Source organism: Kitasatospora arboriphila (assembly GCF_039528095.1).
Lineage (GTDB): Bacteria > Actinomycetota > Actinomycetes > Streptomycetales > Streptomycetaceae > Kitasatospora > Kitasatospora arboriphila.
On sequence record NZ_BAAALD010000001.1, the window covers coordinates 1 to 54,995 of the forward strand.

The window sequence follows — 54,995 nt, forward strand, 5'->3', positions numbered from 1 at the left end:
GCACCCCGCCGCGGCGCCGCAGCGACGAGGTCACCGGCACGGTCGCCGAGCGGGCCGCCGCCGCCTCCCGCACCGCCAAGGGCGCCGCCTCGCGGACGGCCAAGGGCGCCGCGACCCGCACCGCCCGCTCCGCGAAGTCCGTGCAGACCGCCACCGCGGCCCGCACCGCCGCCGTCGCCAAGGTCGCCCGCGCGGTGAAGGAGGCCCGCCGCAAGGAGCCGCAGCGGGCGCCCCTGCTGCGCACCACCGACCGCCTGGTGCTGCCCCCGCACCCCGCCGTGCACGTCCCGGACACCAAGGTCGCGCTGTCCACCGCCTCGGTGTACCCGTCGACCACCGAGACCGCCTTCGAGCTGGCCGCCCGGCTCGGCTACGACGGCGTCGAGGTCATGGTCTGGAACGACCCGGTCAGCCAGGACGTCGAGGCGCTGCGCCGGCTCTCCGACGCCCACGCCATGCCGATCCTCGCGGTGCACGCCCCCTGCCTGCTGATCACCCAGCGGGTGTGGACCACCGACCCGTGGACCAAGCTGGTCCGCGCCCGCGCCGCCGCCGAGCGGCTCGGCGCGGACACCGTCGTCGTCCACCCGCCGTTCCGCTGGCAGCGGCAGTACGCCCGGGAGTTCGTCGCCGGGATCGGCCGGATGGCCGGCGAGACGGACGTCCGCTTCGCGGTGGAGAACATGTACCCGTGGCGGTACAAGGACCGCGAGATGCTGGCCTACGCGCCGGGCTGGGACGTCACCGACGAGGAGTACCGGCACTTCACCATCGACCTCTCGCACGCGGCGACCTCCCGGATCGACGCCCTGGAGATGGCCGACCGGATGGGGGACCGCCTCGCCCACATCCACCTCGCCGACGGCTCCGGCTCCGGCAAGGACGAGCACCTGATCCCGGGCCGCGGCAAGCAGCCCTGCGCCGTGCTGCTGGAGCGCCTCGCCCGCAACGGCTTCGACGGGCACGTGGTGCTGGAGGTCAACACCCGCCGCTCCGCCTCGGCCGCCGAGCGGGAGGCCGACCTCGCTGAGGCCCTCGCCTTCACCCGGCTGCACCTCGCCACCCCCGCCCGGACGCACCGGGGTTAGCCTGTCCCGGTACCGAGGGAGGCAGGACATGACAGACCTTCAGCAGCAGGCCCACGCACTCTCGTTCGGACCGGTCGCGGAGCAGTACGCCGCGGCGCGGCCCACCTACCCGGCCGAGCTCTTCGACGAGCTGGAGCGCCTCGCCGGCCGCCCGCTCGCCGGGGCCGACGTGGTCGACGTCGGCGCCGGGACGGGCATCGCCACCCGGCTGCTCGCCGCCCGCGGCGCCCGGGTGCTCGCCGTCGAGCCTAGCGGCGGCATGGCGGCCCGGCTGCGGGCCGTCTCGCCGGAGATCCCGGTGGTGAAGGGCGTCGGCGACGACCTGCCCTGCCACGACGGCTCCGCCGACCTGGTCACCTACGCCCAGGCCTTCCACTGGACGGACCCGGAGCGCTCGGTGCCCGAGGCGCTGCGGGTGCTGCGTCCCGGCGGCGCGCTCGCGCTCTGGTGGAACGTCAAGGACGACGCCGAGGACTGGATCGCCGACCAGCAGCAGCGGCTCGGCCGGGCGCTGCCCTCGTACCACGCCTACCGCTCCACGCCGCAGGACCTCGCCGGCCCGCTGGGCGCCCACGGGCTGCGGGTGGAGACCGCCCGGCTGCACTGGGCCCGGCGGGTGACCGTGGAGAGCCACCTGGCCGACCTGGAGTCGCGCTCCTACGTCGCGGTGCTGCCGCCCGAGCAGCGGGCGCCGGTGCTGGCCGCCGAGCGGGACGCCCTGCTGGCCGCCCACCCCGACGGCGTGCTGAACGAGCCGTACGTGCTCGACCTCTTCGTGGCCCGGACGGCGGCCTGACCCGTGGACGCGCTGACCGCATCGCGGACAGCGCGTCCACCGCCCGGACCGGGGGGCGTAACCTCGGTAGGACAGCGGTCCTGCACCCTCTTCCACCAGCGCAGCGGCCGCCCGCAGGCCCCGAAGGAGTGGAGCGCATGCCCGAGCTGAGGTCCCGTACCGTCACCCACGGCCGCAACATGGCGGGCGCCCGCGCCCTTCTCCGGGCCGCCGGCGTAGCCCGGGAGGACTTCGGCAAGCCGATCATCGCGGTGGCCAACTCCTTCACCGAGTTCGTGCCGGGCCACACCCACCTGCAGCCGGTGGGCCGGATCGTCTCCGAGGCGATCAAGGAGGCCGGCGGCATCCCGCGCGAGTTCAACACCATCGCCGTCGACGACGGCATCGCGATGGGCCACGGCGGCATGCTCTACTCGCTGCCCTCGCGCGACCTGATCGCCGACTCGGTCGAGTACATGGTCAACGCGCACTGCGCGGACGCCCTGATCTGCATCTCCAACTGCGACAAGATCACCCCCGGCATGCTGATGGCCGCGCTGCGCCTCAACATCCCGACGGTCTTCGTCTCCGGCGGCCCGATGGAGGCCGGTAAGGCCACCCTGGTCGACGGCACCGTCCGCAAGCTCGACCTGGTCGACGCGATCTCCCAGGCGGTCAACGAGAACGTCTCCGACGAGGACATCGCCATCATCGAGGAGAACGCCTGTCCGACCTGCGGGTCGTGCTCGGGCATGTTCACCGCCAACTCGATGAACTGCCTCACCGAGGCGATCGGCCTCTCGCTGCCCGGCAACGGCTCCGTGCTGGCCACCCACACCGCCCGCCGCGCCCTCTACGAGCGGGCCGGGCAGACGGTCGTCGAGATCACCAAGCGGCACTACCACCAGGACGACGAGTCCGTGCTGCCGCGCAACATCGCCACCCGGGCCGCGTTCGAGAACGCCATGGCCCTGGACATCGCGATGGGCGGCTCCACCAACACGATCCTGCACCTGCTCGCCGCCGCCCAGGAGGCCGAGCTCGACTTCGACATGCGGGCCATCGACGCGATCTCCCGCAAGGTCCCCTGCCTCTCCAAGGTCGCGCCGAACGGCTCGTACTACATGGAGGACGTGCACCGGGCCGGCGGCATCCCCGCCATCCTCGGCGAGCTGTACCGCGGCGGCCTGCTCAACGAGGACGTGCACACCGTGCACTCCGACTCGCTCGCCGAGTGGCTGAAGACCTGGGACGTCCGCGGCGGCTCGCCCTCCGCCGAGGCCGTCGAACTGTGGCACGCCGCCCCCGGCTGCAAGCGCACCTCCGAGGCCTTCGCCCAGTCCGAGCGCTGGGAGTCCCTGGACACCGACGCCGCCAAGGGCTGCATCCGCAGCGTCGAGCACGCCTACTCCGTCGAGGGCGGCCTGGCCGTGCTGTACGGCAACCTCGCCGAGGACGGCTGCATCGTGAAGACCGCCGGCGTCGACGAGTCGATCTGGACCTTCAGCGGCCCGGCCGTCGTCGTCGAGTCGCAGGAGGACGCCGTCGAGGCGATCCTCGCCAAGCGGGTCAAGGAGGGCGACGTCGTCGTCATCCGCTACGAGGGCCCCAAGGGCGGCCCCGGCATGCAGGAGATGCTCTACCCGACCTCCTTCCTCAAGGGCCGCGGCCTCGGCAAGGCCTGCGCGCTGATCACCGACGGCCGCTTCTCCGGCGGCACCTCCGGCCTGTCGATCGGCCACGCCTCCCCGGAGGCTGCCTCCGGCGGCACCATCGCCCTGGTCGAGGACGGCGACATCATCGCCATCGACATCCCCGGCCGGAAGATCAACCTGGAGGTCTCCTTCGAGGAGCTCCACGAGCGCCGGCTCAAGCTGGAGGCCGAGGGCGGCTACCGGCCGAAGAACCGTCAGCGCCAGGTCAGCCAGGCCCTGAAGGCGTACGCGGCGATGGCCACCTCCGCCGACAAGGGCGCCGTCCGCGACATCAGCAAGCTGGGCTGAGGCCGCACCGACGGACCGGAAGGGCGTCGTACCCCGCGGCCCTGTTGCCGTCGGGTCTGCGGCGCCCTTCCGCCGTCCGGCCTCCCGGCCGGGCGACAATGGGTGCCGTGAACCAGCGCACCCCGGGCAGGAAGCCCGCCCCAGGCCCCGAGCCCGAGCCGATCCGGTTCTTCGGCACCACCTGGGTCGACCACGGCGGCGGCTACTGGCTGCGCCGGGTGCTCGTCTCGCTCGGCGCCCTGGTCTGCACGGCCGCCGCCGCCCTGGTGCTGCGGTTCGCCGTCGCCGGGGTGACGCTCTCCGACGCCGGCCGCCTCGTCGACGTGCTGCTGATCGGGGCGGTCGCGATCTGCTCCTGCCTCGCGGCGATCCGCACCTGGAAGTCCCTCACCGAGGGCCGCCACACCCTCGACGGCTGGATGGCCGAGGACCGCTCACTGGGCGCGGTCTGGCTGATCGGCGGGGTCGGCGCCCTCGCCGCGTACTTCTTCCGCAGCCTGGTCGAGGCCCCGGGGGAGGCGGTGCACCGCGCCGCCTACGAGAAGGCCCGCCGCGGGCGTCGCTGAAGCGGCATCGGTAGGGGCGCGTGGGGGCACCTCCCAGCCTTCGGCCGGGAGGTGCCCCCACGCGCCCCCTGGGCCTCTACTCGGAGAAGGCCTGGGCGAGGTCGTCGAAGAGGTCCTCGGGCTCTTCCAGGCCGACCGAGAGGCGGAGCAGGGAGGGGTGCGGGCGGGCCTCGGGGGCGACCGGGCGGTGGGTGAGCGAGGCGGGGTGCTGGATCAGGGTGTCCACGCCGCCGAGCGACACCGCGTGGGTGATCAGGTCGCAGCCGGCCGCGGTGCGGGCCGCCGCCTCGTAGCCGCCGCGCAGCGAGAAGGCGAGCACCGAGCCGGCGCCGGTCATCTGCCGCCCGACCAGGCCCTGCGGGTCGCACTCGGGCAGGCCCGGGTAGTAGACCTGCTCGACCTCGGGGCGGGCGGCCAGCCAGGCCGCCACCTTGGCGGCGTTCGCGGCCTGGTGCCGCACCCGCAGCGGGAGCGTCTGCAGGCCGCGGTGGAGCAGGTAGGCGGCGAGCGGGTGCAGGATGCCGCCGGTGACGGCGCGGACGCGGCGCAGTCGGGCCGCCCACTCGGCGTCGGTGGCGACGGCGCCGGCCAGGACGTCGCCGTGGCCGCCGAGGTACTTGGTGGCGCTGTGCAGGACGAGGGTGGCGCCGTGGTGCACCGGCTGCTGCAGCACGGGCGTGGCGAAGGTGTTGTCGACCAGCAGCGGCACGTCCCCGCACTGGGCGGCGACGGCGGACAGGTCGACCAGGTCCAGGGTGGGGTTGGCCGGGGTCTCGACGATCACCAGGCCGGTGTCCGGGCGGATCGCCGCGGCGACCTCGCCGGCGGTCGCCCAGGTCACCTCGGTGCCGAGCAGGCCGGTGGCCAGTACGTGGTCGGTGCCGCCGTACAGCGGGCGGACCGCGACGACGTGTCCCTTGCCCTCGGCGCGGGCGGCCAGCAGGCAGGCGGCGAGTGCGGCCATGCCGGAGGCGAAGGCCACCGCCTGCTCGCAGTCCTCGAGTTCGGCGAGGGCCTGCTCGAAGCGGGCGGTGGTGGGGTTCCACAGCCGCTGGTAGACGGCGCTGCCGCCGTCCGGGACGAGTCCGCCGGTGGCCAGTGCCTCGTAGCTGTCGCCGCCGGTCTCCACGCCGGGCAGGGGGTTGGTGGTGGAGAGGTCGATCGGCGGGACGTGGGTCCCGAGGCCGCGCAGGTCGGTTCTGCCGGCGTGGACGGCCCGGGTGTCGGCGTGGGGCATGGGTGGCCTCCTCGGCGGGGTGGGGGGTGGCCCCATGGTGAAGAGTCCGCGGAGTGGCGGCCACAGTTCGGCAGAAGATTCGAATACCGGCCGGTAGGTCTTGCGGATGTTCGGACTGCCGGACGATCGTGGGCCCCGTGCCGAAGAATCCGCAGCGCGAACTCGCTCCCGTCGACCGGGCCATCCTGCGGCTGCTGGTCGCCGACGCCAGGATGCCCAACAACGCGATCGCGGAGGCGGTGGGCATCGCCCCGTCCACCTGTCTGGGCCGGATCCGAGCCCTGCGGGAGCGCGGGGTGATCCGCGGTTTCCACGCCGAGGTGGAGCCGGCCGCGGTCGGTCTCGGCATCCAGGCGATGATCGCGGTGCGGCTGCACGCGCACACCAAGGAGCAGATCGGCAGCTTCGCGGGCGGCATCCCCCGGCTGCCGGGGGTGGTGGCCGCGTACCACCTGTCCGGGGCGGACGACTACCTGCTGCACGTCGCGGTCGCGGACACCGACGCGCTGCGCGACTTCGTGCTGGACCACCTCACCGCGCACCCCGCGGTGCAGCACACCGAGACCAGCCTGATCTTCGGCCACGTCCGGGGCGCCGCCCCCACGGAGGGCGACGACTGACCCCGGACGGTGCGTCAGCTCCGCGTCAGCGTGCCGCAGCCCTCGTGGTCGTCCAGCTTGCGGTTCGGGTCGTACGGGTCGACGGTCGGCCCGGTGTGCGGCTCCTCGGTGCCGGGGCCGAAGTCGACGGTGAAGTCCGTCTCCAGGTAGCCGCTGCCCATCCCGCACACGTTGTTGCCGAAGTCGGCCGTCCACTTGTCCAGCAGCAGCCTGCCGCGCTGCACCTTGTACCGGGCGGGGTTGTAGAAGCGGAAGTCCTGCTGACGCCGGACGATCTCCCGCTCCACCCGCGGGGCGACGTCGGCCTTCAGGGCCACCGGCTTGGCCGTGCCGCCGCTGCCGGTGCTCTGCCCGGGCCGCGGCACGCCGGCGTCCGGGCCGGGCCGCAGGGCGTACACGAATATGTAGTCGGTGTGCACCAGCAGGCCGCGGTCGCCGTCGCCCTCGAAGGTCATGGTGCCCCGGGCCTTCACCACGTCGGTGACGGGCACGGCCCGGCGCGGGTCGAAGCGGCTCAGCCAGTTGGCGGCGTCCGAGTCGACGGTGGGGTGGGCGAGCGCCTTCTCCAGGTCCTCGCGCGACGAGCGGTCCAGCAGGGCGAGGGCGGCGGCCGGGGTCTCGCCGTGGACGGTCTTCGGGTCGAGGTTGGTGAGGACGAGGTACTGCCGGACCTTCTCCAGCAGGCCGGCCACCTCCTCCTTGCCGAAGACGCCTTCGGCCTTCGCCTGCGGCAGGACCAGGGCGTCCGCCCCGGCCTTCCATGCGTCGGCGGGCGAGCCGGCCCAGGGACGCTCGACGGTCGGGGTCTGCGGATCGGTGGTCGGCGGTGCGGCCGCCGGGGCGGTGGGGTCGGCCGCGGCCGCCGAGGAGTCCTCGCCCCGGTGGTACCAGCCGTTCAGGCGGTCCACGTTGAGCGCGGCCAGGGTGACGGCGGCGGCGAGCACCACGAACACCGGGGTCTGCCAGTTGCGCCTGCGGCGCCGGCCCCACGGGTCGACCGGCTTCGGCCGCCGCCCGAAGCGCCGGCGGGCGGGTGCCGGAGCCGGGTCGGCGGAGGCCCGCCACGGCTCGGGCTGCGGCGGCTGCTGCTGCCACTTCGCGGCGAGCATCCGGGCCCGCCCGGACTGCTCCTTCACCGTGGCGGCGCGTACGAAGTCCTCGTCGAGGACGACGTCCTCGAACGGGTCGTCGGGACGCGGGGCGGGGTCGTCGACTGTCGGCACGCCGGACAGTATGCAGACGGCGGCCGACACGCCCGACAGCGGGGGGCGTCCCGGCCGTGCACGGCTCCGCCGCCGAACTCGACGCGGGTGCCTGCGCCGAGGCGCTCCGTCAGTTCGGCCGGGGCGGAGCCGCCACGTGCCGGCCCACGGCCCGTCAGCCGCGTCGGCGGGCCTGCTTGACCGAGCCGACCACGCCCGCGACCGCCAGCAGCAGCCCGGCGGGCAGCAGCGAGGTGAACAGCGCGGCGAACAGCCCCGAGCTGCCGAGCAGGGTCATCGCCAGGGTGTTCAGCACCCACAGCGCGCCGGCCGCGGGCAGCGCCGACTGCCAGGGGTGTTCCTCGGCCCAGCGCTGGAGCCGCCGGTCGCCGGTGTCCCGGCGGAGCCGTCCGCCGACCGTGCCGACGAGGAAGAAGAAGAACAGGCCGAGGCCGACCGGCCCGGCGAGGATGTCCATGGACCAGTTGCCGGTGACGATGTCCACCCCGAGGGCGGCACCGCCGACCACCGTCCCGACGGCCGCAGCCGTCCGCCACGGGCCGAGGGTCGCCGCGGCGACGGCGACCTGACGGCTCTCACTTCGCGACAAATCTCCGTTTCCCATACCTCAACCGTGCTCCCGGTGGTCCCTGGAAATCCATAGGGGTGATCCCCGAGTTTCCCCCGAGGGCGGGCCGTCCGGTCCGCGCCGGACGTGCGGGAGGGGCGCCGTCCGTGAGCGGGCGCTGACGCACCGTCGGCGGGCCACGGACTTCATATGAACATCATTTGAATCCGGCCTCCCGGAGGCGTCCGGCTCCCTATGCTGCGGCCGTCCCGTCCGTCCACCGAGAGACCCCAGATGCTGATCATCGCCGTCCTGCTCCTCCTCGTCGGCACCGTCCTGCTCGTCCTGAGGTGGCGCGGGGTCACCGACTCCGGGGCGGCCACGGCGTCCGGCCTGGTGTCCGTCGGCCTCGGCCTGCTCGCGGGCCTCGCCACCGTCGTCCACGTGGTCGCGCCCTACGAGGTGGGCGTGCCCACCACCCTGGGCAAGGTCGGCGGCACCTGGCAGCCGGGACTGCACCTGAAGTCGCCGCTGACCGACGTCTCCACCTTCTCGACCCGGCCGGTCGACCTCGACCTCACCGGCAAGGACACCGTCGAGGTCCGCTCCTCCGAGGGCGGCGTGCTCTACGCGGACATCACCGTGAAGTGGTCGGTCGACCCCAAGCACACCCAGAGCCTGTTCAAGCTGGCCGGCGACACCGATGCCGTCCAGAAGCGCCTGGTCTACCCCGACAGCCGGGAGATCGTCCGCAACGTCTTCGCCAAGCACACCGGCGTCGAGGGCTACAGCTCCGAGCGCGAGGCGATCAGCACCGAGATCGAACGGCTGATCACCGCCCGGCTCGCGCCGCGCGGCATCCTGGTCAACGGCGTCAACCTGCGCAACGTGAAGCCCAGCGACAGCCTGCAGCACGCGATCGACCAGAAGATCCAGCAGGACCAGGCCACCGCCCAGGCCGAGGCCGCCGTCCGCACCGCCAAGGCCGAGGCCGAGAAGCGGAAGATCGAGTCCGAGAGCACCGCCGCGGCCAACACCGCCATCGCCAACTCGCTCACCGACAAGATCCTGATGAGCCAGTGCATCGAGGCCTTCAAGGCCGCCGCCGAGAAGAACCCGGTCTACGCCAGCCCCTGCGGCACCGGCGGCTCGCCGGTCATCGTCGACGGCACCAAGCGCTGACGCCCGGGTGCCCGGGGGCCACCGCCCCCGGGCACCCGGAAGAGCGGGTCCGGCTCAGCGCGTCCAGTCGACGGTCAGCACCGCTCCCGCACCGCGCTGCACGAAGACGTACGCGGTGGAGGCGAGCGCCTGGTCGAACTGCAGCCGCAGCTGCACCGTCGACCCGGGCCGGATCGCGGCCAGCCCGGCCGCGGAGAACGCGCCCGAGGTCCCGCTGCCCGAGGTGAACCGGGCCACCGTCGCCGCCGCACCCGTACTCGCCGGGGCCGCCCAGTCGTCCGTGCCGGTGGTGCAGGCCGCGCCGAAGCAGCCGTCCCGCACGTCGACGGTCAGCTGCGCCGCGGCCCACGGGTCCCCGCTGCCGCTGCCGTACCCCAGGGTGAGCCGGGCGCCGGTGACCGTGGCGCCGGCCGGGAGGGCCGAGGTGTCGAAGGAGAGCAGCGCCCGGTTCTGCTTGCCGTCGGTGCCGCGGCCCACCGCCAGGCCCAGGCTGCCGGCGAGGGTGCCCACCGCGGGCGAACCGCCGTCCGCCGCGGCCTTCACGTAGCCGTCCAGGGCGGTGTCGTCGCTCAGCTGCGTGCTGCCCGAACCGCCCGAGGGCGACGGGGACGGCGACGGCGAGGACGAGGGGCTGGGGGAGGGCGACGGCGCCGAGCCGTCCAGGCCCCAGAACCGGCCGATCCGGTAGGAGGCGCAGAGGTTCACGTCCAGCACGTACGCCCCGGCGGTGCCGCACTGCTCGGCGCCGCTGCCCGGGTCGACCGGCTGGCCGTGGTCCATGCCGGTGATCGAGTACACCTCGACCCGGTCGGCGCCGGAGGCGTCCCGGTACACCTGGTGCGGGTGGCCCGCGACGGTGTCGCTCACCGCGGGCGTCTGGCCGGTGCCGGCCACGTCCGTCCACTGCTTCATCAGCTCGGTGAGGTTCACCGGCTTCACCACCGAGTCCGAGGACCCCTGCCAGAGCGAGACCTTCGGCCGTGCCCCGGTCCACGACGGGTACGCCTGCCGGACGAGGTCGCCCCACTGCTGCGGGGTCTTCGAGGTGCCCATGGTCATGCAGTTCACCGAGGCCTCCACGGCCGTGGTGGCGCAGTGGTACGGGAGCCCGGCGACCACGCCGCCGCCCGCGAACACGTCCGGGTAGTCCGCCAGCAGGGCAGCCGTCATCGCGCCGCCCGCCGACAGGCCCGTCACGTACACCCGGGCCGGGTCGCTGCCCAGGTCGGCGACGGTCTTCGCGACCATCTGACGGATCGACAGCGCCTCGCCCGCGTCCCGCCCGAAGTCGCCCGGCTGGAACCAGTTGAAGCACTGCGAGGAGTTGTTGGCGGACTGCTGCTGGGGCATCACCACGGCGAAGCCCCAGGCGTCCGCCCAGTGCGTCCAGCCGGCCGCCTCGCCGTACGACGCCGTCTGGGTGCAGCCGTGCAGCGCCACCACCACCGGCCGCCCGGCGGCCAGCCCGGTGGGCGCGTAGCGGTACATCAGCAGATTGCCCGGGTTCGAACCGAACCCGGTGACCTGGACGGTGCCGGCGGCCCGGGCCTCGCCGTGGCCGAGCCCGAGCACCCCCGCCGCGGCCACGGCGAGCAGCGCGAGCGCCGCCCACCACCGTCTCAGGGGCGTGTCGTACGTCATGGGGGAGCTCCTCTGGGGTGGGGGAGAGCCGACCGTACGGGCGGGGCCGTGCCGCCCGGCACGGTGCGGACGGACACCCCCGGCGCCGCCGGATGGCGGCGCACCCCATTGCCTGGCCCCGTCCGTGCGCGAGCGCACTGCCCACGGTTCGGACATCCCGGCCCGCGGCACCACACCGGTGCGAGGATGGCCGCAGCACCGTACGAAGGAGCGGCCCCATGCCCAGCAGCGCATCCGGACAGAAGATCGCCTTCCTCGGCACCGGCAAGATCGGCGAGGCCCTGCTCTCCGGCCTGCTGCGGGCGGGCACGGACCCGGCCGACGTCCTGGTCACCGCCCGCCGCCCGGAGCGCGCCGCCGAACTCGCCGAGCGCCACGGCGTCACCGCCGTCACCAACGCCGAGGCGGCGAAGCTCGCCGACACCCTGATCCTCGCGGTGAAGCCGCAGGACATGGGCACCCTGCTGGAGGAGCTGGCACCGCACGTCGCCCCCGACCGGCTGGTCGTCTCGGCCGCCGCCGGCATCCCGACCGCCTGGTTCGAGGAGCGGCTCGCCGCCGGCACCCCGGTCGTCCGCGTCATGCCCAACACCCCCGTCCTGGTGGACGAGGGCATGAGCGTCATCTCCGGCGGCTCGCACGCCTCCGAGGCCCACCTGGAGCGCACCGAGGCGATCTTCCGCTCGGTCGGCAAGGCGATCCGCCTGCCCGAGGCCCAGCAGGACGCGGCCACCGCCCTCTCCGGCTCCGGCCCCGCCTACTTCTACTTCCTGGTCGAGGCGATGACCGACGCCGGCATCCTGCTCGGCCTGCCCCGGCAGGTCGCCCACGACCTCATCGTGCAGTCCGCGATCGGCGCCTCGATCATGCTGCGCGACTCCGGCGAACACCCCGTCAAGCTCCGCGAGGCGGTCACCTCCCCGGCCGGCACCACCATCGCGGCCATCCGCGAACTGGAGAACCACGGCGTCCGCGCCGCGCTGCTCGGCGCCCTGGAGGCCGCCCGCGACCGCTCCCGCGAGCTGGCCGGCGGCGGCAAGTAGCCCGCAGCGGCCCGGCACCGGAGCCGCGGTGCCGGGCCGGTAGGCTCGACCGGGTGAGCTACGACCTGGTGATCTTCGACAACGACGGGGTGCTCGTCGACAGCGAGCCCATCTCCAACCGGGTGCTGGCCGAGTACCTCACCGAACTCGGCTACCCGACCACCGTCGAGGACTCCTACCGGGACTACATGGGCACCGCCGCGCACCGGGTCCACGACGTGATCCTGGAACGGCACGGCGACCGGCTGCCCGAGGGCTTCGACGACCTGTTCCACGGCCGGGTGTTCGCCGCCTTCGAGGCCGAACTCGGCCCGGTCGCCGGGGCGGAGACCCTGCTCAAGACCCTGCAGCAGTCCGGCGTCCGGTACTGCCTGGCCTCCTCCGCACACCACTCCTGGATCCGCACCGCGCTCGACCTCACCGGCCTGCGCGGGCACCTCGCCGAGGAGCTCATCTTCAGCGCCCAGGACGTCGGCGTTGGCAAGCCCGCCCCCGACCTCTTCCTGCACGCCGCCCGCACCATGGGTGTGCCGCCCGAGCGCTGCCTCGTCCTGGAGGACAGCCCCAACGGCGTGCTCGCCGCCCGCGCCGCCGGCATGGACGTGTACGGCTACGCCGCGCTCACCGACCCGGCCAAGCTCACCGCCGCCGGCGCCACCGGCCTCATCACCGGCCTCACCGAGGTCCCCGCCCTCCTGGGCCCGCGCGCCTGACGCAGGGGCACCCGAACAGGGCCGGCCGTCAGGTGCCCCCGCGCGCCCCTGAACAAGCCGCCCGTGCACCGTGTGACGCCGACCCCCTCCCGGAACGGCCCGCCAGGGCCTACGCTCTCGCCACCACACGTCGGTACCCACCAGTAGCGGGGGCCCCATGGCCGAGACCACCGGACGGCTGCGGCAGGCGCGCGCCGCACTGGCAGCGAGCTTCCTGCTGCAGGGCGCCACCTTCGCGCTGCTGGTCAGCTGCATCCCGGAGATCCAGCGGCGGTACGGGCTCGACGACTCCCTGCTGCCGGTCTTCCTCGCCGCGGTGCCGATCCTCGCCGGCGTGGGCTCGATCGCCTCCGAGGCCCTGGTGCGCCGCAGCAGCCCGCGCGCCGTGCTGCGGGCCGTGCAGCCCGCCGTCTGCCTGGCGCTCGCCGCCGTCGGCGTCGGCACCGCCCTGTGGCAGCTCGCCCTCGCCCTGGCCGCCTTCGGCCTGCTGGTCGGCGCGCTGGACGCGTCGATGAACATGCTCGGCGTCGGCCTCCAGCACCGGTACGGCCGCAGCATCATGCTCGGCTTCCACGCCGCGTTCAGCCTCGGCGGGATCGCCGGCGCCGCCGTCGCCGGGCTCGGCGCGCACCGCGGGACACCGCTGAGCGTGCTGTTCGCCGGCTCCGCCGCGGTGCTGATCCCGGCGGCGCTGCTGGTCGGCACCCGCTTCGCCGGCCCGGCGGAACTCGGCGACGCCGTCGAGCAGGCCGCCCGCGCGGCCGGCCGCGCCGTCCCGTGGCGGCCGCTGCTGCCGCTCTGCCTCGCCATGGCGGTCGCCTACATCGCGGACGCCTCGGTCTCCAACTACAGCGTCAAGTACCTCACCGACACCCTGCACAGCCCCGACGACCTCGCCAAGCTGTCCTACCTGGGTTACATGCTGGCGATGCTGGCCGGCCGCGCGCTCGGCGACCGCGGGGTGCAGCGCTTCGGCGCGGTCACGGTCGTCCGGGTCGGTGCGGCGACCGCCGCCCTCGGCTTCGCCGCCGCCGCGGTCGCGCCCGCGCCCTGGGCCGGGATCGCCGCCTTCACCCTGCTCGGCCTCGGCATCTGCGCGATCATCCCGCAGGTCTTCGCGGCCGGCGGCCGCCTGATGCCCGCCGACTCGGACGCCGCCGTCGCCCGGCTCAACCTCTTCAACTACGTCGGCTTCCTGGTCGGCTCCCCGCTGGTCGGGGCGATCGGCGACGCCGGCTCCTACCGGGCCGCGCTGCTCGCCCCGATGCTGCTGGTGCTGGTGATCCTGCCGCTCGCCGGCCACTTCGCCCCCGCACCGGCCCAGGAGGCCAAGGAGCCCGCCCAGGCGCACTGAGCCCCCTGCGTCCCGCCCCCGGCCACCCACTACGGTGGAGGCATGCCCGACGCCGAGCGCGACGACAACCCCTGCGGCCTGCACCTCTTCTGGGACGACGCGGTGACCGCGTACGACTTCGGCCCCGGCCATCCGATGGACCCGACCAGGCTCGCCCTCACCAAACACCTGGTCGACGCCTTCGGGCTCGACCGCGGCCGCGGCGTCACCGTCCGCTCGGCCCCGGCCGCCGGGGACTCCACCCTGCGCCTGGTGCACACCGGCGAGTACATCGCGGCCGTCCGCAAGGTCGCCGCCGACCCGGACCTCGTCGATCTGCGGCACGGCCTCGGCACCGACGACAACTGGGCCTTCCCCGGCCTGCACACCGCGTCCGCGCTGATCGCCGGGCAGTCCGTCGCCGCCGCAGAGTCGGTCTGGCGCGGCGAGGCCCGGCACGCCGTCAACTTCGCCGGCGGGCTGCACCACGCGATGCCCGACCGGGCGTCCGGCTTCTGCGTCTACAACGACCCCGCGCTCGCCGTCGCCCGGCTGCTGGAGCTCGGTGCCGAGCGGGTCGCCTACGTCGACGTCGACGTGCACCACGGGGACGGCGTCCAGCAGGCGTTCTGGAACGACCCCCGGGTGCTCACCGTCTCGCTGCACGAGCACCCCGCGACGCTCTTCCCGGAGACCGGCTGGTCCACCGAGTCCGGCGGGCCGGACGCCCCCGGCAGCGCCGCCAACCTGCCGCTGCCGGCCGGCACCGGCGACGCCGGCTGGCTGCGCGCCTTCCACGCCCTCGTCCCCGAACTGCTCGCCGCCTTCCGCCCGCAGGTGCTCGTCACCCAGCACGGCGCCGACACCCACGTCGAGGATCCGCTCGCGCACCTCGCGGTCAGCCTCGACGCCCAGCGCCTCGTCGCCGAGGCGCTGCACGGCCTGGCCCACGAGCACGCCGACGGCCGCTGGATCGCCCTCGGCGGGGGCGGCTACGCGGTGGTCGACGTGGTGCCCAGAACCTGGACCCACCTGGTCGCCACCGCGGCCGGCCGCCCGCTCGACCCGGCCGCCGAGACCCCCGAGGAGTGGCGCGCCGAGGTCTACCGACGCACCCGGCAGCAGGCACCGCTGCGGATGACCGACGGCGCCGCCCCCGACTGGCGGGACTTCCACGACGGCTACGACCCGGCCTCCCGCCTCGACCAGGCGATCCTCGCCGCCCGCCGCGCCGTCTACCCGCACCACGGCCTGCTGCCCTGACCTGCGGCCCGTCCCCGGCCGCGGCGCCCGCACCCGCGCCGCGCGCGCCGGGCCGGTGCTCCCGAGCGCCCCACCGGCGCCGACCGGCCGGTCCGCCTGCGCCATACGCCGATCGGCTACGTACTGCAATCGGGGGATGCCTCACCGTACAAGGACTGGGCATCCCCCTCTTCCCACTGGTACCACCCATAACTACTCTGGGCATACACGTGTGCCGGTGGAGTCACCGGAGGGGAAGCCGGTGCCTTGCACACGGGTAAGGGTCGGTGATGGTCATGAGTTCAGGCGAACGCCCCCTGCAGGAAGTCGTCTTCCTGACCGTGGCCGAGGTGGCCTCGGTCATGAGGGTGTCCAAGATGACGGTGTACCGCCTGGTGCACAGCGGTGAACTGCCGGCGATCCGGGTCGGGCGCTCCTTCCGCGTCCCGGAGCAGGCGGTCCACGCGTACCTGAAGGAGTCCTACGTGCGGCTCGAGAGCGCGTAGGCCTGACACGGCAGGGCACGATTACTGGTTACCCCGGGCGGACGGTAGGCTAGGCCCTCCGTCAGTCGTATGGACACCCGTCTCCCATGGACGGGGTCCGAGTGAGCGAGGGTTGTTCCGTGGGCTCTGTCATCAAGAAGCGTCGCAAGCGTATGGCCAAGAAGAAGCACCGCAAGCTTCTGAAGCGCACTCGCGTGCAGCGTCGCAACAAGAAGTAACCCGCGGCCGGACTACTTCCCGCTCACGCGGGGGGCCAGCCGCTGCACCGACGGCCGCCTCGCGCGCACCAGGTGTCCGAACTGCCCGCCCGGGCGCTGCCCGGGCGGGCAGTGGTGTCTCCGGGCCCTCGGCGGCGCCCCCGCGGCCCGCGGGTGTGGCGCCGGTACGGCCCGGAAACATCCGCACGGTACGGTGCACTCAGGGCGACACGAGGAGGCCGCAGCAGCGTGGGCAGGACCGTACTCGTCACCGGTGTGGCCCGGCACCTCGGTGCCCGGTTCGCCGCCGGGATCGCCCGTTCCCACGGGGTCGACAAGGTCGTCGGGGTCGACGTCCAGCCCCCCGCCGAGGACCTGCCGCCCGGGGTCGACTTCGCCCGGGTCGACCTGCGCCGCCCGGCCGTCGCCCGGGTGATCGCCGAGCACGGCGTCGACACCGTCGTCCACCTCAACGTCTCCGCCATGGGCCCGGGCGGCCGCTCCACGGTCAAGGAGACCAACGTCATCGGCACCATGCAGCTGCTCGGTGCCTGCCAGAAGGCCCCCGGGGTGCGCCGCCTGGTGGTGAAGTCCACCACCGGCGTGTACGGCTCCGCCCCGCGCGACCCGGCCGTCTTCCACGAGCGGATGCAGCCCAAGGAGCTGCCCGCCGGGGGCTTCGCCCGGGACGCCGCCGAGGTCGAGGGCTACGTCCGCGGCTTCGCCCGCCGCCGGCCCGACGTCGCCGTCACCGTGCTGCGGTTCGCCAACATCGTCGGCCCGGTCGGGGACACCCCGCTCTGCGCCTGGTTCACCCTGCCGGTGCTGCCCACCGTGCTCGGCCGCGACCCGCGCCTGCAGTTCGTCCACGAGGACGACGCCGTCGAGGTGCTCCGGCTCGCCGCCCTCGACCCCCGTCCGGGCACCACCAACACCGGCACCTTCAACGTGGCCGGCGACGGCGTGCTGCTGCTCTCGCAGTGCGCCCGCCGACTCGGCCGGCCCACCGTGCCGCTGCTCAGGCCCGCGCTCGGCGCGGTCGCCGGGCTCGTCCGGCAGACCCGGCTGGCCGACATCTCGCCCGAGCTGATCCAGCTGCTCACCCACGGCCGGGTCGTGGACACCACCCAGCTCCGCGAGACCTTCGGCCACACCCCCCGCTTCACCACCGCCGAGGCGTTCGCCGACTTCGTCGCCGCCCAGCGGGCCGGCCTGCTGCCCCCGGAGCGGCTCGCCGCCGTCACCGACCGGCTGGCCGCCCTGCTCGGCCAGGACGACCGCCCCACCCAGGAGCCGATGCCACGATGACCGCAGCCCGCAAGACCGAGCCGGCCGACGCCAAGGTCATCCCGATCGAGTCCGCGCCCAGCTGGCACGCCGGCAGCCCGGAGGGCGGCGGCTTCGCGGACCGGCTGGCCGAGGCCGTCGGCGGCGCGCTCGCCGGACAGCTCGGCGCCACCGCCACCAAGGTCCTCGGCAAGGGCTGGGAGGAACGCGCCGCGAGCGGCCTGGCCTTCCTGCGCCGTCGGATCACCGGCGACTACGAGGTCGACGAGTTCGGCTTCGACCGGGAGCTCACCGAGGAGGTGCTGCTCTCGCTGCTCCGCCCGGTCGCCGAGAAGTACTTCCGGGTCGAGGTCCTCGGCGTCGAGAACATCCCCGCCGAGGGCGGCGCGCTGATCGTCGCCAACCACTCCGGCACCATCCCGCTCGACGCGCTGATGACCCAGGTCGCGATCCACGACCACCACCCGCACCGGCGCCACCTGCGGATGCTCGCCGCCGACCTGGTCTTCCTGCTGCCGGTCGCCGGCGAGCTGGCCCGCAAGGCCGGCCACACCCTCGCCTGCAACGAGGACGCCCAGGCGCTGCTGGAGCGCGGCGAGGTGGTCGGGGTCTGGCCGGAGGGCTTCAAGGGGATCGGCAAGCCGTTCTCCGAGCGGTACAAGCTCCAGCGCTTCGGCCGCGGCGGCTTCGTCTCCTCCGCACTGCGCGCGGGCGTGCCGATCGTGCCCTGCTCGATCGTCGGCGCCGAGGAGACCTACCCGATGATCGGCAACTTCCGCTCGCTGGCCCGGCTGCTCGGCCTGCCGTACGTGCCGATCACGCCGACCTTCCCCTGGCTGGGGCCGCTCGGCGCGATCCCGCTGCCGACCAAGTGGACGATCCAGTTCGGCGAGCCGATCCCGACCGACGGGTACCCGCGGGAGGCCGCGGACGACCCGATGCTGGTCTTCAACCTCGCCGACCAGGTCCGCGAGACCATCCAGCACACCCTGTACAAGCTGCTGGTGCAGCGGCGATCGGTCTTCTTCTGACCGGTGCACCGACGCCGGAGCGGCCGTGGGAGCTCGGGAATCCCACGGCCGCTCGGGACGGAGCCGGCCTCAGCCCAGCGTGAGACCGGGCAGCAGACCGGGGATCAGCGGCGGGATGGTGATCCCCTGACCCTCCGACGACCCGGTGGCCGAACCGCTCGGGGCGGGGGAGGCGCCCGATCCGGTCGTGCCGCCGGTGGCCGGTGCGCCGCTCTGCCCGCCGCCCAGGCCGTTGGTGAGGCCGTCGACCAGACCGCCGACGCCCTGCGGGGCCGTGCTCGGCGCGGCACCGTTCGGGGCGGTGCCGGTGCCGTGCGCCGTCGGCGCACCCGAACCGCCCTGCGTGGCGCCCTGGACGGCGCCGCCGGACGCCTGCCCCGAGGTCTGACCGTCGCCCGCCCCCGTGCCCTGCTGGCCGCCCGGACCGGGCTTCTCCAGGTGCAGGGGTGCGACGTCCTCGCTTATGTCGTCGAACAGCTCGTCGACCTTGTCGGCCTGCGGGCCGAGCTGGCCGGGCAGCCGGTCGTGCAGGCGCGTCCAGCGGTCGTCCTGGCCCGAGGCGAAGGTGGCGAGCTGGCGCATCGGCGCCAGCGAGCCGTTGCTCCGGTACACCGAACGCAGCAGGTCGCGGCCGCGGAGGGCCTCGGCGTGCATGTCGTCCAGCGCCTGCCGGACCTGCTCGACCGTGTCGGGGCTCAGCGTGTCCGGCGAGCCCGACCGCTGGAGCAGGCTCTGCGCCTCGTCCAGCCGGGTGGTCGCCTGCTCCAGCAGCAGCGCGCCGCGCTCGGAGTCGGACCCGGCCCAGTCCAGCCGGAGGCCCTCCAGGCCGCGCTTCATGCCGTACAGGGCGTCGCCCGGCAGGGCACCGCCGCTGGCGGCCGCGGCGCCGGCGAAACCGCCGACCGCGACGCCCGCGACCAGCCCGCCGATCGCGAGCCGGCGGCCCCAGCGCCCGCGGGCCGCCCGGGCGGCCCGGTGCCCGCGCTGCCGCGGCACCGCCGGGGTGCCGCCCCCGGCGAAGGCCTGCTCGAACGCGGCCATCAGCTGGGCCCGTTGGACCGCCTTGGTCTCCGCGGAGAACTCCGGTACGGGCAGTTCCCCGAGGGTGTCCGCCACGGCCAGCAGCTCGGCCATCGCGGTCGATCCGGCGCGGTGGGCACCGCCCGGTGTGCTCCCGTCGGGTCCGTCCCCGCCGGGTGAGTTGTCCGTCCGGTGGGCCTCCAATGCCTCGGCGAAGGCCTTCGCCCGCCGGTGCTCCAGCACGTTTGCCGTCACGGGCCACACCTCCCTTCGTCGTTGTCGACACCGTGGCCTGCCGGAGGGTTGTCTCGGCGGGCCGAAACCACACCATCGGGTGATGCGGTCCGAACCTGCTTGACCGCACGCCCGTTGATGGTTTCCAGGCTGGCCAACGAGCGGTGCCGGGAGTCGGTTACGCACGACTGATCATGTGACCGCGCATTCACCCGCCCGTGTCGGAGCACGGGCCCGGGTGACGGTCCGTCGGTTGGGGGCGTCACGGCAGCAGGCTCACCGCGCGTCCGGGGGCAGCAGGCGGGCCAGCGTCCGCACCGCGCGGTACTGCAGGGTCTTGATGGCGCCCTCGTTCTTACCCATGATCCGCGCCGTCTCGGCGACCGAGAGCCCCTGCAGGAACCGGAGGTTGACGCACTCCTGCTGCTGGGGGTTGAGCCGCCGCACGGCGTCCCGCAGGGCCGCGTTGGCCAGCGACTCCAGGACGGACTCCTCCGGGCTGCGCTCGCACTCGTTGGAGTCCAGCATCTCGCCGGTGGTGACCTCCAGCCGGAACCGGCTGGACTTGAAGTGGTCGGCCACCAGGTTGCGGGCGATGGTCACCAGCCAGGCGCCGAAGTCCCGGCCCTGCCAGGTGAAGGTGCCGATCCGGCGCAGCGCCCGCAGGAAGGTCTCGCTGGTGAGGTCCTCGGCGGTGGCCCGGCTGCCGACCCGGTAGTAGATGTACCGGTAGACGGTGTCCGAGTACTGGTCGTAGAGCCGGCCGAAGGCCTCGCTCTCGCCGGCCTGGGCGCGCTCGACCAGCTCCATCACCGGGTTGTGATCGGTCTCGGTGCCGCGGTCGGTGCGCGGGCGGCTGCGGGCCGGGGCGCCGACGCCGCGGCGGGTGCCGGTCGTGGTGCCGCCCGCGGCGGTGCCGCTGGTGGCGGTGGAGCGCAGCAGGGTGCCGGTGGCGGCCGGGCGGGCGGCGGGGAGGGTGCGCGGGCCGGGCGCGACGGGGGCGCCGGCGCCGGCGAGGACGGGCTGGGGGCCGAGCACCTGGAACTCGCGGATGGCGGCCCACAGCCGGTCCAGTCGGGCGCCGGTGCGCAGGGTGGCGGTCGACGGGCTGGAGGTGGTGGGCGCGTCGTTCCGGACGGGTGGGTACACGGGACTCCCAGAGGCAGAACTGTGGACGGGTCACCTCCGCCTGCGCGGAGAGCACGCCCCCATGCCCCCGCCGGGGGACACGCAGGTGCCGTGCATCCAGGAGAGGATAACGCTTTGTGCAATGACGGCTACACCCTGTGGCGGAACTGGTCGTTTGGGATCCGGATGGCGCGTATATTCAGCCGGTACTGATCGTCGGTGGCCGGCCGGAGCGCGCTCCGGGTGATCGAATGGCAACCCGGTGTGACCGATTCGGGTGAGGGACGGGCGCTTTCCCTGCCTCGCGGCCCGGTAACCCACAACTTTCCCGAGGCGCCGAACGATCGGATCCGGTCAAGAGTGAAGCAGGCGCGAACCGCAGCCGTCCGCCCGATGTCGCCCGCACGTGTGAGGAGTTGACGGGCCGCGGGTGGACGCCCCGGCAACCGCCCCGGACCAGGGCACATGTGACGACGGGTCGGTTCCGGCCGGATGCGGCGGCGGCGCGGCGGGGCGGTGCGGCCGCGGGCTCAGGCGGTGCGGCGGCGCCGGTGGGCGGCCAGGGCCGCGGCCGTGGCACCCGCCGCGACGCCGAGCCCGGCGGCGGCCGGCAGCCCGACCCGGGCGGCCTTGCGGCCCGTCCGGAAGTCGCGGACCCGCCAGCCGTGCGTCCGCGCGTGCCGGCGCAGCGAGGCGTCCGGGTTCACCACGTAGGGGTGGCCGACCAGGCTGAGCATCGGGATGTCGTTGGCGGAGTCGCTGAACGCCGCGCAACGGGAGAGGTCCAGCTGCTCGCGGCGGGCCAGCGCCTGCACCGCGGCCGCCTTCGCCGGCCCGTGCAGCAGGCCGCCCACCAGCCGGCCGGTGTACTCGCCGTTCGAGGTCTCGGCGACGGTGGCCAGGGCGCCGGTCATGCCCAGCCGGCGGGCGATGATCCGGGCGATCTCCTGCGGGGCCGCGGTGACCAGCCAGACCCGCTGCCCGGCGTCGAGGTGCATCTGGACGAGCGCCCGGGTGCCGGGCCAGACCTTGTCCGCGATGACCTCCTCGAAGATCTCCTCGCAGATCTGCTCCAGCTCGGCCGTCCGCTTGCCGGCGACCAGGCCGAGCGCGGTGTCCTGGGCGTCCGCGATGTGCGCCGGGTCCTCCGAGCCGTGCAGCCGGAACCAGGTCTGCTGCCAGACGAAGCGGGCCACGTCGCGGCGGGTGAAGAACCGCCGCCGGTACAGTCCGACGCCGAGGTAGAACATCGCGGCGCCGCGCAGGATCGTGTTGTCGCAGTCGAAGAAGGCGGCCGCCCGGGGGTCGCCGGGCGTCGGGGTGTGGTCCTCGGCGGGGGCCTTCCTGCCGCGTCCGGCCTTCTCGGCCTTCTCTGACTTCTCGGCCTTCTCGGCCTTGTCCGTCTTCTCGGCCTTCTCCGCGCTCTTCTCCGTGCCCGCGGCCGATCCGGCCCCGTCCGTGCGCCCCGCGGTGACCGCGAGCAGGCCGGCCTCGGCCGCGTCGGCGGCGGCCTCGCCCGCCAGCGCGGTCCGCTCGTCGGGGGAACGCCTTGCGAGGTGGAGCCTTCGTAGCGCGGCCATGGACCGAGCATAGCCAGCCGGGAAGGGGTTCCCGTGACGCCCGCGTGCAGGTGCCGTTAACGGTGCGCATCGGCGCAGTGACCCGCGCCACGGGCGCACAATGGCCGGGTGAGCCTGCTGCGACGCGACAAGAACAAGAAGCCCGCCGACCGGGTGGTGACCCTGATCGGCAAGCCCGGCTGCCACCTGTGCGACGACGCCCGCACGATCCTCGTCCGGGTCACCGGCGAACTCGGCGCCGCCTTCGAGGAGAAGGACATCACCCAGGACGAGGCGCTGTACCACCAGTACGCCGAGCAGATCCCGGTGACCCTGATCGACGGCCGCCAGCACGACTTCTGGCGGGTGGACGAACGCCGTCTGCGCGCCGCCCTCGGCGCCTGATCCGGCCGGCGCCCGCGCACCGTCCGAACCTCCGTCCGCCACCACCGCCCGCCGCCGCGCCCGCCCGCACCCCCGCCGATCGGCGGGGGTGCGGAGCCGAATCGTTGCCGACCCGATAGAGATCACCCGCCTAATCGGTGAATTCGTCGGCTTACGATCGAGCCTGTTTCGTGTCCGCCGGGGGCCGCAGGCGAAGGAGAGAACGCGATGGGCGGCTATGCCGTCGTCGACGTCGAGGCCACCGGCCGCAGCCCCTGGCGGCACCGGGTCGTCGAGGTCGCCGTCGTCCTGCTGGACGACGGTCTCCGCACCGAGGAGACCTTCTCCACCCTGATCGACCCCGGCGGGCCGGTCGGGCCCACCCACGTGCACCGGATCACCCAGGACGACGTGGTCGGCGCCCCGCGCTTCCGCGAGGTCGCCCCGTACCTGCTCGACCTGCTCGCGGACCGGGTGATGGTCGGCCACCACGTCACCTGCGACCACGCCTTCCTGGAGCGCGAGTACGCCCGGATCGGGGTGCCGCTGCCGCCCGTCCCGCTGCTGTGCACCATGCGCATGGCCCGTACCCGGCTGCCCGCCGCCGTCGGCTGGGGCCTCACCGCCTGCGTCCGGGAGGCCGGCCTCGGCTGGTACCCGGCGCACACCGCGATGGGGGACGCCCGGGCCTCCGCCGACCTGCTCCGCCACTACGCCCGGGCCGGGGCGCTGCCGCCCGCCGACCGCCCGGAGCCGCCCCGGGGCACCGCGCCGGTGCCCTGGCCGCGGCTCGGCCGGGCCCGTTCGCTGGCGGGCGGCGAGCTCGTCCCGCTGCTGCGCCGGGAGACCGCGCCCGGCCCGTGGCCGCAGGGTGCGGCCGGTCACGGGGCAGGCGCTCCGGTGGCCCCCGGATCGGCGACGGCCCCGCAGGGAGGTGAGTGATGCGCATCACTGTGGAGGGACAAATCGGACACCATCTTTGTGCACACGTTCACAAACGCATAGCCTGGCTGCCTAAGCCCAGCTTCACCCTCGGGAGCACCGTGGCAATCGGCCGACCCACCCAGAGCAGTTCGCAGGCGCCCGACACCGGCGCCGCGCGCCGACCCTCGCGTGCCCGGGGCATCCCGGAGGCGACCGTCGCCCGCCTCCCCCTCTACCTGCGGGCCCTGACCGCGCTCTCCGAGCGGTCCGTCCCCACCGTCTCCTCCGAGGAGCTGGCCGCCGCCGCCGGCGTGAACTCCGCCAAGCTCCGCAAGGACTTCTCCTACCTCGGCAGCTACGGCACCCGCGGCGTCGGCTACGACGTCGAGTACCTGGTCTACCAGATCTCCCGTGAGCTGGGTCTCACCCAGGACTGGCCGGTCGTCATCGTCGGCATCGGAAACCTCGGCCACGCCCTCGCCAACTACGGCGGCTTCGCCTCCCGCGGCTTCCGGGTCGCCGCCCTGCTCGACGCCGACCCCGGCGTCGTCGGCACCACCGCCGCGGGCCTGCCCGTGCGGCACATGGACGAGCTGGAGTCCATCGTCGAGAGCCAGCAGGTCTCCATCGGCGTGATCACCACGCCGCCCGGCGCCGCCCAGCAGGTCTGTGACCGGCTCGTCGAGGCCGGCGTCACCAGCATCCTCAACTTCGCCCCCACCGTGCTGACCGTCCCGGACGGCGTGGACGTGCGCAAGGTCGACCTCTCCATAGAGCTCCAGATCCTCGCCTTCCACGAGCAGCGCAAGGCCGGCGAGGAGCCCGGCGGCGGCGACTCCGTCCTCGACCGGGCCCCCGGCCCGGTCCGCGCCGCGGCCGCCAAGCTGCGCCGCGCCGCGGGCGGCGCCACCAAGGCGGAGCCCGCCAAGGGCACCGACCGGTCCGCCCAGGGCCGGGCCGCCAAGACCGCCGCCCAGGCCGGCGGCGCCACCCCCGCCGGCGGCGAGGGCGACCTCTCGGCGGTGATGCCGGCATGAGCCTGCTCGTCGTCGGACTGAGCCACCGCACCGCCCCGGTCGGCGTGCTGGAGCGCGCCGCCCTCACCGGCGAGGTCCCCACCCGCCTGCTGCACGACGCCGCCGCCTCGGCCACCGTCGCCGAGGCCGCCCTGGTCAACACCTGCAACCGGATCGAGCTCTACGCGGACGTGGACAAGTTCCACGCCGGCGTCGCCGAGCTCTCCCTGCTGCTCGCCCACCACAGCGGCGTCGACCTGGAGGAGCTCACCGCCCACCTCTACGTCCACTACGAGGACCGCGCCGTCCACCACCTCTTCTCGGTGGCCTGCGGCCTGGACTCGATGGTCGTCGGCGAGGGCCAGATCCTCGGCCAGCTGCGCGACGCCCTGGCCCGCGCCCAGGACGAGCACACCGCCGGCCGCGGCCTCAACGAGCTCTTCCAGCAGGCCCTGCGGGTCGGCAAGCGGGCCCACAGCGAGACCGGCATCGACAAGGCCGGGCAGTCCCTGGTGACCTTCGGCCTGGAGCAGGTCGCCGCCGGCGCCGGCGCCATCGCCGGCAAGCGCGTCCTGGTCGTCGGCGCCGGCTCGATGAGCTCGCTCGCCGCCGCCACCCTGGTGCGCTCCGGCGTCACCGACCTGCTGATCGCCAACCGCACCGCCGAACGCGCCGAGCGGCTGGTCACCATCCTCGGCACCGGCCGCACCGTCGACTTCGCCAAGGTCCCCGAGGCGCTCGCCGACGTCGACCTGGTGGTCTCCTGCACCGGCGCGGCCGGCGTGGTCGTCACCGCCGAGCAGGTCGCCGCCGCGGCCGCCGCCCGCACCGGCGACGGCCCGCTCGCCTTCCTCGACCTGGCGATGCCGCGCGACGTCCACCACGACGTCCACGAGCTGCCCGGCGCCCTGCTGGTCGACATCGAGAGCCTCTCGCACGCGCACTCGGCCGACGGCCCCGGCGCCGCCGACGTCGACGCCGTCACCGGCATCGTCGCCGACGAGGTGGCCGCCTTCGGCGCCGCCCAGCGCGCCGCCCGGATCGCCCCCACCGTGGTCGCGCTCCGCTCGATGGCCTCCGACGTCGTCAGCGGCGAACTCGCCCGGCTGGAGTCCCGGCTGCCCGACCTCGACGAGCGCTCCCGCGCCGAGATCGGCCAGGCCGTCCGCCGCGTCGTCGACAAGCTGCTGCACGCCCCCACCGTGCGGGTCAAGCAGCTCGCCGCGGAGCCCGGCGGCGCCTCCTACGCGGACGCGCTGCGCGAGCTCTTCGACCTGGACCCGGCGGCCGTGCACGCCGTCTCCGGCACCCCGGCAGCCTCGCCGGGCACCGGCCACGCCCCCCGCGGCGGAGCGGCCGGATGAACCCCGTCAACCCCCACCGGCACGACCTGGACGAGCACCCCATGAATGGTCAACTGAGCAGCCCCCCGGGCGCCCCCGAGCAGCCGCTGCGCCTCGGCACCCGGCGCAGCGCCCTCGCCATGGCGCAGTCCGGCATGGTCGCGCGCGAGGTGAGCCGGGTCACCGGCCGCCCGGTGGAACTGGTGGAGATCACCACCTACGGCGACACCTCCCGCGAGGCGCTGGCGCAGATCGGCGGCACCGGCGTCTTCGTCTCGGCGCTGCGCGACGCCCTCCTGGAGGGCCGTATCGACCTCGCCGTGCACTCCCTGAAGGACCTCCCCACCGCCGCCCCGGCCGGCCTGCTGCTCGCGGCCGTGCCGGAGCGCGAGGACTCCCGCGACGCCCTCGTCGCCCGGGACGGCCTGACGCTCGGCGAACTCGTCGAGAAGCTCGCCGGCAGCGGCCGCGCCGCCCGCGTCGGCACCGGCTCCCCGCGCCGGACGGCCCAGCTCAACGCCTGGGCCGCCGCCCGCGGCACCGCCCTGGAGACGGTCGCGATACGCGGCAACGTCGACACCCGGATCGGCTACGTCGCCTCCGGTGAGCTGGACGCGGTGGTCCTCGCCACCGCCGGCCTCAACCGGCTCGGCCGCGGCGCCGAGATCACCGAGCACCTCGACGCCGAGCTGATGGTCCCGGCCCCCGGCCAGGGCGCCCTCGCCGTCGAGTGCACGGACGCCGCGCTCGCCGCGCAGCTCGCCGCGCTCGACCACCGGCCCACCCGGGCCGCGGTCGTCGCCGAACGCGCCCTGCTCGCCGCCCTGGAGGCCGGCTGCTCGGCGCCCGTCGCCGCGCTGGCCACCTGGGCCGGCACCGAACTGCGGCTGGAGGGCGTGGTCGGCACCACCGACGGCGCCACCCTGCTGAGAATGACCGCCACCGGCCCGCTCGTCCTGGACGGGACGGCCGAGGAGCAGGCGGCGGCCCTCGGCCGCGCGCTGGCTGCCCGGCTGCTCGACCAGGGGGCGGCCGGCCTGATGGGGGAGCGAAACCGATGAGCCCCACCGCCGCCACCAGCCCCTCCAACGGCCCGGCCCAGCCGTCCGGCCGCTGCACCTTCCTGGGAGCCGGCCCGGGCGACCCCGGTCTGCTCACCCTCCGCGCGGTCGACGTGCTGGCCTCCGCCGACGTGCTGATCGCCGACCCGCTCACCGCCGCCGCCGTCCGCGCGCACTGCCCGGCCGGCGTCCAGGTGCACAACCCCGCCGAGGAGGCGGGCCTCGACGTCGCCAAGCTCGTCGCGGACGCCGTCCGCGCCGGCAAGCACGTGGTGCGCACCGTCGACGGCGACCCCGGCCTGGACGGCTGCGCGGCCGAGGAGATGCTCGGCTGCGCCGGCGCGGAGATCGCCTTCGAGGTGATCCCGGGCGTCGCCCAGTCGGTCGGCGTCCCGGCCTACGCCGGTGTGCCGCTGCGCAGCAGCCAGGGCGCGGACGTGCGCTTCGTCGACGCGGCGGCGCTGCTCGGCGGCGCCGGCGTCGACCTGGGCGCGCTGGAGACCACCCTGGTCGTCCGCACCACCCTCGGCCAGCTGCCGGCGACCGCCAACGCGCTGGTCGCCAACGGCCGCAAGCCGGAGGCCGCGCTCTCCGCCACCCTGTCGGGCACCACCACCCGCCAGCGCACCTTCACCTCCACGCTGGCCGGCATCGCCGCCGACCTGAAGGCGGCCCGGGTGCTGCCCTCCCCGGTGTCGGCCCCGGTCGACCCGGCGACGCCGGTGATAGCCGTGGTGGGCGAGCAGGTCGCCCACCGCGCCTCGCACTCCTGGTTCGAGACCAAGCCGCTGTTCGGCTGGAACGTCCTCGTCCCGCGGACGAAGGAGCAGGCGCACGGCCTCTCCGACCAGCTGCGCGGCTACGGCGCCGTCCCGCAGGAGGTGCCGACCATCGCGGTGGAGCCCCCGCGCACCCCGCAGCAGATGGAGCGGGCGATCAAGGGCCTGGTGACCGGCCGCTACGAGTGGATCGCCTTCACCTCGGTCAACGCCGTCAAGGCCGTCCGGGAGAAGTTCGAGGAGTACGGCCTGGACGCCCGCGCCTTCGCTGGCATCAAGGTCGCCGCGGTCGGCGAGACCACCGCCCAGGCGCTGGTCGACTTCGGCGTGAAGCCCGACCTGGTGCCCTCCGGCGAGCAGTCCGCCGCCGGCCTGCTGGAGGACTGGCCGCCGTACGACCCGGTCTTCGACCCGATCGACCGGGTGCTGCTGCCGCGCGCCGACATCGCCACCGAGACGCTCGTGGCCGGCCTGGTCGAGCTCGGCTGGGAGGTCGACGACGTCACGGCGTACCGCACCGTGCGCGCCTCGCCGCCGCCGGCCGAGACCCGTGAGGCGATCAAGGGCGGCGGCTTCGACGCGGTCCTCTTCACCTCGTCGTCCACCGTGCGGAACCTGGTCGGCATCGCCGGCAAGCCGCACAACGTGACGGTGATCGCCTGCATCGGCCCGGCCACCGCCAAGACCGCCGAGGAGCACGGCCTGCGGGTCGACGTGATGGCGCCCGCGCCGTCCGCCGCCGCGCTGGCCCAGGCCCTCGCCGAATTCGGCGCCCGGCGCCGGGACACCGCGGTCGCCGCCGGCGAACCGGTCTACCGGCCGAGCGAGCGCCGCCCCGGGTCGCGCCGCAAGGCCGCCCGCTGAACCCCGCCGCCGGGGAGGCCCCGAGCCTCCCCGGCGGTTTCGTGTCGTGAGAGAGAAGCAGCAGTTGTCCGCCGAATTCCCGACCGTACGCCCGCGCCGCCTCCGCTCGACCCCGGCGATGCGCCGGCTGGTCGCCGAGACCCGCCTGCACCCGGCCGAACTGATCCTTCCCGCCTTCGTCCGCGAGGGCATCACCGAGCCGAAGCCGATCACCTCGATGCCGGGCGTCGTCCAGCACACCCGGGACACCCTGCGCCGGGCCGCCGTGGAGGCCGCCGAGGCCGGCCTCGGCGGCATCATGCTGTTCGGCGTCCCCGAGGTGCAGGACGCCGTCGGCAGCGAGGGCACCAACCCGGACGGCATCCTGCAGCAGGCCATCCGCGACGTGGTCGCCGAGGTCGGCGACCAGCTGATCGTGATGTCCGACCTCTGCCTGGACGAGTACACCGACCACGGCCACTGCGGCGTGCTCGCCGCGGACGGCTCGGTCGACAACGACGCCACCCTGGAGCGCTACGCCGAGATGGCCGTGGTGCAGGCCGACGCCGGCGTCCACCTGGTCGGGCCGTCCGGGATGATGGACGGTCAGATCGGCGTGGTCCGGCGGGCCCTGGACGAGGCCGGCCACCAGGACACCGGCATCCTCGCCTACACCGCCAAGTACGCCTCGGCCTTCTTCGGGCCGTTCCGCGAGGCGGTCGGCTCCTCGCTCAAGGGCGACCGCAAGGCGTACCAGCAGGACCCGGCGAACGCCCGCGAGTCGCTGCGCGAGCTGGAGCTGGACGTCGCCGAGGGCGCCGACCTGGTCATGGTGAAGCCGGCCATGGCCTACCTGGACGTGCTGCGGCAGATCGCCGACGCCTCCCCGGTGCCGGTCTCCGCGTACCAGGTCTCCGGCGAGTACGCGATGGTCGAGGCCGCCGCCGCCAACGGCTGGGTCGACCGCGAGCGGATGATCATGGAGACCCTCACCTCGATCCGCCGGGCCGGCGCCGAGCAGATCCTCACCTACTGGGCGGTCGAGGCCGCGGGCATGCTGCGCTAGGACTCGCCGGCACGCGCCCCTTGCGGCGCACCCGAAGAGGCCGGGCCGCGGGATCTCCGCGGCCCGGCCTCCGGTGCCTGTACGGCCGGGTCAGCCGATGTGGGCCTCGCCGTCGGCGCCGCCGCCGATGGCCGTGCTGGTGGCCCAGCCCCACTCCTGGCCGATCACGGAGATGTTGCTGGTCTCGGCCCAGCCGTGGCCCTCGCCCGCGACGAACGGGTCGTCGGCGGTGGCGACCAGGTGGGCGCCGCCGCCCGCGTCCACGTGCGCCTGGGCGGGCGCCGCGACACCGGCCACGGCCAGGGCGCCGACGGCGGTCAGCAGGGCCTTGCCGAGCATGCTCTTCATGATGGAGGGGTCCTCTCTACGACGGTGATGCGGACTCAACTGATCACAACAAGCCGCCCCGGCCCGGCAACCACGCGCCCGGTACGACACACCGTCACCCGGACGCCCCGCCGGGACCGCCGTGCGGAGCGGTCCCGGCGGACGGCCGGGGAGGGGTGACCGCGGCCCGGCCGGTGGACGCCCGGCCGGGGAACGGCAACCGCCGGACCCGGAGGAGCGGCTCCCCCGGGCCCGGCGGCAGATCGGACCGGCAGGATCAGCCGATCAGGTGGGACACGCCGCCGTCGCCGCTGCCCACGGTGTTCTGGCCCACCACGCAGGTCTGCTGCGGCTGGTTGTTGAGGACCGGGACCTCGATCGGCACGGCGAGGCCGACGACCGCGCCGACCGCGATGTTGTGGACCTCGGGCAGGCAGAGGTTCGGGTTGTCCAGCGTGTGGTAGTTCGGGCTGTGGTCACCGGTGGTGCCGGTGGCGTTGGTGCCGCCGTTGCCCTGGATGGAGGTGGCAGCACCGTCGGCGTCGCCGATCGCCATCGCGGGGGCGGCGGCCATGGCGACACCGGCGGCGGCGACGCCGGCGGCGGCGAGAGCCTTCTTGATCATTTCTGCGTTCCTTCGTGGGATCTTCGGTAGGGAGTGGAGCCTCGGTCCGGCGGGTGGCTCACGCCGGCCGTTCTGCGCCGGTGCGACCGGGGGAGCGGCCGCACCGGGAGGTGCGGGGGCGGGGCGCACGGGCCCCGCGGGCGCAGCGGGCGGGCGTCAGCCGATCAGGTGGGAGACGCCGCCGTCGCCGCTGCCGAGGGTGCCCTGGCCGACCACGCAGGTCTGCTTGGGCTGGTTGTTGAGGGCGTCGACCTCGACCGGGACCGCCACGCCGAGCACGGCCACGCCGATGTTGTGGATCTCGGGGAGGCAGACGTTCGGGTTGTCGGCGAAGTGGAAGTTGGGGCTGTGGTTGCCCCAGGTGCCGGTGGCGTTGGTGCCGCCGTTGCCCTGGATCGAGCCGGCGGAGCCGTCCGCGTTGCCGATCGCGCCGGCCGGGGCCGCGGCGGTGGCGAGGGCGGCGGCTGCCAGGCCGAGGCCCGCGAAGGTCTTCTTCAGCATGGGATACCTCTCTGAAACGCTCGGGTGCGGCGGCTCGGCGGCCGTGCGCGGTGTTGGTCTGATCCGGTCGCGTCGCCGTCGAGCTGCGACATCCCATTCAAAGAGTGACCGCCGGGAAAGTTACGCAGATTCTTCGCAGGCGTCTGATTGATCATCAGGTCGGCGGTATTCCAGTCCGACTATTAGCCCGTAGCGGTTAACCGACGCAATCACGCCGGTGGTCGGTCGTTGCGCAGATTGCTTTTCCGCGGGGCTCTTCCTGCGGAACCGCCCCGGTAGAACGCACTCGGACAGAACGGTGAATTGCATGAAGCTCTCCAAGCGGGCGACCGGCGCCCTGCTGCTCGCGGTCGGTGCCGGCGTCGTCTCCGCGCAGGGCGCGGCCGAGGCCCGGCCGATGACCCCCGGCGAGGTGGCGGCCGTCGAGAACGGCCTGGCGGGCCAGGAGGTGCCGTTCAACGTGCCGCTGCCGCTGCTCACCCAGACCGGAACGCTCTCCGGCGGGCTGCCCGCCTCGCCGCTGCAGCCGCCGGTGCCCGAGGAGCACCCGGGCGCCCAGCTCGTCCCGGACCGGATCGTCCCCGCGGTCAACGCCGGCCGGGTCGGCCCGGCCGTCGACGCGGTGGTGCCGCTGCCCGCCGCCGACCAGAGCACCGAGCTCGGCCAGGCCGTCCTCAACGTGCCCGCCGCCCCGATCCGGACGGCCGGCCCGGCCCTGGAGCTCGGCCAGCCGCTGCGCTACGCGACCGACCACAGCGGCGAGTTCGCGGACGGCGCGCTCTCCTTCGGCGAGCTGGACCCGCAGCTGGTCACCGCGCCGGTGCAGGCGGTACCCGGCGCCAAGGCCTCGCTCGGCGGCGACGACCAGCGGGTCTCGGTCACCGACACCGTCGGCAACCTGACCGCGGCCGCCACCGGGGCGCTCTCCTCCGAGGTGCTGGCGCAGCCCGCGTTCTGATCCGTGCGGCGGAACGCCGGGGGGGGGGGCCCGCCCCGGGGGGGCGGGAGCCCGGCACCCCCGAGGGTGCCGGGCTCCCGCCGTGCCGCCGTGTCCGCGGACGGCCGCCGCTCAGCCGGGCAGCAGGCCGAGCGCCGGGCCGACCACCGGCAGGCTCTGCGGGCCGCCGCCCGCGCTCAGCGGCGAGGTCAGCGGTGCGGTGCCCACCGCCGGCACCCCGTTGTCGGGCTGGACGGCCACGCCGTTGTTCAGCACGTCCGCGGAGGACTGCGCCCACGGGTCGAGCCGCAGGTTCTTCACCGGGGCCACCGCGTAGCCGAGCGCACCGGTCGTGCCGCCGACCACCTGCCCGGTGTCGGGGGACTGCAACTGGGCGGTGGGCCGGGGCAGTCCGGCCGGGGCGGTCTGCTCGGCGGCAGCGGCCGGGCCGGCAGCCGCGCCCACCGCGGCGGCCGCGCCGAGCGCGGCCAGCAGTCCGGTTCGGGCCGTCTTCAGCACCATGGGGATCCTTCTGTCGGTGGGATGGGTGGCCGCCGGCCGGTCCGCCGCGGCTACGCGAACTGCCCCCCGGCCGGCGGCCGGGGGGCAGACGCACGAGTCGTGCCGATCGCGGTGATCAGCAGTCCTCCTCCTTGACCTCCGGCGGCGCGTCCACGTTGGCGCAGGTGTTGCCGAACGCCGGGTTCAGCAGGCCGACCACGTTGACCGAGTTGCCGCAGACGTTCACCGGCACGTGCACCGGCACCTGGAGCAGGTTGCCGGACAGCACGCCGGGCGAGCCCGCCGCGACGCCCTGCGCGCCGGAACTGGCGCTGGCGGCGCCCGCGCCGCCGAGCACGATGCCGGCCGCGGCGGTGAGAACGGCGGCCTTCTTCACGTTCTGCATGGGAGTCGATCTCCTAATCACACACGGGGAGGGTGCGCCGCACCCGGCGGGGACGGCTCCCCGGGGGGGGGGGGGGGGGGCACGGGGACGGCGTCAGCCGACGGCTGGTCAGCCGGCGTTGGCGCAGGAGTTGCCGAACGCCGGGTTCAGGGCGCCGATCACGTTGACGGTGTTGCCGCACAGGTTGACCGGGACGTGCACCGGGACCTGGACGAGGTTGCCGGACAGCACGCCGGGGGAGCCGGCGGCGACGCCCTCGGCGCCGGAGCTGGCGGCGGCGACGCCGGCGCCGGAGGCGACCAGGCCGACGGCGGCGACGGTGAGGACGGTGGCCTTCTTGAACGTGCGCATGGAATTGTCCTTAGGTTCGTGCCCGGATTTCCTGGTGGACGCCGGGCGCCGGGCGAATCGAAATCATCGCCCGACATTTCCTGGATGCTCCGTGATTGTCACCCCCGCGGCTCAACTGGCGCGTGTCGCCCGTGGCTTGGGCGAGCCGTCGGCCGCATGCGGTCGTGTGCGCCGCCACCGGTTCCCGCACGGCCGGGAATCCGGTGGCACCGCGGCGCCGCCAGGAGGCGCCTCGCGGCTGCTCCTGGGAGTCCTGGGGCCGGCCCGCGGGCCGGCGGGGCCGCCGGAGGGCGGACCGGGGTCAGATGTTGGCGCAGGCGTTGCCGAACGCGGGGTTCAGCAGGCCGATCACGTTGACGGTGTTGCCGCAGACGTTGACCGGGACGTGCACCGGGACCTGGAGCAGGTTGCCGGACAGCACACCGGGGGAGCCGGCGGCGACGCCCTCGGCCGTCGCGCCCGAGGCGGACGCGGTGGCCGCGCCGCCGAACAGCATGGCGGCCGCGGCCGCGGTGCCGAGCGCGCCGTAGGCGATCTTGCGCATGGTGCAGTCTCTTTCTGTTCGCGAGTCCCGCGCCTGGCGTGCCGCGGGCCGTGGGGCGCCGCGGGCCCGCCCGGGCGGGAGGGGCCGGCCGGACCGGGATCCCCGGGCCGGACCGGTCGAGCCGGTACGCAGGGAAGAACGACCGCGGCCGCCGGGGGAAACGGGCTGATCCCACGATCACCCGAATGCCTTCACTACTACGTCCGGGTGAATGTGCCGGTCTGTTCGGTACCGCACCGAGCAGGCCTCGTTGGGCCCGGTGCACGCCCCGTGCCCTTCCGTGCGGAGCCCGAGCGGTCCACCCGAGCGGCCCATGGAAGACCTGAACTACGAGGAGACTCATATGAGCGTCAAGAAGGCCGCCGCTGTCGGCGCCGCCGTTGTGGGCATCGTCGCTGCCGGTGCCGGCACCGCCATGGCGAGCGCCGGGGCCGAGGGCGTCGCGGCCGGTTCCCCGGGTGTCGCCTCGGGCAACAACATCCAGGTTCCGGTGCACGTGCCGGTCAACCTGTGCGGCAACTCGATCGACGTCATCGGCCTGCTGAACCCGGCGTTCGGCAACTCCTGCGCGAACGTCGGCTGACCGGGTCCCACGCCCGACGGCCGGTCCGCCGGCCGGGTCCGCACGCACCGGGCCGCCGCCCGCGCCCCTTCCTCCTGGGGCCGGGCGGCGGCCCGTTCCGTCGTGCGCCGAGGCTTGTTGGACGAGGTGTCAGTTCCTAGCATGTGAGCCTGGCTCATATTTTCTGTCCCGCACCGGAGTTCCGCGCCCCGGCCCCACAGCCGCGCCGCGGGACCGCGCCACCGGCACCAGCACCACGCACCACCGGCACCACGCACCGCTCCACCGCCCGGTCCCCGCCGTGCGGCCCCCACCCCCACGGGAGTCACGCGTGAGAAGCTCACCCCTGCCCGGCCTCCGCAGACGCCGCGCCGCCGGACTTCCGGCCGCCGCCCTGCTCGCCGCCGTCCTCGGCCTCGCCGGCCTGCCGGCCGCCGCCCCCGCCCGGGCCGCCGACGGTGTCGGGGCCCGCCCCGCCGCGATCGTCGCCCTCGGCGACAGCGCCATCTCCGGCGAGGGCGCCGGCACCGACACCGGCGACGACTACGTGCCCGGCACCGACACCCCCGGCAACTACTGCCACCGCTCCACCAGGTCGGAGATCTTCCTCACCGGACTCCCCGACCTCGTCCCGCTCGACCTCGCCTGCTCCGGCGCACAGACCGGCGACCTGGTCAGCGACCCCGAGCTGGCGAAGATCACCGGACCGGGCGGCGGCGACTTCGGCGAGCCCAAGCAGGACGTCCAACTCGCCGACGCCGCGGCCGAGTACGACGTGAAGATGGTGGTCGTCACGATCGGCGCCAACGACGACTTCGACTTCAGCGGCATCATGCTCGCCTGCCTCGGCCAGTACTTCCCGGTGCCCAAGTCGCAGGGCTGCCGGGACACCATCGGCACCGCCGAGATCGCCGCCCGCGCCGAGCGGGTCAAGCCCAAGGTCGCCGCCGCGCTGACCAACGTCCGGGCCACCATGCGCCGGGCCGGCTACGCCGACTCCTCCTACCAGCTGGTCTACCAGTCGTACTTCACGCCGATCACGCCCGACATCCGGCGCAACGACTACCTCGGCAAGATCGCGGACGGCTGCCCGGCCTTCCCCGAGGACCTCGCCTGGGGCCACAACCTGGTCGTCCCGGCCTTCAGCGACGCGCTGCGCGAGGCGGCCGGCCGGGTGCCCGGCGTGCGCTACCTCGACCAGCGGCGGGTCAGCTACGGCCACGAGGTCTGCGCCCGCTGGACGAGCTCGCCGTACGAGTACACCAACGGCGACGTCATCGACGTCTCCGAGCGCACCCGCAACGGCTGCGACCAGGAGATCGGGATCCCCGGGGTGTGCATGAACATGGTCCGGCAGTCGTACCACCTGCGGGTGGCCGGCTACCGCGGCGAGGCCGCCTGCCTCGCCCAGTTCTACCGCCGGCCCGCGCTCGACCAGGCCTACTGCTCGCTCGACCGGACGAACACCACCTCGATCGCCCCGCTGACCGCCGGACAGCCCTTCCCGGACACCCCCGAGGACGGTTCCTGGTACCGGCTCACCGACGCGGCCACCGGCCGGGCCCTCGACATCGCCGGCGGCGGCACCTACGGCGACGCCACCGACGGGCGGGCCGCCATCACCTACCGGCCGACCGGCGGCCTCAACCAGTCCTTCCTGCTGCGCGCGGCGGTCGGCGGCAGCTTCGAACTCGCCTCCACCGCCAACACGTCCATGTGCCTGGACGCCACCGGCGGCTCCACCGCCCCCGGCACCCGGCTCGTCCAGTGGCACTGCCACGGCGGCGGCAACCAGCACTGGCTGCTGCTGCCCACCGCGGACGGCCGCTACCGGATCGCCGACTCCCAGGACCGCACCAAGCTCGTCACCGCCACCACCACCCTCGACCCCCAGGGCAACCGCACCCTCGCCCTCGCCCAGGACACCGGCACCCCCGACCAGCTCTGGCAGCTCGACAAGCTCGGCATCTCCTACCTCCCGAACTGACCACCGGTCGGCGGACGGGGCACTGCCCGTGTCCCGTCCGCCACAGCCCGGCTCAGCGCTCGTCCACGTTCCACGCGTGCGGCAGAGCGGCGCCGCACGGCGCGCAGTGGAAGTCCTCCTCGCGCACCACGTTGAGCTCCCGGCAGGCCGGGCAGCGGCGGAACACGAACACCGGGTCGAAGCGGTCCGGCGGCGTCAGCCCCAGCGCCGCCACGGCCGCCGCCACCGAGGGGAAGCACCTGCCCCCAGGGGCGTAGCCGGTGGACTGGTTGGTGACCGAGGAGACCTCCCAACCGTCGCCCGGGCCACGGACGAAGGCGATCTCGCCCGCCGCCAGGACGGGTCGGCCGCCCGCGCAGGCCACGTGCTCGCTGCGCCGCGGTGCGAGCAGCAGCACGCCCCGCTCGTCCACCACGAAGGTGACGGGCTCGCGCAACTCGTCCGGTTCGCGGCCACCCAGCCAGTCGGCGAGGTCCGCCGCCGTCCGGACGGGCACCCCGGGCGGTGCAGTCCGGGCCTTCAGCGCGATGTCCGGTGGTCCGACGTACCGGTAGGGCCTGGTCATGCCCGGCAGGGTAGGCGCGGCTGGGCGTCGGTGCACCCGGAAATCCGGTGGTCAGGTTCGTGGGGGGTGCCTATGCTGCGGCGCACCATCGGTGCGGCAGGGCGGGGAGCATGCTTTCGACCACGACGGTACGGGCCGTCAATTCGCTGACCGAGCGCTGGGCACGGGGCGTTCCGACGGCCGGGGGCACGGTGTTCACCGCGGCCGGGCTGTGGCCGCTGCTGGCCGCGCTCGCCTCCGGGGCGGACGGGGCCGCGGGCAAGGAGCTGGCCGACGCGCTCGGGGTGCCGGCCGCGTCGGCTGCCGAGCGGGCCCGTGAACTGCTGGGCGCTCTGGGCCGGTTGCCCGGGGTGGCTGCGGCGGTCGGGCTGTGGACGGCGCCCGCGCTGCGGGTCTCCCCGGAGTGGACGGCCGGCCTCCCGGCCCACCTCCACCAGTCGCTCACCGGCCCGGAGATCCAGCCGCAGTTGGACGCCTGGGCGGCCCGCCACACGAACGGGCAGATCGAGGAGTTCCCGCTCCGGGTCCAGCCGGACACGATCCTTCTGCTGGCCTCGGCGCTCGCCGTCCGCACCGACTGGATCCGCCCGTTCAAGGCGGGCGTCCTGTGCCCCGGGACGGGCCCGTGGGCCGACCGGGAGTTCGCCGGCCTCTACCGGTTCACCTCGTTGCTGGACCGGGTCGCCGTGGTCGGGACGCCCGCCGGGCCGGTCTCCGAGCTGCGGGTCCTGGGGGCCGGCGGGATCGACGTCCACCTGCTCGTCGGCGAGGAGAACGCCCGCCCGGGCGAGGTGCTCGGCGGTGGGCTCGGCATCCTCGCGGGCCGGCACTGCCGGGTGACGGGGGATCTGTTGCCGTACGGCGAGGCCGGTCCCGGGGTCCGGGTCCGCGCCGTCCGCAGCGAGGTTCCACGGCATCAGCTGATGGCGGAGGTCGCCCGGTTCACGGTGACGGCCGAGCACGATCTGCTGGCGGACGCCGGCCGCTTCGGGCTCGGTACGGTCTCCCGGCAGGAGCCGGACGGCAGCGGCCATCTCCCGGGGATCTGTGCGGATCCGCCGCTCGAAGTCCGGGCGGCCGCGCAGTCGGCGACGGCGACCTTCGGCGCACTGGGCTTCCGCGCCGCGGCGGTCACCGCACTGGGGGTGGCCGTGGGCAGTGCGCCGGCGCCACCGCCGTACCGGGTCCGCCGGGTGGAGTTCACCACGGACCGTCCCTTCGGCTTCCTCGCCGTGCACCGCACCTCCCGGCTGGTGCTGGCGGCGGGCTGGGTGGAGCAGCCGGACCCGTACGAGCCCGAGCCGCTGGAGTGGGACGAGGAGGAGTGGGACGAGGAGGAGCGGTGACCTGGGAGGACCTCGGCGCCGGGGCGCGGGCCGAGGTGGACGGTTGGCTGGCCCGCGGGCACGTGATCCGGGCGGTCAAGGCCGTCCGCGACGATTTCGACGGCAGCCCCGGCCGGGAGCGGCCCGGGATCCACGCCGCGCTCGACGTGGTCGAGGCCCGTCGGCAGCTGCTCGGCGCCCCCGCCCCGTGGGAGCCCACGGCGCCTCCGGACGCCGAGGGCCTGGTCGCGGCCGTCGCCGGTCTGCCCTTCCGGGTCGGGGCGATCGAGGCGGTGTGGGACGGCGACACCTTCGGCTGGTTCGTCGTCCTCCTCGCGGTGGCCGCCGAGCCGTGTGCCGAGCACCGGCTGGCCGTCCTCCGCGGCGGCGGTGACCTGCGGCTCTTCAACGGTGCGGTGCCGCCCTGGCCGGAGGCTGTCGAGGCGGACCGGGTCGGCCGGGAGCTGGCCGACCGCCTCGGCGTGCCCTTCCACTTCGCCAGCCCGCGGACGCCGGACGACGCCGCACCCCGCTGGTGGGAGGGCGGCTGACGGCCGAGGAGCCCGGCGCACCCGAACCAGGAGTGTCAACCGACGGTTGACACCCCTGGACTGTCAACCTAAGGTTGACGCATGGTGAATCCGGTCCAGTTGACGCATCCCGTCCGCCTCGACGACCTCATCGAGGCCATCAAGCAGGTCCACACCGGCGCGCTCGACCAGCTCGCCGACGCCGTCCTCGCCGCCGAGCACCTCGGCGAGATCGCGGACCACCTCATCGGCCACTTCGTGGACCAGGCCCGGCGCTCCGGCGCCTCCTGGACCGACATCGGCAGGAGCATGGGGGTCACCCGGCAGGCCGCGCAGAAGCGCTTCGTCCCCAAGGACCCGGGCGCGCCCTCCGACCTCGACCCGAGTCAGGGCTTCGGCCGCTTCACCCCGCGGGCCCGCAACACCGTGGCGGCCGCCCACGACGAGGCCCGCGCCGCCGGCAACGCCGAGGTCACCCCCGAGCACCTGGTGCTCGGCCTGCTCGCCGAGCCGGACGGTCTCGCCGTCCGGGCGCTCGCCGCCGAGGGGGTCACTCCGGAGGCCGTCGGCGAGGCGGCCGCGGCGGCCCTCCCGCCGGCGGCGGACGAGCGGCCCGAGCTCGTCCCGTACGACGCCCGGGCGCGCAAGGCGCTGGAGTTGACCTTCCGTCAGGCCCTGCGGCTGGGTCACAACTACGTCGGCACCGAGCACATCCTCTTCGCCCTGCTGGAGCTGGAGGACGGCGAGGGCCCGCTCTCCGGGCTCGGCGTCGACCGCGCGGCCGCCGAGTCGCTGATCGCCGAGGCGCTCGCCGCCTTCACCGCCGTCCGGCCGCCGGCCGAGGAGTAGGACCGGCCGCGCAGTACCGGCCGCCCGCAGGGGGCGCGCGGAGGCATCACCCGGCTGCCGGGAGTCTCCGCGCGCCCCCTGTCGCGTGCCGACGCACTGCGGGTGCTCGCGGGGCGGCATGCCGAGGGACGCCCGGACCCACCCGGGCCGGCGTCCGGTCCCGGGTCCGGAGGAGGGGCCTACGGCCAGACCAGGCAGTACAGCTGGTGGCCGGCGTCGTGCAGGCGGTTGGCGAAGTCCTGCCACTCGTGCAGCATCTGGTAGATCACGAAGGCGTCGCGCGGGCCGCGCCGGTCCGGCACGGTCGACCAGATGAAGGCGGCGGCGCCGAGCTGGGTCTCGTCCGCCTTGCGCAGCGGCTCGACCACGTTGTGCGGCAGCTGCACGACCGCGTAGTCGGGGTGCAGCACGACCAGCTCCAGCGGCGGGACCTGGTGCAGCGGAACGCCCTGGATGCCGGTGAGCACCATCGCGCTCATCGTCTCGGGCTTGATCTTGGTGGAGAGGTGGCCGTTGAGCGAGCCGCTCGTCTCCATCAGGTCGCCGAGCCGGCCCAGCGAGCCGAGCTCCCCGGCGTCCAGGCCGAGACCGCCGGGGCCCAGCGCGGTGGGGACTCTCGCCGCGGTGGCACGGTCGGGTGCGCCGAAGTACTTGTAGGTGACTCCCACGCGTCCCTCGCCCCGCCTTCCCCTGCCGCCTGTACCCGTACCCCCGCCGTGCGCGGCCTCCGCGGAGGGACGGGGGCCACCCGTGGCCTCCTCGAAGCCGTCCTGCGCCTCGGACACTCGGACCATCCTCACCGGAATTCGCCGGAATCGACAGACCCCCACACGCCCGGTGTCCCTCCGAACGTGCCACTTACCCGTCTTGTGCCGCCGTACACACCGCGAGCCGCACCGCCCAGTGACCGCGTCGCCGCGGTCCGCCGGCCGGTTCGAACGGTCGCCCCCCGGCGTCCGTCGGCCCGATCCGGGACGTGCGCCCCGCTGTGCCCGGACTCCCGGCCCACGGGCCGGACTCCTTCGCGACGGTCGCACGGACAACCGTACAGTCCGAACCCCCTGCCGAGGCAGCAGCACACGGATCATCGTTCCAGATGATCGGGTCCGGCATGCGGAGAGCAAGGACACGATTTGAGAGCATGTTCAGGTGACCAACCCCGTGAGCAACCCCGAGAGCGGGTCCGATGGCGACCCGCGGACCAGTCCCCCGAGCTATCCGTACGAGGCTCCGCAGTCCCGGTCGCTGTTCGAGCGCGCCTCCGTCGTCACCCCGGGTGGCGTGAACTCGCCAGTCCGGGCCTTCCGGGCGGTCGGCGGAACCCCCCGCTTCATGGTGTCCGGCAGCGGCCCCTACCTGACCGACGCCGACGGCCGCGAGTACGTCGACCTGGTCTGCTCCTGGGGCCCGATGATCCTCGGCCACGCGCACCCGGCGGTGATCGAGGCGGTGCAGCGGGCGGTCGTCCGCGGCACCTCCTTCGGCACCCCCGGCGAGGGCGAGGTCGAGCTGGCCGAGGAGATCACCGCGCGGGTGGCACCGGTCGAGCAGGTCCGCCTGGTCTCCAGCGGCACCGAGGCGACCATGTCGGCGATCCGGCTCGCGCGCGGCTTCACCGGCCGTTCGAAGGTCGTGAAGTTCGCCGGCTGCTACCACGGCCACGTGGACGCGCTGCTGGCCGCCGCCGGCTCCGGCGTGGCCACCTTCGCCCTGCCGGACACCCCCGGTGTCACCGGCGCCCAGGCCGGCGACACCATCGTGCTGCCGTACAACGACCTGGAGGCCGTCCGGCAGGCCTTCGCCGCGCACCCCGGCGAGATCGCCTGCGTGATCACCGAGGCCTCGCCCGGCAACATGGGCGTCGTCCCGCCGCTGCCCGGCTTCAACCGGGGCCTGGCCGAGCTCTGCCGGGCCGACGGCGCGCTGTTCGTCTCGGACGAGGTGATGACCGGCTTCCGCGTCTCCAAGGCCGGCTGGTACGGCCTGGAGGCCGCGCACGAGGGCTGGGCGCCGGACCTGCTGACCTTCGGAAAGGTCATGGGCGGCGGCTTCCCGGCCGCGGCCTTCGGCGGCCGTGCCGACGTCATGGCGCACCTGGCCCCGGCCGGCCCGGTCTACCAGGCCGGCACGCTCTCCGGGAACCCGATCGCCACCGCGGCGGGCCTCGCCCAGCTGCGCAACTGCACCGACGAGGTGTACGCCGCCGTCGACCGGGTCGCCGAGCAGGTCTCCGGCCTGGTCGCCGAGGCGCTCGCCAAGGAGGGCGTGGCCCACCGCCTGCAGAAGGCCGGGAGCATGTTCTCGGTGTTCTTCACCGAGGAGCAGGTCACCGACTACGACGCGGCCCGCCGCCAGCAGGCGTTCCGCTTCAACTCCTTCTTCCACTCGATGCTGTCCCAGGGCGTCTACCTGCCGCCCTCGGCCTTCGAGTCCTGGTTCGTCTCGTCGGCCCACGACGAGCGGGCGATCGAGCGGATCGCCGCAGCCCTGCCCGCGGCCGCCCGGGCCGCCGCCGAGGCCACCGAGGAGGCCGTGTGAGCGAGACCACCGTCGTCCACCTGATGCGCCACGGAGAGGTGCACAACCCGGAGGGCATCCTCTACGGGCGCCTCCCCGGCTACCACCTCTCCGAGCTCGGCCGGCAGATGGCCGACCGGGTCGCCGAGCACCTCGCGGACCGGGACATCACCCACGTGGTGGCCTCGCCGCTGGAGCGCGCCCAGGAGACGGCCGAGCCGATCGGCAAGGCGCACGGCCTGGAGGTGGCCGTCGACGAGCGGCTGATCGAGGCGGACAACATCTTCCAGGGCAAGACCTTCGGCGTCGGCGACGGCTCGCTGAAGAACCCCGGCCACTGGAAGTACCTGACCAACCCGTTCAAGCCGTCCTGGGGCGAGCCGTACATCGAGCAGGTCGTGCGGATGATGGGCGCGCTCGCCGCGGCCCGGGACGCCGCGCGCGGGCACGAGGCGGTCTGCGTCAGCCACCAGCTGCCGATCTGGATCGTCCGCTCGTTCGCCGAGCGCCGGCGGCTGTGGCACGACCCGCGCAACCGGCAGTGCTCGCTGGCCTCGCTGACCAGCTTCACCTACGAGGGCGACCGGATCGTCTCGATCGGCTACCGCGAGCCGGCCCGGGACCTGCTGCCGGCCCACCTGGTGGGCAAGGGCGGCAAGTCCAAGCCGGTCGGCAAGAGCTTCGGCGCCTGACGCGGAGGCCCTCTCGCGGAGGCCTTCCGCCGGGGCGCCCGCGCATTCCCGAGTGACCGCCGACACAGCGGTGAAATGCCTGGGATAAGCGGATCATAAGTGCAGAAACTGCAGGTCAGAGGGGGTTCGACCCGTAACGTCGGACCCCCTCAAACCTGCCCAAAGTCCCATGCGAAACTTTTCACATGTCTGGGACGACCCGCCGCCGCACCCGCCTGGCCGCCACGCTCGGTGCCGCCGCCGCGCTCGCACTGACCGCCTGCAGCTCCGGTACCTCCGACGGCGGGGGGCAGGCCGGCTTCATCACCGGCAAGGCCGGCATCGCCACCGCCGCCCCCGGCTCCCGGACGCCGGCGCCCGCGATCGACGGCAAGACCCTGGACGGCAAGCCGGTCGCGCTCGCCGACTACAAGGGCAAGGTCGTCGTCCTCAACGTCTGGGGCTCCTGGTGCGGCCCGTGCCGCGCCGAGGGCAAGAACCTCCAGGAGGTCGCCCAGAAGTACCAGGACAAGGGCGTCCAGTTCCTCGGCATCAACACCCGGGACGTCGACCCGGCCAACGCGATCCGGTTCGAGCAGCAGACCGGCATCACCTACCCGAGCCTGTACGACCCGGACGGCACCCAGATCCTGCGCTTCCCCAAGGGCAGCCTCAACCCGCAGTCCATCCCGACCACCATCGTGGTCGACCGGGAGGGCGGGCTCGCCGCCCGCGCGATGCGCGCCCTCTCCACCGAGGACCTGGAGAAGATGATCACCCCGGTCCTCGCGGAGCAGAAGTGAGCGCGCTCGCGGCCTTCGGCACCAACGAGACGGTCTTCAGCGGGGCCCTCGTCCTCGCCCTGCCGATCGCCCTCACCGCGGGGCTGCTCTCCTTCTTCTCGCCCTGCGTGCTGCCGCTCGTCCCCGGCTACCTCAGCTACGTCACCGGCTTCTCCGCCGTCGACCTCGCCGACGCCAAGGGGGCGCGCCGCGGGCGCATGCTGCTCGGCGCACTGCTGTTCGTGCTCGGCTTCACCGCCGTGTTCGTCTCCACCGGCGCGCTCTTCGGCTTCTTCGGCAACACCCTCCAGCAGTACCAGCGCACCATCAACATCGTGCTGGGCGCGCTGACCGTCCTCATGGGCCTCGCCTTCATGGGGCTGCTGCCCGGCTTCACCAACCGCGAGGTGCGCACCCACCGCCGCCCGGCGATCGGGCTGGCCGGCGCCCCGCTGCTGGGTCTGGTCTTCGGTGTGGGCTGGACGCCCTGCATCGGCCCGACGCTCTCGTCGATCCTCAACCTCTCGGCCGCCCAGGCCAGCGCCGGGCGCGGCGCACTGCTGATGACGGTGTACTGCGCCGGACTCGGCGTACCGTTCATCCTTGCCGCGCTCGCCTTCCGCAAGGCGCTCGGGGCGTTCGGCTGGGTCAAGCAGCACTACCAGTGGGTGATGCGGATCGGCGGCGGCATGCTCGTCGCGGTCGGCCTGCTCCTGGTCACCGGCGTGTGGGACGTCCTGATCGACCACATGCGGCAACTCAGCGGCGACACCACGATCGGAATCTGACCGTGAGCGACACCAGGACCGTGACCACCGACGACGGCGAGGCCGACGTCGAGCGCCTCAGCACCGCCCCCGAGGAGGCGGAGGCCCCGGTCGGCATCGGCGTGCTCGGCTGGGTCCGCTGGACGTGGCGCCAGCTCACCTCGATGCGGGTCGCGCTGATCCTGCTCTTCCTGCTCTCGCTGGCGGCGATCCCCGGCTCGCTGATCCCGCAGAACAGCCAGAACGCCTTCAAGGTGCAGACCTGGAAGGCCGCCCACCAGGGCATCACCCCGCTCTACGAGAAGCTCCAGCTGTTCGACGTCTACAGCTCGGTCTGGTTCTCGGCGATCTACATCCTGCTGTTCGTCTCGCTGGCCGGCTGCATCGTCCCGCGCACCTGGCAGTTCGTCGGCGTGCTGCGCGCCCAGCCGCCGGCCGCCCCGCGCAACCTGACCCGGATGCCGGTCTACGCCGCCTGGCGGACCGACGCCGACCCCGAGGCGGTCAACGCGGCCGCGCACCGGCTGCTGCGCAAGCGTCGCTTCCGGGCCACCTCCGCCGGCGGCGCGGTCGCCGCGGAGAAGGGCTACCTGCGCGAGGTCGGCAACCTGCTCTTCCACTTCTCGCTGTTCGCCCTGCTGGCGGGCTTCGCCTGGGCCAGCCTGGGCAGCGGCCAGGGCGGCAAGCTGATGATCGAGGGCCAGGGATTCGCCAACACCACCACCCAGTACGACGACTTCACCGGCTCCGCCTTCTACACCGTCGACGACCTGGACGCCTTCGGCTTCAAGCTGGACGGCTTCACCGCCCGCTACCAGACCTCCGGCGAGCAGATCGGCAGCGCCCGCCAGTTCACCGCGCACATCCGGTACTGGACGGGCACCGACGACAAGAAGCTGACCAAGGGCGACATCGAGGTCAACCACCCGCTGGAGATCGGCAGCTCCAAGGTCTTCCTGATCGGCCACGGCTACGCGCCGGTCGTCACCGTGAAGAACGCCAAGGGCGAGGTCGTCTACAAGGGCCCCACGCCCTTCCTGCCGCAGGACAGCAACCTCACCTCCACCGGCGTGATCAAGGTCAGCGACTACGGCAAGAAGGACGGCAAGGACGTCGACCTGGGCTTCAACGGGTACTTCCTGCCGACCGCGCCGGTGAACTTCGAGAAGACCGGCCCGATCTCGCTCTTCCCGGACGCCGCCGAGCCGATGCTGGTGCTCACCGCCTTCGCCGGCGACCTCGGCACCGACTCCGGCCTGCCGCAGAACGTCTACCAGCTCGACACCAGCCACATGACCCAGCTGAAGCAGGACGGCGACATCGCCCGCGTCAAGCTCAAGCCCGGCCAGGGCTGGGAGCTGCCGGACGGCTACGGCACCGTCACCTTCGACGGCTACCAGCAGTGGGCCAGCTTCAACGTCTCCCACCGCCCGGGCAACGCGGTCGCGCTCGCCGGCGCGGTCTGCGCGATCCTCGGCCTGATCGGCTCGCTGTTCGTGCAGCGCCGCCGGATCTGGGTCCGCGTCACCGCCTCCCCGGACGGCAGCACGCTGGTCGAGCTGGCCGGCCTCGCCCGCAGCGAGTCCGCCCGCACGGCCGAGGAGCTCGCCGAGTTCGCCGTCGACCTCCAGGACGACGCCCCGGCCCTCGACGAGCCCGACCCGGACACCGTGACGGACGGGCCGGAGCCCGCCGCCGTCCCCGCACCGGCAAACCCCGCACCGGCAAACCCCGCAGACCCGGACTCCAAGGAGTAGACGGTGAATCTCGCCTCGGTCGACCCTCATCTGGCCGACCTCTCCAACAAGCTGATCTACTCGGCGATGGCCGTGTACACCCTGGCGATGTTCGCCCACCTCTTCGAGTGGACGTTCGGCAGCAAGGGCGCGATCGCCGTCCGCTCCGCCGAGCAGTCCGGCGGGCTGGCCGCGACCCTGGCCGCCGAGGAGTCCAAGTCCGCCGCCCGCAAGGTCACCGTCACGGTGGCCACCGTGGACGGGGGCACCACCACGCTCACCCGCACCGCCCTCGCCGACGCCGGCGCCACCGTGGTCACCAGCGGCCGCGGCGACGGCTCGGCGGCCGACGGCCCCGGCGCCGCGGGCACCAGCGAGCGGGGCGACCTGGCGGGCCGGATCGCCGTCTCGCTGACCGTCCTCGGCGTCCTGCTGCACGCCGGCGGCGTGCTCACCCGCGGTCTGTCGGTGATGCGCTGGCCGTGGGGCAACATGTACGAGTTCTCCTGCGCCTTCGGGCTCACCATGATGCTCGCCTACCTGGGCCTGCTGGTGGCGGGCAAGAAGGTCCGCTGGCTGGGCCTGCCGGTGGTGCTGGCCGTGCTGCTGACCCTGGGCGTCGCCGTCTCGGTGCTCTACACCGACTCCGAGCAGCTCGTCCCGGCGCTGCACTCGTACTGGCTGGGCATCCACGTCTCCACCGCGATCATCTGCGGCGGTGCGCTGTACGCGGCCTTCGTGGCCACCGTGCTGTACCTCGGCAAGGACTCCTACGAGCGCCGGGTCGAGGCCGGCCTGCCCGGCGGCCCGCTGCGCATCCCGGTCTCGGTCTGGGAGCGGCTGCCCGCCGCGTCGACCCTCGACAAGCTCTCGTACCGGATCAACGCCCTGGTCTTCCCGCTCTGGACGTTCACCATCATCGCCGGCGCGATCTGGGCCGAGGCGGCCTGGGGCAAGTACTGGGAGTGGGACCCGAAGGAGACCTGGTCCTTCATCACCTGGGTCGCCTACGCCGCGTACCTGCACGCCCGGGCCACCGCCGGGTGGAGGGGCCGAAAGGCGGCCTATCTGGCCCTGTTGGCGTTCGCCTGCTGGCTGTTCAACTACTACGGCGTCAACATCTTCGTCACCGGCAAGCACTCGTACGCCGGCGTCTGAGAGGCCGGCCGCACGCCCGCGGGCGTGCCGCCGGCCACCGGCCGCCGCCCCGGGCGGGGCCGTTCCACCGAAGAAACCGTGAGGGATCGCCCGTCCGGTCGTTGACCAGGACGTCCAGTCAGCCGCGAGGAGGGGCCGCCATGGAGAGCGACGAGGTCATGCTGACCGTCCGGATCACCGCTGCGGAGAGAGCACTGCTCCGCCGGCTGGCCCAGGGCCATCGCAGCGACGTCTCCGAGGTCGTCGCGGACGGTCTGCTGGACATCCTGCCGACCCTGCACTGCGCCCAGGACGCCTACCGCCTGGTGGCCGCCCTGCGGGCGCCCGCGCCGTGCGCGCAGACCGTCTGGCTGCCGACCGACCTGGCCGACCTGCTCGGCCCGGCGGCGGGCCGGATCGCCCAGACCACCGGGGTGCGCCTCGGCTCCTCGTGCATCGTGCTCGGGGCCGCCGTCCGGCTCTGGCTGGGCCAGGACCCGCAGCTGCTCGCCGAGCACCTGTCGACCATGCACGAGGGCCGTCCGGCCGCCCTCGCGGCCGCGTAGCGCGTCGGTGAACGACCCGGGCCCCGCACGGTGACCGTGCGGGGCCCGGGTGCGTGTCAGGCGGCCTGCTGCCAGCTGACCGGCGAGTAGTACGCCGGGCGGCGCTCCAGGCGCTGCCAGCTGGCGATCGGCTCGACCGCCGGGGCGGCGGCCTGCTGGGCGGTGGCGGCCCGGGCGAGCAGCACCGCGGTCAGGGCGGCCAGCTCCTCGGCGTTCAGCGAGCCGCGGACGATGCGGACAAGGGGTTCGGCGGAAGCGCTCATGGTCCTTGTTTCTCCCCCATGGTGAAGTCTGACGGGTTCCGATCGGCGTAAGAACCGGTTACATCGGAGGGTTGCCGTGCTTGCGGCTCGGCAGGTCGGCGTGCTTGGTGCGGAGCATGGCGAGCGAGGCGGCGAGCACCTGACGGGTCTCCGCGGGGTCGATGACGTCGTCCACGAGGCCGCGCTCGGCCGCGTAGTACGGGTGCATCAGCTCGCTCTTGTACTCCTTGATCTTCTGGGCCCGCATCGCCTCCGGGTCCTCGGCCGCGGCGATGTCGCGGCGGAAGATCACGTTGGCGGCGCCCTCGGCGCCCATCACGGCGATCTCGTTGGTCGGCCAGGCGAACGACAGGTCCGCGCCGATGGAGCGGGAGTCCATGACGATGTAGGCGCCGCCGTAGGCCTTGCGCAGGATCAGCGAGATCCGCGGCACGGTGGCGTTGCAGTAGGCGTAGAGCAGCTTCGCGCCGTGCCGGATGATGCCGCCGTGCTCCTGGTCGACACCGGGCAGGAAGCCGGGGACGTCGAGCAGGGTGACGATCGGGATGTTGAAGGCGTCGCACATCTGGACGAAGCGCGCGGCCTTCTCGCTGGCGTTGATGTCGAGCACGCCGGCCAGCGACTGCGGCTGGTTGGCGATCAGGCCGACCACGTGCCCGTCGATCCGGGCCAGGGCCACGATGACGTTGGTCGCCCAGCGCTCGTGGACCTCCAGGTACTCGCCGTGGTCGACGACCTCCTCGATGACCTTGCGCATGTCGTACGGGCGGTTGCCGTCCGCGGGCACCAGGTCGAGCAGGCTCTCGTTGCGGCGCTCCACCGGGTCGTCGGTGGAGCTGGCCGGCGGCATCTCGCGGTTGTTCTGCGGCAGCAGCGAGAGGAGGTAGCGGACCTCCTCGATGCAGGACTGCTCGTCGTCGTAGACGAAGTGCGAGACGCCGGAGACCGAGGAGTGCACGTCGGCGCCGCCGAGGCCGTTCTGGGTGATCTTCTCGCCGGTTACGGCCTGGACGACGTCCGGGCCGGTGATGAACATCTGCGAGGTCTCCCGGACCATGAACACGAAGTCCGTGAGCGCGGGGGAGTAGGCGGCGCCGCCGGCGCAGGGGCCGAGCATGACCGAGATCTGCGGGATCACGCCCGAGGCCTTGGTGTTGCGCTGGAAGATGCCGCCGTAGCCGGCGAGGGCGGTGACGCCCTCCTGGATGCGGGCGCCGGCGCCGTCGTTCAGCGACACCAGCGGCGCACCGGCCGCGATGGCCATGTCCATGATCTTGTGGATCTTCTGCGCGTGGGCCTCGCCCAGCGCGCCGCCGAAGATCCGGAAGTCGTGCGCGTAGACGAAGACCGTCCGGCCGTGCACGGTGCCCCAGCCGACCACCACACCGTCGGTGTGCGGCTTCTTCGCCTCCAGGCCGAAGCCCTGGGCGCGGTGCCGGCGCAGCGGCTCCACCTCGCGGAAGGAGCCCTCGTCCAGCAGCAGGTCGATCCGCTCGCGGGCGGTCAGCTTGCCCTTGGCGTGCTGGGCCTCGGTGGCCTTCTCGCTGGGACCCCGCCGGACCTGCTCCCGGAGCTCGTGCAGCTCGGCCACCCGCCCGCGCGCGTCGGCCGGGATCGCGGGGATCTCTCCGCCGACCGGCGCATCGTGCAGAACCGTCATCTCGAACCACTCCAAGTGTGAGGGAACTGTCCCGGCAGGCGGCCTGCGGTACGCGGCTGCTGCTCCGGCGAACACTTCTTCACCTACGACACTACGAGGGAGGGCCGCCGCCGCTCGGCGTCGATTCCGTACAAGGTCGGGCCCCAGAAGCTGTACAGGGCACACAGTGGGTCACACCGCGCCGACCGTCCCGGGGGGTGCGGCCGGGGGGTCCGCAGGGTCCGTCACAGGGGGTGGCCGGACCCCCGACCGCCCAGGTCAGGACGGGTGTCGGGGAGCGTTCGCGCACGGCTCGCCCCCGGTCCGCGGGGCGGGCCGGGGGCGTGCGGTTCCTACGGCGCGCGGCGGCCGTCGGGCTCCCGGATGGTAGGGAAGCGCCAAATTCGGTTCAGCCGCGCGGATCGTCCTCCGGCTCGTCCTTTCGGCGCAGTTCCTCCTCGCGCCGACGGAGGTCGGACTCCCACTGCTTGAGCATGTCCTCGTGCCGCGCGTTGTCCTTCTTCAACGAGGCCAGGAACTCCGGGTTGTCGTCCGGGGCCACGTAGCGCTCCGCGGGCCGCTCGTACTCGGGGAAGCCCGCCGTGGGGCCGGCCGGCCAGGGCACGGCCCGGCCGCGGGACCGCGCGCGGTTGCGCCCGGCCACCAGCCAGGCGATCGACCCGACCAGCGGGAAGAGCAGCACGATGATCACCCAGGCGACCTTGGGGAGGTAGCGGACCTCCTCCTCCGGCGTGGTCAGGCAGTCGATGAACGCCCACACCCAGAGCGCGAGCAGAAGCAGCGGCGGCACAACTCTCAACACGGCGTCGGTCTCCCCCGGAACGGCGAACAGGGCCCCTCTTGGCGGGGCCAGGTTAACCGGTGTCGGATACTGACAGGCATGGCATACGACGATCTCCGCTCCTTCCTCCGCGCCCTGGAGCGCGAGGGCGACCTCAAGCGGATCAAGACCGAAGTGGACCCGTACCTGGAGATCGGGGAGATCGTCGACCGGGTGCAGAAGGCCAAGGGCCCGGCGCTGCTCTTCGAGAACGTCAAGGGCGCGTCCATGCCGCTGGCGATGAACGTCTTCGGCACCGAGCGCCGGCTCGCCAAGGCCCTCGGCCTGAAGTCCCCCGACGACATCTCGGAGAAGATCGCCGGCCTGCTCCGGCCCGAGCTGCCGCAGGGCTTCACCGGCTTCCGGGACGCCTTCGGCAAGCTCGCCTCGATGGCCCACGTGCCGCCGAAGAACGTGAAGACCGCCGACGCGCCCGTCCACGAGGTCGTCCTCACCGGCGACGACGTCGACCTGGAGCAGCTGCCCGCCCTCTTCACCTGGCCGCTGGACGGCGGCTCCTTCTTCAACCTGGGCCTCACCCACACCAAGGACCCGGACACCGGCGTCCGCAACCTCGGCCTGTACCGCCTGCAGCGGCACGACCGGCGCACCATCGGCATGCACTGGCAGATCCACAAGGACAGCCGCAACCACGCCGCCGTCGCCGCGAAGCGCGGCGAGCGGCTGCCGGTCGCGATCGCCTTCGGCTGCCCGCCCGCCGTCACATACGCCGCGACCGCGCCGCTGCCCGGCGACATCGACGAGTACCTGTTCGCCGGCTTCGTGCAGGGCGAGCGGGTGAAGATGGTCGACTGCAAGACCGTCCCGCTGCAGGTGCCCGCCGACGCCGAGGTGGTGCTGGAGGGCTGGCTGGAGCCCGGCGAGATGCTCCCCGAGGGCCCGTTCGGCGACCACACCGGCTTCTACACGCCGCAGGAGCCCTTCCCGGCGCTCACCATCGACTGCGTCACGATGCGCCGCCGCCCGCTGCTGCAGTCCATCGTGGTCGGCCGGCCGCCGACCGAGGACGGGCCGCTCGGCAAGTTCACCGAGCGCTTCTTCCTGCCGCTACTGAAGATCATCATCCCGGACATCGTCGACTACGACCTGCCCGAGGCCGGCGGCTTCCACAACTGCGTGATCGTCTCGATCGACAAGAAGTACCCGAAGCACGCCCAGAAGGTCATGCACGCCATCTGGGGCGCCCACATGATGTCGCTCACCAAGCTGATCGTCGTGGTGGACGCCGACTGCGACGTGCACGACTACCAGGAGGTCGCCTGGCGGGCGCTCGGCAACGTCGACTACAGCCGCGACCTGACCGTCGTCGAGGGCCCGGTCGACCACCTCGACCACGCCTCCTACCAGCAGTTCTGGGGCGGCAAGGCCGGCATCGACGCCACCCGCAAGCTGCCCGAGGAGGGCTACACCCGCGACGGCGGCTGGCCCGAGATGGTCGCCTCCGACCCGGAGACCGCCGCCCTCGTCACCAAGCGCTGGAAGGAGTACGGACTGTGACCACGGCCGCCTTCGAGGTCCCGCCCGGCAAGGTCAAGTCCTTCCTGCGGCTGGTCATGATCGAGCACTCGGTGTTCGCGCTGCCCTTCGCGTACATCGCCGCGCTCACTGCGATGTTCCTCGCCGACGGCCGGGTGCACTGGGGCGAACTCTTCGTCGTCACCGTCTGCATGGTCGGCCTGCGGACCTTCGCGATGGCCGCCAACCGGATCATCGACCGCGAGATCGACGCCCGGAACCCGCGCACCGCCGGCCGTGAACTCGTCACCGGCGCGGTGTCGCTGCGCACCGCCTACGTCGGCTCCGCCGTCGCCCTCGTCGTCTTCCTCGGCGCGGCCGCCCTGCTCAACCCGCTCTGCCTGGCGCTCGCCCCCGTCGCCGTCGTGCCGATGATCGTCTACCCGTACGGCAAGCGGTTCACCGACTTCCCGCACGCCATCCTCGGCCTCGCCCAGGCCGCCGGCCCGATCGGCGCCTGGCTGGCCGTCACCGGCACCTGGTCCTGGGACGCCGTGGTGCTCGGCCTCGCCGTCGGCGTCTGGATCGGCGGCTTCGACCTGATCTTCGGATGCCAGGACGTCGCCGCGGACCGCGCCGAGGGCGTCCGCTCGGTGCCGGCCCGGTACGGGATCGAGGCGGCGCTGTACGGCGCCCGCGCCTGCCACGCCGTCACCGTCGCGCTGCTCGCCTGGTACGCCGTCCTCACCGACGCCGGCCCCGCCTTCTGGGTCGGCCTCGCGGTGGTCGTCGGCGCCTTCCTCTACGAGCACGGCATCGTCAAGCCCGGCGACCTCTCCCGCCTCAACCGGGCCTTCTTCACCACGAACGGCTTCGTCGGCATCTCCCTCTTCGGCTTCGCCCTGCTCGACCTGGTCCTCCGGGGCCTGACCGTCTGACGGCCGCGACGAGCGGCGACCACGGGGGAGCGGGACCCGGGGCCGCGGTGCCACTGCCCGCCGCGCGCTCCGGGCGCCGCGGGCAGTGGCGGGGGACCATGGAGGACGGCAGGAGCCGCCGCTACCCCGAGGAGTGGTCACCGATGATCGGCAAGCTGCAGTGCGTCGTCCTGGACTGCCACTACCCGGCCGGGCTGGCCCACTTCTACGCGGCCGTGCTCGGCGGCGAGATCGACCGCCCCGACCCGCGCTGGTCGCTGGACGCCGAGTGGTCGACCGTCCACACCCCCGACGGCATGGTGCTGGGCTTCCAGCGGGTCGACGACTACCGCCCGCCGATGTGGCCGGACCCGGCCCACCCCCAGCAGCTGCACCTGGACGTCGACGTCGAGGACCTCGACGCCGCCGAGGAGAAGGTGCTGGCGCTCGGCGCGGTGCGCAAGGCCGCCGAGCCCGGCTGGCGGGTGTACGTGGACCCGGCGGGCCACCCGTTCTGCCTGGTCGGTCCGGGCGGCGGCACGGCCTGAGCGGGGACCGAGCGGCCCTGCCGCGGCGCCCCGCGGCGACGGGTGATAGGTCTTCGTGCCACCTGTCGTCCGTCCCGGAGGGGCCCGCGTGCCGAAGGAACGATCCCCGCGCCGCCGTACCGCCGCGCTGTCCGTCGCGGCCGTGGCCGTGCTCGGCGGTGCGGCGCTGACCGCCCGGGCCGGGGTCGTCGGAGCGGCCGACCGGACGGCCGCGGTCGCCCCCGCCGGCGGGACCTCCGCGCCGCCCGCACGGACCCCACCCACCGCCTCCGCCGCGGCCCCGCCGGGGTCGGCCTCCGCCCCGGCCCCGACGGGCGACCCGGCGGTCTTCACCGGCCTCGCCTTCGACACCTGCACCGCCCCCGCACCGTCGGCGATGAACGCCTGGCACGGCACCTCGCCGTACGGCGCGGCGGCGGTCTACGTCGGCGGCAGGAACCGCGGCTGCGCCCAGCCGCAGCTGACCCCGTCCTGGGTGGCCTCGGTGACGGCCACCGGCTGGCGGCTGATCCCGCTGTACGTCGGCGCGCAGCCGCCCTGCCGGAGCGGCAGCAACCCGGAGAAGCTCACCGCCGGCACGGCGGTCGACCTCGGGTCCGCGGACGGCGCGGACGCGGTGGCCGCGGCCGGGGCCCTCGGCATGAGGCCCGGCAGCACCCTCTACCTGGACGTGGAGTCCTACGACGCCGCCGACACCGCGTGCGCGGCGGCCGTCCTCGCGTACACCCGGTCCTTCGACCGGGCGGTGGAGGCCCGCGGCTACCGGCCGGGCTTCTACGGCTTCGCCGCCTCCAGTGCCGCGGGCATCGCCCGGGCGGCGGCGGAGGGCACCCCGGACCTGCCGACGGCGCTCTGGTACGCGAAGTACGACGGCGTCGAGGACACCGTGACGGGCTTCCCCTTCGCCGCCGGGCTCTTCACCGGCCACCGCCGCGGCCACCAGTACCGGGTCGACCGGAGGGAGACCCACGGCGGCGTCACGCTGACCGTCGACCGCAACGCCTGGGACGCCCCGGTCGCCGTCGTCGGCTGAAGCGTGCCGCCGGCGGTGTACGGCCGCGCTACCCGGCGGTGAGGACCAACGGGTCGCCGACCCTCAGCCGGCCGGGGGAGACCACGGTGGCCAGGGCGTCCAGCCGGTTGTCGTGGCCGCGGGCGACCGCGCGGAGGATCTCCGGTGCGTGCGGCAGGCCGGGCTGCGGCGCGCCGACCATCGCGCACCGCTCGCTGGCCCGGACGAAGGCCAGCCGGACGCCGTCGCCGAACCGGCCCTCACGGCCGAACCAGCCGTCCTCGGTGAACGGCGGGGTGCCGGGCGGGGTGCGCAGCAGGACGTTGGGGCGGAAGCGCCGTTCGTCGACGACGGCGTCCGGGACCTCGGCGCGCACCCGGTCCAGGGTGGCGGTGGTGAGCACCGAGACGGGCAGCTGGTCGAAGTGCGAGACGGCGTCCTCGCGGGCGAGCGCTACGTCCTCGCGCTCCAGGTAGGCGCGGAGGAAGGCGTCCGGGTCCTCGACCGGGCTGCCGAGCGGGT

At 74.0% G+C, this 54,995-nt stretch carries 58 protein-coding genes (1 of these 58 running past the window's edge); 38 read left to right on the forward strand and 20 right to left on the reverse strand.

From position 1 onward, the window contains the following. The first annotated feature begins 254 nt into the window (after positions 1–254). The 4 genes from ABD353_RS00005 (at position 255) to ABD353_RS00020 (ending at position 4,432) form a co-directional block, all read left to right on the forward strand. Positions 255–1,088 carry a sugar phosphate isomerase/epimerase family protein gene (locus ABD353_RS00005; protein ID WP_425555048.1) on the forward strand — a complete coding sequence of 278 codons (834 nt, stop codon included), beginning with the start codon at positions 255–257 and terminating at the stop codon, positions 1,086–1,088. A gap of 28 nt (positions 1,089–1,116) precedes the next feature. Further along, positions 1,117–1,884, forward strand: coding sequence for a class I SAM-dependent methyltransferase (locus tag ABD353_RS00010; protein WP_344621337.1), 768 nt, complete (start codon positions 1,117–1,119; stop codon positions 1,882–1,884). A 137-nt stretch (positions 1,885–2,021) separates the two neighbouring features. Then, positions 2,022–3,866, forward strand: coding sequence for a dihydroxy-acid dehydratase (gene ilvD, locus ABD353_RS00015; protein ID WP_344621338.1), 1,845 nt, complete (start codon positions 2,022–2,024; stop codon positions 3,864–3,866). Between the two features lie 107 nt (positions 3,867–3,973). Continuing rightward, positions 3,974–4,432 carry an EamA/RhaT family transporter gene (locus ABD353_RS00020; protein ID WP_344621339.1) on the forward strand — a complete coding sequence of 153 codons (459 nt, stop codon included), beginning with the start codon at positions 3,974–3,976 and terminating at the stop codon, positions 4,430–4,432. 76 nt (positions 4,433–4,508) lie between these two features. Here the strand turns inward: ABD353_RS00020 and ABD353_RS00025 are convergent, their stop codons facing one another. Then, positions 4,509–5,669, reverse strand: coding sequence for a trans-sulfuration enzyme family protein (locus tag ABD353_RS00025; protein WP_344621340.1), 1,161 nt, complete (start codon positions 5,667–5,669; stop codon positions 4,509–4,511). Between the two features lie 137 nt (positions 5,670–5,806). Between ABD353_RS00025 and ABD353_RS00030 the strand changes: the two genes are divergently transcribed. Continuing rightward, positions 5,807–6,289, forward strand: coding sequence for an Lrp/AsnC family transcriptional regulator (locus ABD353_RS00030; protein WP_344621341.1), 483 nt, complete (start codon positions 5,807–5,809; stop codon positions 6,287–6,289). Between the two features lie 14 nt (positions 6,290–6,303). Here ABD353_RS00030 and ABD353_RS00035 read toward each other — a convergent pair whose 3' ends face one another. Beyond that, positions 6,304–7,512 carry an SCO2583/SCO2584 N-terminal domain-containing protein gene (locus ABD353_RS00035; protein WP_344621342.1) on the reverse strand — a complete coding sequence of 403 codons (1,209 nt, stop codon included), beginning with the start codon at positions 7,510–7,512 and terminating at the stop codon, positions 6,304–6,306. 154 nt (positions 7,513–7,666) lie between these two features. Then, the gene (locus tag ABD353_RS00040; RefSeq protein WP_344621343.1) at positions 7,667–8,101 is read right to left on the reverse strand and encodes a hypothetical protein; all 435 of its coding nucleotides are present in this window, start codon (positions 8,099–8,101) and stop codon (positions 7,667–7,669) included. 252 nt (positions 8,102–8,353) lie between these two features. Here ABD353_RS00040 and ABD353_RS00045 point away from each other — a divergent pair, with 252 nt between their 5' ends. After that, complete coding sequence (locus ABD353_RS00045; RefSeq protein WP_344621344.1) at positions 8,354–9,241, forward strand: prohibitin family protein; 888 nt, start codon at positions 8,354–8,356, stop codon at positions 9,239–9,241. A 54-nt stretch (positions 9,242–9,295) separates the two neighbouring features. On the opposite strand, the gene ABD353_RS00050 is transcribed toward ABD353_RS00045, so the two are convergent. Then, positions 9,296–10,882 (reverse strand): extracellular catalytic domain type 1 short-chain-length polyhydroxyalkanoate depolymerase, encoded by a 1,587-nt coding sequence (locus ABD353_RS00050; RefSeq protein WP_344621345.1) that lies wholly within the window; start codon positions 10,880–10,882, stop codon positions 9,296–9,298. Between the two features lie 218 nt (positions 10,883–11,100). Between ABD353_RS00050 and proC the strand changes: the two genes are divergently transcribed. The 8 genes from proC (at position 11,101) to ABD353_RS00090 (ending at position 18,234) form a co-directional block, all read left to right on the forward strand. Continuing rightward, a complete protein-coding gene (gene proC / locus ABD353_RS00055) occupies positions 11,101–11,925 on the forward strand; it encodes a pyrroline-5-carboxylate reductase (RefSeq protein WP_344621346.1) in 825 nt (274 codons plus the stop codon). Between the two features lie 53 nt (positions 11,926–11,978). Then, positions 11,979–12,638 (forward strand): HAD family hydrolase, encoded by a 660-nt coding sequence (locus ABD353_RS00060; RefSeq protein WP_344621347.1) that lies wholly within the window; start codon positions 11,979–11,981, stop codon positions 12,636–12,638. Between the two features lie 157 nt (positions 12,639–12,795). Beyond that, positions 12,796–13,992 carry an MFS transporter gene (locus ABD353_RS00065; protein WP_344621348.1) on the forward strand — a complete coding sequence of 399 codons (1,197 nt, stop codon included), beginning with the start codon at positions 12,796–12,798 and terminating at the stop codon, positions 13,990–13,992. A 42-nt stretch (positions 13,993–14,034) separates the two neighbouring features. Beyond that, positions 14,035–15,234 carry an acetoin utilization protein AcuC gene (locus ABD353_RS00070; RefSeq protein WP_344621349.1) on the forward strand — a complete coding sequence of 400 codons (1,200 nt, stop codon included), beginning with the start codon at positions 14,035–14,037 and terminating at the stop codon, positions 15,232–15,234. Between the two features lie 275 nt (positions 15,235–15,509). Then, positions 15,510–15,719 (forward strand): helix-turn-helix domain-containing protein, encoded by a 210-nt coding sequence (locus ABD353_RS00075; RefSeq protein ID WP_052390398.1) that lies wholly within the window; start codon positions 15,510–15,512, stop codon positions 15,717–15,719. Positions 15,720–15,805: 86 nt separating this feature from the next. Then, positions 15,806–15,937, forward strand: coding sequence for a 30S ribosomal protein bS22 (locus ABD353_RS00080; protein ID WP_425555045.1), 132 nt, complete (start codon positions 15,806–15,808; stop codon positions 15,935–15,937). Positions 15,938–16,165: 228 nt separating this feature from the next. Next, positions 16,166–17,224 (forward strand): NAD-dependent epimerase/dehydratase family protein, encoded by a 1,059-nt coding sequence (locus ABD353_RS00085; protein WP_344621350.1) that lies wholly within the window; start codon positions 16,166–16,168, stop codon positions 17,222–17,224. Next, the gene (locus tag ABD353_RS00090) at positions 17,221–18,234 is read left to right on the forward strand and encodes a lysophospholipid acyltransferase family protein (protein ID WP_344621351.1); all 1,014 of its coding nucleotides are present in this window, start codon (positions 17,221–17,223) and stop codon (positions 18,232–18,234) included. The genes ABD353_RS00085 and ABD353_RS00090 overlap by 4 nt, the downstream gene beginning before the upstream one ends. Before the next feature lie 69 nt (positions 18,235–18,303). On the opposite strand, the gene ABD353_RS00095 is transcribed toward ABD353_RS00090, so the two are convergent. The 3 genes from ABD353_RS00095 to ABD353_RS00105 all read right to left on the reverse strand — a co-directional run bounded on the left by ABD353_RS00095 (position 18,304) and on the right by ABD353_RS00105 (position 22,196). Beyond that, the gene (locus ABD353_RS00095; RefSeq protein ID WP_344621352.1) at positions 18,304–19,509 is read right to left on the reverse strand and encodes a DUF5667 domain-containing protein; all 1,206 of its coding nucleotides are present in this window, start codon (positions 19,507–19,509) and stop codon (positions 18,304–18,306) included. Between the two features lie 255 nt (positions 19,510–19,764). Continuing rightward, complete coding sequence (locus ABD353_RS00100; RefSeq protein ID WP_344621353.1) at positions 19,765–20,637, reverse strand: ECF subfamily RNA polymerase sigma factor, BldN family; 873 nt, start codon at positions 20,635–20,637, stop codon at positions 19,765–19,767. Positions 20,638–21,146: 509 nt separating this feature from the next. Continuing rightward, positions 21,147–22,196: an HAD family hydrolase gene (locus ABD353_RS00105; RefSeq protein WP_344621354.1), complete on the reverse strand. Its 1,050-nt coding sequence runs from the start codon at positions 22,194–22,196 to the stop codon at positions 21,147–21,149. A 108-nt stretch (positions 22,197–22,304) separates the two neighbouring features. On the opposite strand from ABD353_RS00105, the gene ABD353_RS00110 reads away from it, so the two are divergent. The 7 genes from ABD353_RS00110 (at position 22,305) to hemB (ending at position 29,591) form a co-directional block, all read left to right on the forward strand. After that, positions 22,305–22,580, forward strand: coding sequence for a glutaredoxin family protein (locus ABD353_RS00110; RefSeq protein ID WP_344621355.1), 276 nt, complete (start codon positions 22,305–22,307; stop codon positions 22,578–22,580). A 207-nt stretch (positions 22,581–22,787) separates the two neighbouring features. Further along, on the forward strand, positions 22,788–23,501 hold the full coding sequence (locus ABD353_RS00115) for a 3'-5' exonuclease (protein WP_344621356.1): 714 nt from the start codon (positions 22,788–22,790) through the stop codon (positions 23,499–23,501). A 101-nt stretch (positions 23,502–23,602) separates the two neighbouring features. Then, complete coding sequence (locus ABD353_RS00120) at positions 23,603–24,520, forward strand: redox-sensing transcriptional repressor Rex (RefSeq protein ID WP_344621357.1); 918 nt, start codon at positions 23,603–23,605, stop codon at positions 24,518–24,520. Then, the gene (locus ABD353_RS00125; protein ID WP_344621358.1) at positions 24,517–25,863 is read left to right on the forward strand and encodes a glutamyl-tRNA reductase; all 1,347 of its coding nucleotides are present in this window, start codon (positions 24,517–24,519) and stop codon (positions 25,861–25,863) included. The genes ABD353_RS00120 and ABD353_RS00125 overlap by 4 nt, the downstream gene beginning before the upstream one ends. A 41-nt stretch (positions 25,864–25,904) precedes the next feature. After that, positions 25,905–26,903 (forward strand): hydroxymethylbilane synthase, encoded by a 999-nt coding sequence (gene hemC / locus ABD353_RS00130; protein ID WP_344621514.1) that lies wholly within the window; start codon positions 25,905–25,907, stop codon positions 26,901–26,903. After that, positions 26,900–28,546 carry a bifunctional uroporphyrinogen-III C-methyltransferase/uroporphyrinogen-III synthase gene (locus tag ABD353_RS00135; RefSeq protein WP_344621359.1) on the forward strand — a complete coding sequence of 549 codons (1,647 nt, stop codon included), beginning with the start codon at positions 26,900–26,902 and terminating at the stop codon, positions 28,544–28,546. The genes hemC and ABD353_RS00135 overlap by 4 nt, the downstream gene beginning before the upstream one ends. 64 nt (positions 28,547–28,610) lie before the next feature. After that, positions 28,611–29,591: a porphobilinogen synthase gene (gene hemB / locus ABD353_RS00140; RefSeq protein ID WP_344621360.1), complete on the forward strand. Its 981-nt coding sequence runs from the start codon at positions 28,611–28,613 to the stop codon at positions 29,589–29,591. A 90-nt stretch (positions 29,592–29,681) separates the two neighbouring features. On the opposite strand, the gene ABD353_RS00145 is transcribed toward hemB, so the two are convergent. The 3 genes from ABD353_RS00145 to ABD353_RS00155 all read right to left on the reverse strand — a co-directional run bounded on the left by ABD353_RS00145 (position 29,682) and on the right by ABD353_RS00155 (position 31,044). Beyond that, a complete protein-coding gene (locus ABD353_RS00145; protein ID WP_344621361.1) occupies positions 29,682–29,939 on the reverse strand; it encodes a hypothetical protein in 258 nt (85 codons plus the stop codon). Positions 29,940–30,195: 256 nt separating this feature from the next. Further along, positions 30,196–30,543: a hypothetical protein gene (locus ABD353_RS00150; protein ID WP_030267856.1), complete on the reverse strand. Its 348-nt coding sequence runs from the start codon at positions 30,541–30,543 to the stop codon at positions 30,196–30,198. Between the two features lie 156 nt (positions 30,544–30,699). Continuing rightward, the gene (locus ABD353_RS00155; RefSeq protein ID WP_263104826.1) at positions 30,700–31,044 is read right to left on the reverse strand and encodes a rodlet layer protein; all 345 of its coding nucleotides are present in this window, start codon (positions 31,042–31,044) and stop codon (positions 30,700–30,702) included. A 307-nt stretch (positions 31,045–31,351) separates the two neighbouring features. Here ABD353_RS00155 and ABD353_RS00160 point away from each other — a divergent pair, with 307 nt between their 5' ends. Next, on the forward strand, positions 31,352–32,002 hold the full coding sequence (locus ABD353_RS00160; protein WP_344621362.1) for a hypothetical protein: 651 nt from the start codon (positions 31,352–31,354) through the stop codon (positions 32,000–32,002). A gap of 111 nt (positions 32,003–32,113) precedes the next feature. On the opposite strand, the gene ABD353_RS00165 is transcribed toward ABD353_RS00160, so the two are convergent. The 4 genes from ABD353_RS00165 to ABD353_RS00180 all read right to left on the reverse strand — a co-directional run bounded on the left by ABD353_RS00165 (position 32,114) and on the right by ABD353_RS00180 (position 33,783). Further along, positions 32,114–32,503, reverse strand: coding sequence for a hypothetical protein (locus tag ABD353_RS00165; protein WP_344621363.1), 390 nt, complete (start codon positions 32,501–32,503; stop codon positions 32,114–32,116). A gap of 115 nt (positions 32,504–32,618) precedes the next feature. Further along, the gene (locus tag ABD353_RS00170; RefSeq protein WP_344621364.1) at positions 32,619–32,888 is read right to left on the reverse strand and encodes a chaplin; all 270 of its coding nucleotides are present in this window, start codon (positions 32,886–32,888) and stop codon (positions 32,619–32,621) included. Between the two features lie 108 nt (positions 32,889–32,996). Further along, positions 32,997–33,239 carry a chaplin gene (locus ABD353_RS00175; protein WP_344621365.1) on the reverse strand — a complete coding sequence of 81 codons (243 nt, stop codon included), beginning with the start codon at positions 33,237–33,239 and terminating at the stop codon, positions 32,997–32,999. 301 nt (positions 33,240–33,540) lie between these two features. Next, positions 33,541–33,783, reverse strand: coding sequence for a chaplin (locus ABD353_RS00180; protein WP_344621366.1), 243 nt, complete (start codon positions 33,781–33,783; stop codon positions 33,541–33,543). A gap of 313 nt (positions 33,784–34,096) precedes the next feature. On the opposite strand from ABD353_RS00180, the gene ABD353_RS00185 reads away from it, so the two are divergent. Both ABD353_RS00185 and ABD353_RS00190 read left to right on the forward strand, forming a co-directional pair. Further along, on the forward strand, positions 34,097–34,366 hold the full coding sequence (locus tag ABD353_RS00185) for a chaplin (RefSeq protein WP_411543752.1): 270 nt from the start codon (positions 34,097–34,099) through the stop codon (positions 34,364–34,366). Positions 34,367–34,676: 310 nt separating this feature from the next. After that, complete coding sequence (locus tag ABD353_RS00190) at positions 34,677–36,332, forward strand: RICIN domain-containing protein (protein WP_344621367.1); 1,656 nt, start codon at positions 34,677–34,679, stop codon at positions 36,330–36,332. Positions 36,333–36,384: 52 nt separating this feature from the next. Here ABD353_RS00190 and ABD353_RS00195 read toward each other — a convergent pair whose 3' ends face one another. Next, a complete protein-coding gene (locus ABD353_RS00195; protein ID WP_344621368.1) occupies positions 36,385–36,897 on the reverse strand; it encodes a hypothetical protein in 513 nt (170 codons plus the stop codon). A gap of 110 nt (positions 36,898–37,007) precedes the next feature. Between ABD353_RS00195 and ABD353_RS00200 the strand changes: the two genes are divergently transcribed. The 3 genes from ABD353_RS00200 to ABD353_RS00210 all read left to right on the forward strand — a co-directional run bounded on the left by ABD353_RS00200 (position 37,008) and on the right by ABD353_RS00210 (position 39,601). Beyond that, entirely contained in the window at positions 37,008–38,243 is a 1,236-nt protein-coding gene (locus ABD353_RS00200) for a serpin family protein (protein WP_344621369.1), read from the forward strand. Then, the gene (locus tag ABD353_RS00205) at positions 38,240–38,773 is read left to right on the forward strand and encodes a hypothetical protein (RefSeq protein WP_344621370.1); all 534 of its coding nucleotides are present in this window, start codon (positions 38,240–38,242) and stop codon (positions 38,771–38,773) included. The genes ABD353_RS00200 and ABD353_RS00205 overlap by 4 nt, the downstream gene beginning before the upstream one ends. Positions 38,774–38,854: 81 nt before the next feature. Then, positions 38,855–39,601, forward strand: a complete 747-nt coding sequence (locus tag ABD353_RS00210; protein WP_344621371.1) for a Clp protease N-terminal domain-containing protein — start codon at positions 38,855–38,857, stop codon at positions 39,599–39,601. A gap of 179 nt (positions 39,602–39,780) precedes the next feature. Here ABD353_RS00210 and ABD353_RS00215 read toward each other — a convergent pair whose 3' ends face one another. Continuing rightward, the gene (locus ABD353_RS00215; protein WP_425555046.1) at positions 39,781–40,395 is read right to left on the reverse strand and encodes a hypothetical protein; all 615 of its coding nucleotides are present in this window, start codon (positions 40,393–40,395) and stop codon (positions 39,781–39,783) included. A 367-nt stretch (positions 40,396–40,762) separates the two neighbouring features. Between ABD353_RS00215 and hemL the strand changes: the two genes are divergently transcribed. The 7 genes from hemL (at position 40,763) to ABD353_RS00250 (ending at position 47,777) form a co-directional block, all read left to right on the forward strand. After that, complete coding sequence (gene hemL, locus ABD353_RS00220; RefSeq protein ID WP_344621515.1) at positions 40,763–42,139, forward strand: glutamate-1-semialdehyde 2,1-aminomutase; 1,377 nt, start codon at positions 40,763–40,765, stop codon at positions 42,137–42,139. Positions 42,140–42,162: 23 nt separating this feature from the next. Continuing rightward, positions 42,163–42,810: a histidine phosphatase family protein gene (locus ABD353_RS00225; protein WP_344621516.1), complete on the forward strand. Its 648-nt coding sequence runs from the start codon at positions 42,163–42,165 to the stop codon at positions 42,808–42,810. A 185-nt stretch (positions 42,811–42,995) separates the two neighbouring features. Then, positions 42,996–43,592 (forward strand): TlpA family protein disulfide reductase, encoded by a 597-nt coding sequence (locus ABD353_RS00230; protein WP_344621372.1) that lies wholly within the window; start codon positions 42,996–42,998, stop codon positions 43,590–43,592. Then, complete coding sequence (locus tag ABD353_RS00235; protein WP_344621373.1) at positions 43,589–44,359, forward strand: cytochrome c biogenesis CcdA family protein; 771 nt, start codon at positions 43,589–43,591, stop codon at positions 44,357–44,359. Before ABD353_RS00230 ends, ABD353_RS00235 begins: the two co-directional genes overlap by 4 nt. A gap of 2 nt (positions 44,360–44,361) precedes the next feature. Continuing rightward, the gene (gene resB / locus ABD353_RS00240) at positions 44,362–46,095 is read left to right on the forward strand and encodes a cytochrome c biogenesis protein ResB (RefSeq protein WP_344621374.1); all 1,734 of its coding nucleotides are present in this window, start codon (positions 44,362–44,364) and stop codon (positions 46,093–46,095) included. Positions 46,096–46,098: 3 nt separating this feature from the next. Beyond that, the gene (ccsB, locus tag ABD353_RS00245; RefSeq protein WP_344621375.1) at positions 46,099–47,232 is read left to right on the forward strand and encodes a c-type cytochrome biogenesis protein CcsB; all 1,134 of its coding nucleotides are present in this window, start codon (positions 46,099–46,101) and stop codon (positions 47,230–47,232) included. Between the two features lie 140 nt (positions 47,233–47,372). Continuing rightward, entirely contained in the window at positions 47,373–47,777 is a 405-nt protein-coding gene (locus ABD353_RS00250) for a hypothetical protein (RefSeq protein ID WP_344621376.1), read from the forward strand. 56 nt (positions 47,778–47,833) lie between these two features. Here the strand turns inward: ABD353_RS00250 and ABD353_RS00255 are convergent, their stop codons facing one another. The 3 genes from ABD353_RS00255 to ABD353_RS00265 all read right to left on the reverse strand — a co-directional run bounded on the left by ABD353_RS00255 (position 47,834) and on the right by ABD353_RS00265 (position 50,502). Continuing rightward, a complete protein-coding gene (locus ABD353_RS00255) occupies positions 47,834–48,040 on the reverse strand; it encodes an acyl-CoA carboxylase epsilon subunit (RefSeq protein ID WP_344621377.1) in 207 nt (68 codons plus the stop codon). 58 nt (positions 48,041–48,098) lie between these two features. Beyond that, complete coding sequence (locus ABD353_RS00260; protein ID WP_344621378.1) at positions 48,099–49,700, reverse strand: acyl-CoA carboxylase subunit beta; 1,602 nt, start codon at positions 49,698–49,700, stop codon at positions 48,099–48,101. A gap of 388 nt (positions 49,701–50,088) precedes the next feature. Then, positions 50,089–50,502, reverse strand: a complete 414-nt coding sequence (locus ABD353_RS00265) for a PLD nuclease N-terminal domain-containing protein (protein WP_344621379.1) — start codon at positions 50,500–50,502, stop codon at positions 50,089–50,091. A gap of 78 nt (positions 50,503–50,580) precedes the next feature. Here ABD353_RS00265 and ABD353_RS00270 point away from each other — a divergent pair, with 78 nt between their 5' ends. The 4 genes from ABD353_RS00270 (at position 50,581) to ABD353_RS00285 (ending at position 54,494) form a co-directional block, all read left to right on the forward strand. Continuing rightward, complete coding sequence (locus ABD353_RS00270; protein WP_344621380.1) at positions 50,581–52,038, forward strand: menaquinone biosynthesis decarboxylase; 1,458 nt, start codon at positions 50,581–50,583, stop codon at positions 52,036–52,038. After that, on the forward strand, positions 52,035–52,934 hold the full coding sequence (gene mqnP, locus ABD353_RS00275) for a menaquinone biosynthesis prenyltransferase MqnP (protein WP_344621381.1): 900 nt from the start codon (positions 52,035–52,037) through the stop codon (positions 52,932–52,934). Before ABD353_RS00270 ends, mqnP begins: the two co-directional genes overlap by 4 nt. 143 nt (positions 52,935–53,077) lie before the next feature. Next, positions 53,078–53,461, forward strand: coding sequence for a VOC family protein (locus tag ABD353_RS00280; protein ID WP_344621517.1), 384 nt, complete (start codon positions 53,078–53,080; stop codon positions 53,459–53,461). Positions 53,462–53,549: 88 nt separating this feature from the next. Beyond that, the gene (locus ABD353_RS00285; RefSeq protein ID WP_344621382.1) at positions 53,550–54,494 is read left to right on the forward strand and encodes a glycoside hydrolase domain-containing protein; all 945 of its coding nucleotides are present in this window, start codon (positions 53,550–53,552) and stop codon (positions 54,492–54,494) included. A gap of 28 nt (positions 54,495–54,522) precedes the next feature. On the opposite strand, the gene ABD353_RS00290 is transcribed toward ABD353_RS00285, so the two are convergent. Further along, positions 54,523–54,995 carry the 3' portion of an MOSC domain-containing protein gene (locus tag ABD353_RS00290; protein ID WP_344621383.1) on the reverse strand. It continues 244 nt past the right edge of the window, so only the last 473 of its 717 coding nucleotides appear in the window; the start codon falls outside the window, past its right edge; its stop codon occupies positions 54,523–54,525.

Bases quoted from the DNA above. Each gene is read 5' to 3' on its own strand.
- ABD353_RS00010 (WP_344621337.1), top strand. From the start codon at position 1,117: ATGACAGACCTTCAGCAGCAGGCCCACGCACTCTCGTTCGGACCGGTC.
- ilvD (WP_344621338.1), top strand. From the start codon at position 2,022: ATGCCCGAGCTGAGGTCCCGTACCGTCACCCACGGCCGCAACATGGCG.
- ABD353_RS00025 (WP_344621340.1), bottom strand. From the start codon at position 5,669: ATGCCCCACGCCGACACCCGGGCCGTCCACGCCGGCAGAACCGACCTG.
- ABD353_RS00045 (WP_344621344.1), top strand. From the start codon at position 8,354: ATGCTGATCATCGCCGTCCTGCTCCTCCTCGTCGGCACCGTCCTGCTC.
- ABD353_RS00050 (WP_344621345.1), bottom strand. From the start codon at position 10,882: ATGACGTACGACACGCCCCTGAGACGGTGGTGGGCGGCGCTCGCGCTG.
- proC (WP_344621346.1), top strand. From the start codon at position 11,101: ATGCCCAGCAGCGCATCCGGACAGAAGATCGCCTTCCTCGGCACCGGC.
- ABD353_RS00065 (WP_344621348.1), top strand. From the start codon at position 12,796: ATGGCCGAGACCACCGGACGGCTGCGGCAGGCGCGCGCCGCACTGGCA.
- ABD353_RS00070 (WP_344621349.1), top strand. From the start codon at position 14,035: ATGCCCGACGCCGAGCGCGACGACAACCCCTGCGGCCTGCACCTCTTC.
- ABD353_RS00075 (WP_052390398.1), top strand. From the start codon at position 15,510: ATGAGTTCAGGCGAACGCCCCCTGCAGGAAGTCGTCTTCCTGACCGTG.
- ABD353_RS00080 (WP_425555045.1), top strand. From the start codon at position 15,806: ATGGACGGGGTCCGAGTGAGCGAGGGTTGTTCCGTGGGCTCTGTCATC.
- ABD353_RS00090 (WP_344621351.1), top strand. From the start codon at position 17,221: ATGACCGCAGCCCGCAAGACCGAGCCGGCCGACGCCAAGGTCATCCCG.
- ABD353_RS00105 (WP_344621354.1), bottom strand. From the start codon at position 22,196: ATGGCCGCGCTACGAAGGCTCCACCTCGCAAGGCGTTCCCCCGACGAG.
- ABD353_RS00115 (WP_344621356.1), top strand. From the start codon at position 22,788: ATGGGCGGCTATGCCGTCGTCGACGTCGAGGCCACCGGCCGCAGCCCC.
- ABD353_RS00125 (WP_344621358.1), top strand. From the start codon at position 24,517: ATGAGCCTGCTCGTCGTCGGACTGAGCCACCGCACCGCCCCGGTCGGC.
- hemC (WP_344621514.1), top strand. From the start codon at position 25,905: ATGAATGGTCAACTGAGCAGCCCCCCGGGCGCCCCCGAGCAGCCGCTG.
- ABD353_RS00135 (WP_344621359.1), top strand. From the start codon at position 26,900: ATGAGCCCCACCGCCGCCACCAGCCCCTCCAACGGCCCGGCCCAGCCG.
- ABD353_RS00145 (WP_344621361.1), bottom strand. From the start codon at position 29,939: ATGAAGAGCATGCTCGGCAAGGCCCTGCTGACCGCCGTCGGCGCCCTG.
- ABD353_RS00150 (WP_030267856.1), bottom strand. From the start codon at position 30,543: ATGATCAAGAAGGCTCTCGCCGCCGCCGGCGTCGCCGCCGCCGGTGTC.
- ABD353_RS00155 (WP_263104826.1), bottom strand. From the start codon at position 31,044: ATGCTGAAGAAGACCTTCGCGGGCCTCGGCCTGGCAGCCGCCGCCCTC.
- ABD353_RS00160 (WP_344621362.1), top strand. From the start codon at position 31,352: ATGAAGCTCTCCAAGCGGGCGACCGGCGCCCTGCTGCTCGCGGTCGGT.
- ABD353_RS00165 (WP_344621363.1), bottom strand. From the start codon at position 32,503: ATGGTGCTGAAGACGGCCCGAACCGGACTGCTGGCCGCGCTCGGCGCG.
- ABD353_RS00170 (WP_344621364.1), bottom strand. From the start codon at position 32,888: ATGCAGAACGTGAAGAAGGCCGCCGTTCTCACCGCCGCGGCCGGCATC.
- ABD353_RS00175 (WP_344621365.1), bottom strand. From the start codon at position 33,239: ATGCGCACGTTCAAGAAGGCCACCGTCCTCACCGTCGCCGCCGTCGGC.
- ABD353_RS00180 (WP_344621366.1), bottom strand. From the start codon at position 33,783: ATGCGCAAGATCGCCTACGGCGCGCTCGGCACCGCGGCCGCGGCCGCC.
- ABD353_RS00185 (WP_411543752.1), top strand. From the start codon at position 34,097: ATGGAAGACCTGAACTACGAGGAGACTCATATGAGCGTCAAGAAGGCC.
- ABD353_RS00195 (WP_344621368.1), bottom strand. From the start codon at position 36,897: ATGACCAGGCCCTACCGGTACGTCGGACCACCGGACATCGCGCTGAAG.
- ABD353_RS00200 (WP_344621369.1), top strand. From the start codon at position 37,008: ATGCTTTCGACCACGACGGTACGGGCCGTCAATTCGCTGACCGAGCGC.
- ABD353_RS00210 (WP_344621371.1), top strand. From the start codon at position 38,855: ATGGTGAATCCGGTCCAGTTGACGCATCCCGTCCGCCTCGACGACCTC.
- ABD353_RS00215 (WP_425555046.1), bottom strand. From the start codon at position 40,395: ATGGTCCGAGTGTCCGAGGCGCAGGACGGCTTCGAGGAGGCCACGGGT.
- ABD353_RS00225 (WP_344621516.1), top strand. From the start codon at position 42,163: ATGCGCCACGGAGAGGTGCACAACCCGGAGGGCATCCTCTACGGGCGC.
- ABD353_RS00230 (WP_344621372.1), top strand. From the start codon at position 42,996: ATGTCTGGGACGACCCGCCGCCGCACCCGCCTGGCCGCCACGCTCGGT.
- ABD353_RS00250 (WP_344621376.1), top strand. From the start codon at position 47,373: ATGGAGAGCGACGAGGTCATGCTGACCGTCCGGATCACCGCTGCGGAG.
- ABD353_RS00255 (WP_344621377.1), bottom strand. From the start codon at position 48,040: ATGAGCGCTTCCGCCGAACCCCTTGTCCGCATCGTCCGCGGCTCGCTG.
- ABD353_RS00260 (WP_344621378.1), bottom strand. From the start codon at position 49,700: ATGACGGTTCTGCACGATGCGCCGGTCGGCGGAGAGATCCCCGCGATC.
- ABD353_RS00270 (WP_344621380.1), top strand. From the start codon at position 50,581: ATGGCATACGACGATCTCCGCTCCTTCCTCCGCGCCCTGGAGCGCGAG.
- ABD353_RS00280 (WP_344621517.1), top strand. From the start codon at position 53,078: ATGATCGGCAAGCTGCAGTGCGTCGTCCTGGACTGCCACTACCCGGCC.